This window comes from Pseudoxanthomonas sangjuensis, from assembly GCF_010211755.1.
Taxonomy (GTDB): domain Bacteria; phylum Pseudomonadota; class Gammaproteobacteria; order Xanthomonadales; family Xanthomonadaceae; genus Pseudoxanthomonas_A; species Pseudoxanthomonas_A sangjuensis.
Genome location: NZ_PDWR01000009.1, coordinates 1 through 57144 on the forward strand (window position 1 = coordinate 1; position 57144 = coordinate 57144).

Below are 57144 nucleotides of genomic sequence, written 5' to 3' on the forward strand. Positions count from 1 at the left end.
GGCTGGCTGGCCTGCTCAACCGCACCGCGCTTGAACTCGGTGCTGAACTTCCTTCGCTTCGACATGAACACTCCTCATGGCCTTGATCGGCCTTCTCGTAAGTGTCCGTGAAAACGGGGGTGAACCCTTCAAAACCCCAGCAAGCGCAGGGTGGGCTCAAGCCCACCGCTCGCATGATCCGCACGACGGCGACGGTGGGCCAGGGCCCACCCTGTTGCCTTAGACCCGCGCGAACACCAGCGCGGCATTGGTGCCGCCGAAGCCGAAGCTGTTGGACATCACCGTGTCGAGCGTCGCGTCGCGGCTGGCGCGGACGACGGGATAACCCTCGGCGCCCGGGTCCAGCGCGTCGATGTTGGCGGAACCGGCGATGAAGCCGTCGCGCAGCATCAACAGGCTGTAGATCGCCTCGTGCACGCTGGCCGCGCCCAGCGAATGCCCGGACAGCGCCTTGGTCGACGACACCGGCGGCAGCGCCTCGCCGAACACCGCGCGGATCGCGTCCAGTTCGACGATGTCGCCCGCCGGCGTCGAGGTGCCGTGGGTGTTCAGGTAGTCGACCGGCGCGGTCACGCCTTCCAGCGCCATGCGCATGCAGCGCACCGCGCCTTCGCCGGACGGCGCGACCATGTCGGCGCCGTCGGAAGTCACGCCGTAACCGACCAGTTCGGCATGGATGCGCGCGCCGCGGGCGATGGCGTGCTCGTAGTCCTCCAGCACCAGCATGCCGCCGCCGCCGGCGATGACGAAACCGTCGCGGTCGGCGTCGTACGGGCGCGAGGCCGCGGCCGGGTCGTCGTTGCGCTTGCTGGACAGCGCGCCCATCGCGTCGAACATCATGGTCAGCGCCCAGTGCGCTTCCTCGCCGCCGCCGGCGAAGACCACGTCCTGGCGCCCGGCGCGGATCAGGTCCGCGGCCGCGCCGATGCAGTGCGCCGACGTCGCGCACGCCGCCGACAGCGAATAGCTGGCGCCCTTGATCCGGTACGCGGTGGCCAGGTTGGCCGATACCGTCGAGCACATCGTCTTCGGCACCATGTACGGGCCGACCTTGCGGATGCCGCGCTCGCGCAGCAGGTCGGCGGCCTTGATCTGCCATTCGGCCGAACCGCCGCCGGAACCGGCGACCAGGCCGGTGCGCGGCTGGCTGACCTGCGCCTCGGACAGGCCGGCGTCGGCGATCGCGTCGCGCATCGCGATGTGGGCGTAGGCCGCGGCATCGCCCATGAAGCGCTTCTGTTTGCGGTCGATCTGCGCTTCCAGGTCGATCTCGGGCTTGCCCGCCACGTGGCTGCGGAATCCGAGTTCGGCGTAATCGGACTGGAAACGGATGCCGGAACGCCCGGCGCGCAGCGCGGCCGACACGCTGTCCGCATCATTGCCCAGGCAGGAAACGATGCCCAGGCCGGTAACGACGACGCGGCGCATGCTCAGAAGTTCTCCGTCGAAGTGAACAGGCCCACGCGCAGGTCGCGCGCGGTGTAGATCTCGCGGCCGTCGACCAGCACGCGGCCGTCGGCCACCGCCAGCACCAGCTTGCGGTTGACCACGCGGCTGATGTCGATCTCGTAGCTGACCTTCTTCGCGCTCGGCAGCACCTGGCCGGTGAACTTGACCTCGCCCACGCCCAATGCGCGGCCGCGCCCCGGCGCGCCGGTCCAGGTGAGGAAGAAGCCGGTCAGCTGCCACAGCGCATCCAGCCCGAGGCAACCGGGCATCACCGGGTCGCCGAGGAAATGGCACTGGAAGAACCACAGGTCCGGATGGATGTCGAGTTCGGCGCGCACCATGCCCTTGCCCTGCGCGCCGCCGTCCTGGCGGATCTCGGTGATGCGGTCGAACATCAGCATCGGCGCGTTGGGCAGGCGCCCGCTGTCCGGACCGAAAAGCTCGCCGCGGGCGCTGGCCAGCAGTTCGTCGCGTGTGAAGGCAGCGGGGGAATTCATGGGTTGGTCGTTTCCGATGCGTGGACGGGGCGCGCATGTTTGCACATTTGCGCGGCGCCAGTATTGATGCGAGTCAACCGGCTTTTTCCATACGCATGCGTAGGCACGCCGCAACGCCTTGCAGGTGCGTCCCTGGCGCTTCGCGAATACGACTAAAGCCGCAGGCGAAGCAGGGGCCCATGCCCGGCCTTCGCGTTCCCCGCGCGTTGCGCTGCCGGGCCGCGGCCGGCCCGCGAACGGTCAATCCAGCGTCGGATAGTCGATGTAGCCGTGGTCGCCGCCGCCGTAGAACGTCTTCGCGTCCCACGCGTTCAACGGCGCGTTCTCGCGCAGGCGGCGCACCAGGTCCGGATTGGAGATGAAGAGCTTGCCGAACGCGACCGCGTCGGCATGGCCGGATGCGACCGCCCGTTCCGCCAGCGCGCGGTCGTAGCCGTTGTTGGCGATCCACGCGCCGCTACCGCCGGCGTCGCGGTACGCCCGCTTCAACGCCGCGTAGTCGAACGGCAGGTTGTCGCGCGGGCCGCCGGTCGCGCCCTCGATCACGTGCACGAAGGCGAGCCCGTGCTTCGCCAGCGCGCGCGCCACGTGCTCGAACAGCGGCTGCGGCTCGGGATCGGACACGTCGTTGGCCGGCGTGACCGGCGAGATGCGGATGCCGGTGCGGCCGCCGCCGATTTCGCCGGCGACCGCGGCGACCACCTCGTCGAGCAAGCGCGCGCGGTTCTCGATGCCGCCGCCGTATCCGTCGCCGCGCCGGTTGCTGCCGGAACGCAGGAACTGGTCGACCAGGTAGCCGTTGGCGCCGTGGATCTCGACGCCGTCGAAGCCGGCCTCGATCGCGGCGCGCGCGGCGCGGCGGTAGTCGTCGAGGATGCCGGGGATCTCCGCCGGCTCCAGCGCGCGCGGTTCGGAGGTCGCGACGAAGCCGCCATTGCCGCCGGCATCGACCAGGAAGGTCTTGCTGTTGGCGCGGATCGCAGACGGCGCCACCGGCGCCCGTCCGTCCGGCTGCAGCGAAACGTGCGAAACGCGGCCCACGTGCCAGATCTGCGCGACGATCCTGCCGCCGGCCGCGTGCACCGCCGCGGTGACGCGCTTCCAGCCCTCGACCTGCTCCGGCGCATACAGCCCCGGCACGTCGGCGTAGCCCTGCCCTTGCTGGCTGATCGCGACGCCTTCGCTGACCAGCAGGCCGGCCGTCGCGCGTTGCGCGTAGTAGGTCGCGGCACGCGGCTGCGGCACCGCGCCCGGCGAGCGGTTGCGGGTCAGCGGCGCCATCACGATGCGGTTGGCGAGCTGGAGCTCGCCGGCGGTCAGCGGGTCGAACAACGTGGGCATGGAGGATGCTCGTTCTTCTCTGCGGGGTTGCGAAGGATGCCCCGCGCGATGGGTCCGGGCCATCGGCGCGGCGGGAAATCTGCGTTGCATCGATCCCGCCTGCCGGCGGTCATTCCCGCGGCAGCGTGCCGAGGCGGAATCGACTCGAAGTCCATGGACGACCCGGTATTCCCCCGCGGGGGAAGGCGTCGTTCAGCGCACCACCAGTACCGGCACCTTGCTGTGGGTCAGCACCAACTGCGTCTGGCTGCCGAGCAGCACCTTGTCCACGCCGCGGCGCCCGTGCGAGGCCATCACCACCAGGTCGTTGCCGGACTCGCGCACGGTTTCGAGGATGCCGTCGGCGGCGTAGCGGTCGAGCAGGTGGTGGCCGGTGGCCTCGACCCCGGCCTGCCTGGCCGCGTCCAGCGCCGGCATCAGGATCGCCTGCGCCTGCGCCTCGCGGCTTTCGCGGTATTCCGGCGACGCCTGGTAGGCGATGGTCCAGCCGAACGCGTCGTACACGCCCATCGCCCACGGCTCGGAGACGACGAGGATGTCGACCTTCGCCTGCAGCGCCCTGGCCAGGGCCAGGCCCTCGCGCAGGCCCTTGGCGGCCAGTTCGGAACCGTCGATCGCGATCAGGATGCGTTGGTACATGGCCTACTCCTCGCGGCAGTTGCGACGCTGCCATTAAACGCCCGCCCGCGCCGCCGCGCATTGATCCGGATCAGGCCGCCGGCCGGCCGTTCGTTCGCGCGGGGCCCCGCGCCCGGGTTTCGGCGCCATAATCCGGCCGACCCCAGGATTCCGCCGAAGATCCCCCATGTTGCGCTGGTTCGAAACCCGCGTGGACCCGTATCCGTCCGCGCCGCCCGTCCAACCGCCCAAGTCGCTGTACGCGTTCTGCCGCCACTACACCCGCGGCCTGGAGCCGTGGCTGGCGCTGATGGCGCTGACTTCGGCCGTGTTCGCGATCATCGAGGTGCGGCTGTACGCCTGGACCGGCGCGCTGGTCGACAGGCTGCAGGCGCACACGCCGGCCAGCTTCTTCGCCGCCGAGGGCCGGCACCTGCTGCTGATGGCCGCCGTCGTGCTGCTGGTGTTCCCGGCGCTGAGCCTGCTGAACGCGCTGGTGATCCACCAGACCCTGCTCGGCAACTTCCCGATGCGGATCCGCTGGCAGGTGCACCGCTACCTGCTGCGCCAGTCGATGAGCTATTTCCAGGACGAGTTCGCCGGGCGCATCTCGACCAAGCTGATGCAGACCTCGCTGGCGGTGCGCGAGACCGTGATCAAGCTGCTCGACGTGCTGAACTACGTGCTCGTCTACCTCGGCGGCACGCTGGTGGTGGCCGCGTCGCAGGACTGGCGCTTCATGCTGCCGTTCGCGGTGTGGATCGGGCTGTATTCGCTGCTGCTGTGGTACGCGATCCCGCGCCTGAACAAGGTCGCGCAGGCGCAGTCCGACGCGCGCTCGACGATGACCGGGCGCATCGTCGACAGCTACGCCAACATCGCCACGGTCAAGCTGTTCTCGCATTCGGCGCGCGAGGAGGCCTACACCCGCGAGGCGATGGACGGCTTCATGCGGACCGTGCACCGGCAGATGCGCCTGGTCACCGTGGTCAACGCCAGCAACACCGCGCTGAACATGCTGCTGCTGGCCGCGGTCGCCGCGCTCGGCGTGTGGCTGTGGTCGGAGGGCGCGGTCAGCGCCGGCGCGATCGCGGTCGCGATCGCCTTCGTGCTGCGGCTGATGGGCATGTCGCAGTGGGTGATGTGGGAAATGTCGGCGCTGTTCGAGAACATCGGCACGGTGCAGGACGGGATCAACTCGATCGCGCTGCCGCCGACCGTCGACGACAAGCCCGGCGCGCCGCCGCTGGCGGCGAGCCGGGGCGACATCCGCTTCGAGGGCGTCGGCTTCCACTACGGCAAGCAGGGCGGCGTGATCGACCGCCTGGACCTGCACATCCGCCCCGGCGAGAAGGTCGGCCTGATCGGCCGCTCCGGCGCCGGCAAGTCGACGCTGGTGAACCTGCTGCTGCGCTTCTACGACGTCGAGAGCGGGCGCATCCTCGTCGACGGCACCGACATCGCCGACGTGCGCCAGGACTCGCTGCGCGCCAACATCGGCATGGTCACCCAGGACACCTCGCTGCTGCATCGCTCGGTGCGCGAGAACCTGCTGTACGGGCGGCCGGACGCGAGCGAGGAGGAAATGATCGAGGCGGCCAGGCAGGCGCACGCGCACGACTTCATCCTCGGCCTGGTCGACGCGAAGGGCAACCGCGGCTACGACGCCCACGTCGGCGAGCGCGGGGTCAAGCTGTCCGGCGGCCAGCGCCAGCGCATCGCCATCGCCCGCGTGCTGCTGAAGGACGCGCCGATCCTGGTGCTGGACGAGGCGACGTCGGCGCTCGACTCCGAAGTGGAGGCGGCGATCCAGGAGAACTTCGCCCGGCTGATGCAGGGCAAGACCGTCATCGCCATCGCGCACCGGCTGTCGACGATCGCGGCGATGGACCGCCTCGTGGTGATGGACAGGGGCCACGTGGTCGAACAGGGCACGCACGAGGAACTGCTGGCCCTCGATGGCCTGTACGCGCAATTGTGGCGGCGGCAATCGGGCGGCTTCCTGCACGAGGCCGATCCGGAGATCGAGGCCGTGTAGGAGCGGCGCAAGCCGCGATGCCTTTCGTTCCGTCGCGATCTGTTCGAAAAACATCGCGGCTTGCGCCGCTCCTACAAGGGCGTCACGCCGGCGACAGGTTCGCGTACGCCAGCACAAGCCACTTGCTGCCCTCGCCGTCGAACTGCACCTGCACCCGCGCGTGCGCGCCGCTGCCTTCGTAGTCGGTGACCACGCCGCTGCCGAACTTCGGGTGCACGACGTTGGAACCCAGCTTGAGCGCCGGCTGCTCCAGCGCGGCATGGCCGAGCGGACGCGGCTGCGGCGGCGCGTACGGCCGCGACACCTGCACGCGCGGGCGCACCTCGCTGAGCAGGTGCGGCGGGATCTCGCGCAGGAAGCGCGACGGGATGCCGTACATGTCCTGGCCGTGCAGGCGCCGCGACTCGGCGTAGGTCAGCACCAGCTTCTGCCGCGCGCGGGTGATGCCGACGTAGGCGAGGCGGCGCTCCTCCTCGAGCCGTCCGCTCTCTTCGAGCGAACGGCTGCTCGGGAACAGCCCTTCCTCCAGCCCGACCAGGAACACCAGCGGGAACTCGAGGCCCTTGGCCGAATGCAGCGTCATCAGCTGCACGCCGTCCTCGTCGGCCTGCGCCTGGCCCTCGCCGGCTTCCAGCGCGGCGTAGGACAGGAATTCGACCAGCTCGCTCATGTCGACAGGTTCATCCTCGTCCGGGTCGTCGAGGCGGCGGGTGAAGCGCGAGGCGACGGAGAGCAGTTCGTCGAGGTTCTCGGTGCGCGATTCCGAATCCAGCCGGCCCTTGCTGTCGTTGGCGTAGAACTCGCGCAGGCCGGAGCGGGCCAGCACGTGGTCGATCTTGTCCTTCAGGTCGAGCGCGGCGACCTCGTCGGCCATCGCGTCGACCAGCGCGAGGAAGCCGGCCAGCGCGTTGCGCGCGCGCGCGGCGAGGCCGGTCCCGGAAACGATGGCCTGCGCCGCGCTCCACAGCGGCAGCGACTGCGCGCGCGCCAGCTTGCGTACCTCGTCGAGCGTGCGCTCGCCGATGCCGCGCGCGGGCGTGTTGACCGCCCTTTCGAAGGCGGCGTCGTCGGCGCGGCTGGCGACCAGGCGCAGGTAGGCCAGCGTGTCCTTGATCTCGGCGCGCTCGAAGAAGCGCATGCCGCCGTAGACGCGGTACGGCACCTGCTCGGCGAGCAGCGCCTCTTCCAGCGCGCGCGACTGCGCATTGCTGCGGTAGAGCATCGCCGCGTCGCGGTAACTGCCGCCGTCGCGCACCCACTGGCGGATGCGCTCGATGACGTAGCGCGCCTCGTCGATCTCGTTGTACGCGGCGTAGACGTCGACCGGTTCGCCGTCGCCGGTGTCGGTCCACAGCTGCTTGCCGATGCGGCCCGGGTTGTGCGCGATCACCGCGTTGGCGGCGTTGAGGATGTTGGCGCTGGAGCGGTAGTTCTGCTCCAGGCGGATGGTCCGCGCGTCGGGGAAGTCGCGCAGGAACTGCTGCATGTTCTCGACCCGGGCGCCGCGCCAGCCGTAGATGCTCTGGTCGTCGTCGCCGACCACGAACACGTGGCCCGTGTCGCCGGCCAGTACGCGGACGAAGGCGTACTGGATCGAGTTGGTGTCCTGGAATTCGTCGACGAGGATCTCGCGGAAGCGCGCGCGGTAGTGCGCCAGCAGCGCCGGGTTGTCCCGCAGCAGCTCGTGCGCGCGCAGCAGCAGTTCGGCGAAATCGACCAGCCCGGCGCGGTCGCAGCGCTCCTGGTACAGCGCGTAGCAACGCAGCATCACGCTGCCCCATTCGTCGTGCTTTTCGGCCTGGATGTGCTGCGGGCGGCGGCCTTCGTCCTTCTGCGCGTTGATCCACCAGGCGATCTGCCGCGGCGGGAAGCGGCCTTCGTCCAGTTCCAGCTGCTGCACCACGCGCTTGACCAGGCGCAGCTGGTCGTCGGAATCCAGCACCTGGAAGCCTTCCGGCAGCCCCGCCTCGTTCCAGTGCAGGCGCAGCAGGCGGTGGGCGAGGCCGTGGAAGGTGCCGACCCACAGTCCGCGCGAGCCGTGGCGCAACTGCGCGTCGACGCGCTGGCGCATCTCGCCGGCGGCCTTGTTGGTGAAGGTCACGGCGAAGATGCCGTGCACCGGCACGCCGTGCACTTCGTTGAGCCAGGCGATGCGGTGGGTCAGCACGCGGGTCTTGCCGGAGCCGGCGCCGGCGAGGACGAGGTAATGGCCGGGTGGCGCGGAAACGGCTTCGCGCTGGGCCGGGTTCAGCCCGTCGAGCAGGTGGGAAACATCCATCCGTGCATTTTACGCGGCGGCGGCGCCCGGCGCGGTCCGGCCTTCAGCGCGGACGGTAGAACTGCAGCACGTTGCCGCCGGGATCGCGCAGGTGGAACTCGCGCGTGCCCCACGGCGTGTCCGCCGGGCGCGCCCACGGCCCGTGCCACGCATCGGGCGGCAGCGCGGCGGCGAATTCGCCGTGCAGCGCATCGACGTCGGCGACGAGGAAGCGATAGGCCGGCCGATCGATGCCGTCCCGCCACTGCCCCGCATCGGCCCATTGCAGGTGCAGTTCGACGCCGTCGCGGTGCACCGCCGCATAGCGCGGCGCGTCCGCGTCGTCCTGGAACGACAATGCGAAGCCGAGGCTGCGGTAGAACCGGACCGAAGCCGCCACGTCGCGGCAGGCCAGCACCGGGTGCGCTGCGTCGATCCGGCTCATGGCGGCGGCGCCCCGTCCCCGGCCGTCAGTGCGCGGCGTGCTCGCGCCGGGTCGCGCCCTGGGTCATCAGCTTGTCGGTATAGGCGATGCCCATCGCCGACAGGATGAACACGCAGTGGATGATGGTCTGCCACATCACGCCCGGCCCGGTGAAGCGGTTGTCGCCGGTGCCGAGGCTGCCGACCTCGATGAAGGTCTTCAGCAGGTGGATCGACGAGATGCCGATGATCGCCATCGCCAGCTTGACCTTCAGCACGCTGGCGTTGACGTGGCTCAGCCATTCCGGCTGGTCCGGGTGGCCCTCGAGGTTCAGCCGCGAGACGAAGGTTTCGTAGCCGCCGACGATCACCATCACCAGCAGGTTGGAGATCATCACCACGTCGATCAGGCCCAGCACCGACAGCATGATCAGCTGCTCGGTCAGGCCGGTGGCGTGGCTGGCCAGGTGCCACAGCTCCTTGAAGAACAGCACCACGTACACGCCCTGCGCCACGATCAGGCCCAGGTACAGCGGCAACTGCAGCCAGCGCGAGGCGAAGATCAGCGCGGGCAGCGGGCGGAGCGGAGCGGCGGCGGTCGGTTCGGACATGGAATCGCGGGGGCGGCAGGCGGCGGAGCGCGGAGATTAACCGCGGCGGCGGCGCACTGCCAAGCCGCTACGGCGCCGGTCCGGTCGACCTGCGCAGCTGCAATGCGTACGACACGTCGACGAGGCCGCCGGTGCGCCGCTCGCGGATTTCCTTGAGCAGTTCCAGCGCCGCCAGGCGCCCCATCTCGCGCGTGGGCTGGCGCACCGTGGTCAGCGACGGGTAGATCTGCCGCGAGATCGGCGTGTCGTCGAAGCCGCACACCGAAACGTCCTTCGGCACCGACAGGCCGCGCTCGAAGATCGCGCAGATCGCGCCGGCCGCCATGTCGTCGTTGGCGGCGATGATCGCGGTCGGCGGTTGCGCCAGGTCGAGCAGCTGGTGGGTCGCGGCGACGCCGGAGCCATGCGAGAACTCGCCCGCGACCACCAGCGTCGGGTCGTAGTCCAGGCCCGCGTCCTGCAATCCGTCGCGGTAGCCGGCCAGGCGCCAGCCGCTGGCGCCGTGCGCCGGATGGCCCTTGATGTGCGCGATGCGCCGGTGCCCCAGCGACACCAGGTGCGCCATCATCTCGCGCGCCGCGCTGCGCTCGTCGAGGACCACGCCGACGCGGCGGTGGGTTTCCTTCGGCGAGATGCTGGCATAGGGAATGTCCCGCGCGTCCAGCCGCGCCAGCAGGGCCTCGTCGTCGGTGATCGGCGGGGTCAGCACCACGCCGTCCAGGCGCGACTGCAGGATCAGCGCCTCGACCTTGGCGACGATGTCCTTCGCGTCGTAGACCAGCGGCGCCAGCATCAGGTTGTAGTGCTGCGCCTGGCAGGCGTCGAGCACGCCCAGCTCGACCTCCATCAGGTAGTTGCTGGACGGGTTGTCGTACAGCATCGCCACCAGGTAGGAGCGGCGGCCGGCGAGCGTGCGCGCGGACGGGTGCGGGCGGTACTGCAGCTTCTCCACCGCCGCCTGGACCGCGCGGCGAGTGGCCTCGGAGACGTTGGGTTCGCTGTTGAGCACGCGCGAAACCGTCTTCATCGAGACTCCCGCTGCCTCTGCGACATCTTCGATTCGCACGCGCATGCCTTCCATTTCGTCCTTGCCTACCCTATCCGGGTCATTCTGCCAGATGTCGCCAAAGTCGCATGTTAGCGCTAACTTTACCTTCCGCAGGCCGACCGGCTCATGTCGCTATGCAGCAAGCTTCGCCCGCAACGCTGCGCTACGCTGGAAAGGTGACAGCGCTGTCAGCTCCGACCCTCCCTTCCGTCCCGAGTTCCCGCCGATGAACACCATCCGCCGACATCCCCGCCCTTCCGCCCGCAGCCTGCTGCTGGCCAGCCTGGTCGTCGCACTGGCCGCCTGCCAGCGCAGCGCGCCGGACGCGTCGCCGGCCGCCGCCGCGGACGACGGCGGCAACGCCATCGTCCCCGAACACTGGCCCGAGGTCGCGTGGCCGCTCGCCGCCGATCCCGCGCTCGAGGCGCGCGTCGACGGGCTGCTGAAGACGATGACGGTCGAGGAAAAGGTCGGCCAGATCATCCAGGGCGACATCGGCAGCGTCACCCCCGACGACGTGCGCAAGTACCGGCTCGGCTCGATCCTCGCCGGCGGCGGCTCCGATCCCGGCGGCAAGTACGACGCGACGCCGCAGGCCTGGCTGGACCTGGCCGACGCGTTCTGGGAGGCGTCGATGGACACTTCCGGCGGCGGCAAGGCCATCCCGGTGATCTGGGGCATCGACGCCGTGCACGGGCAGAGCAACATCGTCGGCGCGACGCTGTTCCCGCACAACATCGGCCTCGGCGCCACCCGCGATGCGGAACTGATGCGCCAGATCGGCCGCGTCACCGCGGTCGAGACGCGCACCACCGGCATGGAATGGACCTTCGCCCCGACCGTCGCGGTGCCGCAGGACGATCGCTGGGGCCGCAGCTACGAAGGCTATTCGGAGAACCCCGAGGTCGTCGCCAGCTTCGCCCCGGCGATGGTCGAGGGCCTGCAGGGCAAGGCCGGCGCGCCGGATTTCCTCGACGACGAGCACGTGATGACGTCGATCAAGCACTTCCTCGGCGACGGCGGCACCGCCAACGGCAAGGACCAGGGCGACAACCTGTCCAGCGAAGCGGTGCTGCGCGACGTGCACGCCGCCGGCTACAAGACCGGCGTCGCCGCCGGCGCGCAGGCGGTGATGGCCTCGTACAACAGCTGGCACGGGCAGAAGATGCACGGCCGCAAGGACCTGCTGACCGACGTGCTGAAGGGCCGCTTCCACTTCGGCGGCTTCGTCGTCGGCGACTGGAACGGCCACGGCCAGGTCGCCGGCTGCACGCCGACCGATTGCGCGGCCACGTACAACGCCGGCCTCGACATGGCGATGGCGCCGGACAGCTGGAAGGGCCTGTACGAAAGCACCCTGGCGCACGTGAAGGCCGGCGAGATCCCGATGCAGCGGCTCGACGACGCGGTGCGGCGGATCCTGCGGGTCAAGTTCCGCATGGGCCTGTTCGAGAAGCCGAAGCCGTCGCAGCGCGCGCTCGGCGGCAAGTTCGAACTGCTCGGCGCGCCCGCGCACCGCGCGATCGCGCGCCGGGCGGTGCGCGAATCGCTGGTGCTGCTGAAGAACCAGGGCGGCGTTCTCCCGCTCGATCCGAAGAAGAAGCTGCTGGTCGCCGGCGACGGCGCCGACAACGTCGGCAAGCAGGCCGGCGGCTGGACCCTGACCTGGCAGGGCACCGGCACCATGCGCAAGGACTTCCCGAACGCCGATTCGATCTGGGACGGGCTGAAGCAGCAGGTCGAGGCCGCCGGCGGCAGCGCCGAGCTCGCGGTCGACGGCAAGTACAAGACCCGGCCGGACGCGGCGATCGTCGTGTTCGGCGAAGAGCCCTACGCCGAGTTCCAGGGCGACCTGGCCAACCTGCTGTACAAGTCCGGCAGCAGCGACGACCTGGCGCTGATCAAGCGGCTCAAGGCCGACGGCATCCCGGTGGTCGCGGTGTTCCTCAGCGGCCGCCCGCTGTGGGTCAACCGCGAGATCAACGCCTCCGACGCCTTCGTCGCGGCGTGGCTGCCCGGTTCCGAAGGCGGCGGCATCGCCGACGTGCTGCTGCGCGGCGCCGACGGCAAGCCGCAGCACGACTTCCACGGCAAGCTCAGCTTCTCGTGGCCGAAGCGCGCCGACCAGTATGCGAACAACTTCGGGCAGGAGGACTACGACCCGCAGTTCGCGTTCGGTTACGGCCTGACCTACGCCGACGACGGCGATCTCGCCGCACTGCCGGAGGAGGCGGGCGTCGATCCGGCCGCGGCCCGCGGCAACGCGTTCTTCGCCCGCGGCGTCGCCGGCCCCGGCCTGCGCCTGCGCCTGCTCGGCAGCGACGGCGCCGCCACCGACGTGGTCCACGCGCAGGAACAGAGCGGCGACGGCACGCTGAAGATGACCCCGTTCGACTACAAGGTGCAGGAAGGCGCGCGCCGGCTGGCCTGGTCGGGCGCGGCGACCGCCGAGTTGCGCTCGGATGCGCCGCTCGACCTGGTGCGCGAAACCAACGGCGACGTGTTCGTGATCGCCACGCTGCGCGTCGACGCGCTGCCGGCCGACGGCAAGGTCGCGCTGCTCGCGCGCGGCGGCGAGGGCCAGGCGGAACTGCCGATCGGCCCGGCGCTGGCGAAGTTGCCGCGCGGCGAATGGCTGCGCTTCGGCGTGGCGCTGAAGTGCCTGCGCGTCGCCGGCGCCGACACCGGCAAGCTCGACGTGCCGTTCGCGATCCGCTCCGGCGCCGGCCTCGACCTGGCGCTGGCCGATGTGGTCGCGGCGACCGCGTTCGACCACAAGCTGGATTGCCCGATGCAGTAGGCCGCTGCGCGGCAGGAGGCGATGCGCCGCCTGCCGGCCGCCTGACGGGATCGAAGGGCCGGGACGCGTCGCTTCCCGGCCCTTCCCGCTTCAGCGGCTCATTTTTCGCCGGCCGCCCAGCGGAACGTGGCCACGCTTTTCGCCGGCAGCGTGGCGACGAAGCGGCGCCCGCCTTCGCGCACGCCGAGCGCACGCGGCGCGGCGCCGGAATTGCCGACCACCAGCACGCGCGTCGCGTCGTCGGCGTTGACGAAGGCGACGTTGTCCAGACCGTCGCCGGTTGCGGTCGAGGCGACGCGCCATGCGCCGCGGCGCACGAAGCGGCTGACATGGGCCAGCGCGTAGTAGTCGTCGGTGCGCGAGACCGCGCCGGTCTTCGAGTCGATGGTCACGATGCCGCGGCAGGTGCCGCAGCCGCCGGCGTGCGGGCCGCGGTTTTCGTCCAGCGCGAGGTTCCACAGCAGCACGCCGCGCGCCCAGTTGCGCAGCGAGCCGATGACCACGCTGCGCATCTGCAGGGTCAGGCCGCCGCTGGCCAGCGGCTCCCAATCGCCGCCGGAGCATTCGGTCATGTAGGCGTCGCGGTCGGGATAGGCGTCGTGCACGCGCGACTGCGCCGACGCGTCGCCGGCGTAGCAATGCCAGGCGACGGCCGGGACGTAACGCGCGGCGACCGGGTCGGCGAGCACGCCCAGCGGCTCCTCCGGCTTGTCCCAGTTGTGGTCCCAGTCGAAGATCTGCACCTGTGGCGCGCGTTGCGCCAGCAGCGGGCCGAGGTGGTCGCCGATGAAGCGCGCCCGTTCCGGCGCGTTCAGGCGCATGCCCGGGTAGTCGCCCGGCTCGAAGTCCGGTTCGTTCTGCACGGTCAGCGCGGTCACCGGCACGCCCTCGGCGGCGTAGGCCTCGACGTACTTCAGCAGGTAGCGCGCGAAGGCGTCGTAGTGTTCCGGCGCCAGCCGGCCCTTGATCAGGTTGCCGTTGTCCTTCATCCACGCCGGCGCGCTCCACGGCGAGGCCATGACCTTCAGTTGCGGATTGATCGCCAGCGCCTGCTTCACCACCGGGATCACGTCGTCGCGGTTGGGCGCGATGTCGAAATGCCTCAGTTCCGGGTCCGGCTTGCCGTCCGGCGGATCGTCGAGGCTGTAGTGGCGGCGCGAGAAATCCGACGCGCCGATGGTCAGGCGGGTGAAGTCGAAGCCGATGCCGTCGCCTTCGCGGCCGAACAGCTCGCGCAGCAACGCCTCGCGCTGGGCGGTGTCCATCCGGTTGCGGATCAGCCATGCCGACGCGTCGGTGATCGACGCGCCGAAGCCGACCACCTGCTGGTAGCGGGTCGCCGCATCGACCTCGATGTCGACCGGTCCGTCCGCCGGCCCGAATTCGAGCGTCGACGGCGCCAGCGCCAGGCGCTGGTCGGACGTCGTCGTCCACGCTTCGACCCTGGCGCCGCGACTGCCGGCCCCGGCATCCGCCCGTGGCGGCGCATCGTCGCAAGCGGCCAGCTGGAAGCACAGGAGCAGGCCGAGGGCCACGTGCGGCCACGGGCCCCGTGCCCCCGCGCGCCTGTTGCGCAGATGCTTTTTCGCGCTGCAACACGCGGATTTCTGAAAACGAATGTAACTCTCTGGAATCACTGGACTTCCCACCGCAAGCTGATTTTGGCCATTGAACCCGTGTTGACAGATTTGTTTGGATTCCATTATGACAGCGCTGTCAAAATCCCTCGGGAGGGGAGTTATGCAAGCGCAAAACCACGTTGTCGCCGATTCACCACGCCGTCGCCGATTCCATCCACAACACGCCCCCGCCGCCGGGCGCCAGGGGCCGAACGCCAGCGCGCTGGCGCTTGCCTGCATGGCGGCGCTCGCGTTCTCCGCGCAGGCGCAGGAGACGCCGCCGGCCCAGCCGGAACAGCCGACCGCGGCCGCGCAGGACGATCAGACCACGTCCACGCTGGACGCCGTGCAGGTCATCGGCATCCGCCACAGCATCGCGACCTCGGTGCAAACCAAGAATGAATCGACCTCGATCGTCGAAGCGGTCTCGGCCGAGGACATCGGCAAGCTGCCGGACATCAGCATCGCCGATTCGATTTCGCGCCTGCCCGGCCTGACCATGCAGCGCGTCGACGGGCGCGGCCAGGTGATCCACATCCGCGGCATGTCCGAACAGTTCGCCGGCACCCTGCTGAACGGCCGCGAGCAAGTGACGACCGGCGACAACCGCGGCGTCGAGTTCGATCAGTACCCGGCCGAGCTGATCAATGCCGTCACCGTCTACAAGACCCCCGACGCATCGCTGGTCGGCCAGGGCCTGTCCGGCACGGTGAACATGCAGACCATCCGCCCGCTCGACTACGGCGAACGCCGCATCGTGGTCAGCGGCCAGGGCGAAAAGAATTCGCTGGGCGACCTGACCGACGGCGGCAAGGATACCGGCTACCGCTTCTCGGCCTCGTACGTCGACCAGTTCGCCAACGACACCATCGGCGTCGCCATCGGCGTCGCGCGCCTGGCCTCGCCGTTCCAGGAAAAGCATTACAAGTCGTGGTGGTGGGCCGATACCGGTGCATGGGGTACCCCGCAGGCCGGCGTGCCGGAAGGCGCGATCGCGTTGCAGGGCGCCGAAGGCTGGGTGAAGTCGCGCGACACCACCCGCACCGGCGTCATGGCGGTGCTGGAATTCAAGCCCAACGACACCTGGCACAGCGTGCTCGACATGTACCACTCGAAGTTCGAACAGGGCGAGTGGATGCGCGGCGCGATGTGGACCAACGACCCATGGTGGAACGGCGGCGCGGTGACCTACACCGCCGCCAACACCACCGACTACCACGGCACGCCGGTGGTCACCAGCGGCACCCTCAGCGGCATCGAGCCGGTGGTGCGCAACGACGACAACCAGCGCGACGACAAGATCAGTGCGTTCGGCTGGAACAACGAGTTCAAGTGGGGCGTGTACACGCTGGCCGCCGACGTCAGCTACTCGCGCGCCGAACGCGACCAGTCGACGCTGGAAACCTACGCCGGCATGCTCGGCGGGCTCGACGTCGACTTCCAGATCCCGCTGACCCCGGGCTACGCCGACTACGCGCTGCCCGACCTGTCCGACCCGAACTCGGTCTACCTGCGCGATCCGCAGGGCTGGGGCCACGACGGCCGCATGGAGAATTCGCAGCAGAAGGACACGCTGAAGTCGTTCCGCCTGTCGATGAACCGGCTGGTCGATTCGTACTTCCTGCGCAGCTACGACGTCGGCTTCAACTACAGCAAGCGCACCAAGGACAAGGCGGCGCAGGTCTATTTCACCGACCTGCTGAACGATCGCGCGCCGACCCTGGTCGACCCGTCGCTGCTGTTCGCGCCGACCGACCTCGGCTTCGCCGGCATGGGCAACGTGCTGGCCTACGACGCGCGCGCCCTGCTGTCGCGCTACTACGACGTCTACCTGAGCGAGAGCAACGACGACCTGCAGAAGGACCAGCGCATCGAGGAAGAGGTCCGCACCTTCTATGCCAAGGCCAACCTCGACCTCGACCTGACCGACACGGTCCGCATGCGCGGCAACGTCGGCGTGCAGTTGGTGCAGGTCGACCAGTCCGCGGACGGCGTGGTGATCCAGGCCGACGGCCCGGTGGCGGTCAGCGGCGTCGGGGCTTCCTACGGCGACATCCTGCCCAGCCTGAATCTGGTGTTCGATTTCGGCAACGGCTGGAACGTCCGCTTCGGCGCCGCCCGCGAGATCATGCGCCCGCGCATCAACGACATGGGCGCGTACGGCTACGTCGGCGTGGCGGTGACCAATGGCGTTGGCGAATGGACCGGCAGCGGCGGCAACCCGGAGCTGGAGCCGTACCGCGCCAATTCCGTGGACCTGTCGGTCGAGAAGTATTTCGGCGAATCCAATTCGAGCTACATGGCCCTGGCGGTGTTCTACAAGGACCTGGACTCGTACATCTATACCCAGACCATCCCGTGGAACTTCGCCGGCTACGACTACGAAGGCGACACCCCGCCGTCCTCGGACTGGGGCACCTTCTCGACCCCGGCCAACGGCACCGGCGGCTACATGCGCGGCGCCGAACTGGGCATGGCACTGGGCGGCGACCTGATCAGTTCGGCCCTGGACGGCTTCGGCCTGCTGCTCAACGCCTCGTACACCGAGTCGTCGATCGATCCGGACGGCCCGAACCAGGGCAGCGGCACCGACACCTTCCCCGGCCTGTCGAAGATCGTCGCCAACGCCACCCTGTACTACGAAAAGAACGGCTTCTCGGCGCGCGTCAGCCAGCGCTTCCGCGACCCGTACCGCGGCGAGTACAGCTACATCTTCGGCCAGCGCAGCTACCGCTACACGCGCAACGAACGCACGGTCGACCTGCAGCTGGGTTACGACTTCCCGGAAAGCAGCGCACTGGGCGGCTTGTCGCTGCTGGCGCAGGTGAACAACGTCACCAACGAACCGTTCCGCACCGAAGTCAGCGACTCCAACGGTTTCGGCCTGTTCTTCCCCGAGGAATACACCGAGTACGGCCGCCAGTACCTGCTCGGCTTCCGCTACGCGTTCTGAGGCATGCAACGCAGCGGTCCGTCGCCATGACGGACCGCTGCGTCTTCGCGCAGTAGACTGCGGCCCCCACCCCCAGCGGAGCCGCCGCATGATCGACCTGCATTACTGGCCCACACCGAACGGGCACAAGATCACCCTGTTCCTCGAGGAAGCCGGCCTCGACTACCGGATCGTGCCGGTCGACATCGGCAAGGGCGACCAGTTCAGGCCCGAATTCCTCGCGATCTCGCCGAACAACAAGATGCCGGCGATCGTCGACCACGCGCCGGCCGATGGCGGCGCGCCGATCTCCGTGTTCGAATCCGGCGCGATCCTCGCCTACCTGGCCAACAAGACCGGCCGTTTCGTCCCCGCCGACACGCGCGGCCGCACCGAGGTCAGCCAGTGGCTGCACTGGCAGATCGGCGGGCTCGGGCCGATGACCGGGCAGTACGGCCATTTCCACGTCTATGCGCCGGAAGACATCGCGTACGCGAAGAACCGCTACCGCAACGAAGCGCTGCGCCTGCTCGGCGTGCTCGACAAGCGCCTGGCCGACCGCGAATTCGTCGCGGGCGACGCCTACAGCATCGCCGACATGGCGATCTATCCGTGGGTGAACCCCTACGACAAGGCGCCGCTGGACATGGCGCCGTTCGCCAACGTCCGCCGCTGGCACGACGTGGTGGCCGAACGCCCGGCCACGCAACGCGCCTATGCGCTGCGTTCGCAGGTCAACCCGAACGCGGGCCAGCCGCTGAGCGATGAGGAGAAGAAACTGCTGTTCGGGATCGAGCCGAAGAAGGGCTGATTGCTTCCGCCGCCACTTGCGATAACCCCTCCCCCGCTTACGGGAGAGGGAAACGGCGCGCGGCGCCAAGGGTGAGGACCCGGCTTTCGATCTTTGCGATGCGAAGAGCAGAAGCCGCTCGCTGCGCTCGCGCCCTCATCCGCCCTTTGGGGCCCCTTCCCCCGCAAGCGGGGGAAGGGTTCTTTCCGGGCGCCTATTCGGCGACCTTCAGCTCGAACTGCGCCGGCGGCTCGACGCCGAGCAGGTTCTTGACGAAGTAGTCCCAGCGCCGGCGGGTCACGTACAGGCCGGCCGCGCCGCTGCCGTAGCCGTGGCGCGCGTTGGGGATCATCAGCAGGTCGAAGTCCTTGTTCGCCTTGATCAGCGCGTCGGCGACCAGCAGGGTCATGTACGGCGGCACGTTGTCGTCCATCGTGCCGTGGACCAGCATCAGCTTGCCCTGCAGGTTCTTCGCGATCGAGGCGTTGTCCTGCCCGGTGTAGTTGCTGCCGCCGCCGTCCTTCTTCTCCAGCAGGCCGTGGTAACGCTCGGCCCAGTCGTCCTCGTAGTTCAGGTTGTCGTGGTTGCCGCTTTCGGCCCAGCCCACCTTGAAGGTTTCCGGATAGCGGAACATCGCCGTCGCGGTGGCGTTGCCGCCGCCGCTGTGGCCCCACATGCCGACGCGGGTCGCGTCGAACCACGGGTAACGCTCGCCCAGCTGCTTCACCGCCGCGACCTGGTCCGGCAGGGTGTTGTCGGCCATGTTGGCGTAGGAAACGTCCTGGAAGGTCTTGCTGCGCCACGGCGTGCCCATGCCGTCGATGGCGACGAAGGCGAACCCCAGTTGCGCCAGCGACTGGCCGTCGCGGAACGCGGTGCTGAAGCGGTAGTTGCTGGCCGAACCGACCTGCGGCCCGGGATAGATGTAGACGATGACCGGGTATTTCTTCGCCGGATCCAGGTTCGCCGGCTTGACCATCAGCCCGTACAGGTCGGTCTTGCCGTCGCGCGCCTTGACCGTGAACTCTTCGGCCGGCTGCCAGCCGATGGCCTGCAACCGGGCGATGTCGGCGCGGGCGATTTCCTGCCTGGTCGCGCCATCGGCCGCGGAACGCAGCACGGTGACCGTCGGCTGCGCCGTCGTCGAATACGCGTCGACGAACCACGCGCCGCCCGGCGACAGGGCAACGGCGTGATCGGCGGCTTCCGGGGTCAACGGCGTCACGTCGCCGCCGTCCAGCGACACCTTGTACAGGTGCTTGTAATACGGATTGCCCGGTTCGCGGCCGTTGCCGACGAACCACAGCGTGCGCGTCTGCGCATCGATGCGCTCGATGCCGTCCACGTTCCACTGCCCGCTGGTGATCTGGCGCTTTTCCTTGCCGGTGGCCAGGTCGTGCAGGTACAGGTGGCCCCAGTCGGACTTCTGCGAATACCAGATGAACTCGTTGCTTTCCGGCAGGTAGCGCCACGCGACCGAGGACAACGCCGTGTTGCTCTGGTACTGGGTGACGACGGTTTCCCTGTACACGTCGCGCACCTCGCCGGTCGCGACGTCGGCCACGCGCAGTTGCGCGGACTTGTGCCCGCGGTCGGTGCTGACGAAGGCCAGCGTCCTGCCGTCGGGCGCCCACTGCACGTCCTCCCAGCCGTTGTCGCAGACGATGTCGTCGCTGCAGGTGGAACGGTGGAAATCCGCCGGCATCTTCAGCCGCACGGTCTTCTTCGCGGCGACGTCGATCACCACGCGCTCGATCATCGCCACGTGCTCGTCGCCGGCCAGCGGGTACTTCCAGCGCTCGACCACCGGCGTGCCGACGTTGGTCTTCACCAGCACCATCTCGCCGACCTTGCGCTGGTCCTGCTGGAAGGTGGCGATCTTCGTCGAGTCCGGCGACCAGACCAGGATCGCGTTGTCGCTGTGCTTCCAGCCGGCGTTGTCGGTGGCGTAGCCGTAGTCGGTGGCGCCGTCGCTGGTCAGCTGCGTCTCCGCGCCGCTGGCGAGGTCGCGCACCCACAGGTTCCAATCGCGGACGAACGCCTCCTTCTTCCCGTCCGGCGACGCGACGCCCGGCTCCTGCTTCTTCGCCAGCTTCGCCTCGCAGGCCTTGCCCGCGCAGACGAAGGCGCCGGCTGTCGTGGCCACCTCGACGCGGCCGTCGGCGAGCAGCTTGATCCCGCTGACCGGCAGCTTGCCGGCCTTCGCCGGCTTGCCGCCCTTGCCGGCCGCGGTCAGCGCCTGCGCCAGCGCGGCGTGGTCGAACGCCGGCGCGGCCTTGCCGGTCTTCGCGTCGAATACCAGGAAGCGGTCGCCGTTGGCGTCGTGGTCGCGGTACCAGAAGCGGTCGTCGGCGAGCCAGCTGACGCGCCCGACCGCGTGGTCGACCAGCGGGTTGGCGTTCTGCGGGAGGAATTTCGCGGCGCGCGCGTAATCGTCTGCGGTCGGCATCGCGCGAGTCTGCGCGAGCGCGGGCGACGCGATCAACAGGCCCGGCAGGAGTCCCGCCAAGACGATGGCGCCGATGCGCGCCGGTTCCGTGAACTTGCCAGCCATGAGCCTTCCATCGGGGAAAAGGCCATGCTAACCGCTGCGGCCGATCAGCCGAACATGACTTGCGGCCTATGCGCGGCCGCGCCGCCTCGGGGCGTGGTCGCCGGCGGCACCGCCGCTTCCGGCACCCAGATCGCCACGCCGGCCGCCTTCTTCTGCGTGGTCGGAATGCCGACGCTGAGTCCGCCGCCGCTGTGGCGGCCGAACGTGCCCGCGCCCACCGACATGCCGACCGGCGAACCGCTGCCGCCCACGCCGACCAGGACCACGCCGTTGGCGCCCAGCGCCGCCGCCTCGCGCTTCAACCGGGCCACCGCCGCATCGGTCTGGCCCTGGGTGCCGAAGCCGACCGCACTGGTCGCTTCCAGCTGGGCGATTTCGACCGAGCCCGGCGGCGGGCTGCCGTAGATGCGCACCTGCGCCGGATCGATCGGCGCGCGCGCCTCGCCAAGCATGACCTTCGAAGTGCCGGCGCAACCGGCCAGCGCGACGGCGGCCAGCGCGACCGCGGCAAGACGCAATTTCATGGCGGGCCTCCCGTTGGTTGGCGGCATCTTCCGCCGCAGGGCATGAATATAGCCCCACCCGGATCGGTGGGTGCCGCATCGGGCCGCGCGGTATCATCCGCCATCGTGATTCCCCCGGTCTTTCCCGCATGAGCGCCGCGCTGTCCGAGCCCCTGCCCCGTAGCCCGCGGCTGGCGGTCGAACTGGTCGCGCCGGAAGCGCTCGCCGTCGAGCTGGCCCGTCCCGATACCCTCGCCGTGTTCGGTTTCGGGCCCGAAGCGCCGACGCGCGACGCGGTCGGCGATGCCCGCTACCTGCGCGTACCGCTGGCGCCGCTGGACCAGGCGCGGCTGGAGGTATGGCGCGGCGCCGGCCCGGCGTCCGCTGGCTTCGACGGCGGCATCGCCCATGCCGACGACGGCGAACTGCAGTTCGGCGCGATCGAACTGCGCGACCGCGACGCCGACGACATGCTCGCCGCCAGCGAACGCGCCTACGCCCAGGCCAGCGCGTTCTGGCGCGGCAGCGGCTTCCCGCACCTGCTGCGGATCTGGAACTACTTCGACGAGATCACCTGGGGCGAAGGCGACGACGAGCGCTACCGCCAGTTCTGCATCGGCCGCGTGCGCGGCCTCGGCCAAGTCGATACCGCCGCGCTGCCGGCCGCGACCGCGATCGGAAGCAACGACGGCGGGCGCGTGCTGCAGGTCTACTGGCTGGCGGCGCGGCGCCCCGGCACGCCGCTGGAAAACCCGCGCCAGACCAGCGCGTGGCGCTACCCGCGCGAATACGGCCCGCAACCGCCGAGCTTCGCCCGCGCGCTGTTGCCGCCGCCGGGCGCGTTGCCGCTGTTCGTTTCCGGCACCGCCAGCATCGTCGGCCACGCCTCGCAGCACGCCGGTTCGCTGGCGCCGCAGCTCGACGAAACCCTCGCCAACCTCGACAGCCTGCTCGACGCGGCGCGCGAACGCCGCCCCGGCCTGCCGGCGGCGCTGGACGCGTCGACCCGGCTGAAGGTCTACGTGCGCGACGCCGCGCAGGCGGCGGCCGTCGAACGCCTGCTGCGCGCGCGCCTCGGCGACGCGGTGCCGTGGCTGCTGCTGCACGGCGACGTGTGCCGGCGCGAGCTGCAGGTGGAAATCGAGGGCATGCACGGCGTCATAATGGATGCCTGATCGCGACGGCCGCGAGCCGCGAGGAGAGAACGCAATGGGACTGATCAGTCTGATCTGGGGCATCGTCGCCATGGTCTGGATGGTGCTGGCGCTGATCCCGCTCATCAGCCTCACCAACTGGCTGCTGATCCCGTTCGCCGCGGTCGGCGCGATCATCGCCGCGGTCGGCATCCTGTTCACCCGCAGCGGAAAGCGCGGCCGCGCCAAGGCCGGGCTGGTGCTCAACGGCATCGTCATCCTGGTCGCCATCGCCCGGATCGGCCTGACCGGCACCGGCGGGCTGATCTGAGGTTCTGAGGTAACGCAACGGCGCCGGCGGCGTCCATGCGGCTCTGACGTCCCTGCGCCCACGGGACAGCATTACCGCCTGCAAAAAGGCTTCGCCTTTTGTCCGGTCCGGCCGGCGTTTTACGTGTGCCGCCCACCTGTTGAATGTGACGGCGATCACGGCGCAGACTGCGCCCAGTCGGCATTTCCCCCTGGCTTCGACCTGCCGACCGACCGATCCGTCGCCGCCCGGCCCACGCGCCGGCAACGGCGGGTTTTCCTCTGTTCCGTCCAGACGTGCAAAGGGGTACTTATGAAGAAGCACAGACCCGGTTCGTGGTGGCTGCTGTCCGCGGCCGCGCTGGCGCTGGCCGCCAACGCCGCGGAAACGCCCAAATCGAACGATGCGCAAGACACCGTGGAAGTCACCTTCGCCGGCATGAAGGTCGGCGTGGACAAGAAGACGGGCAAGCTGCGCCCGCTGACCGCGGAAGAATCCCGGCAGCTCGACGCGGCCATGGCCAGGCAGATGCGCGCCAACGCCAAGGCGCACCCCGCCAGCCCGGTGCCGGCGCCGCCCGACGAGGCCGCCGCCATCGCCGAGGCGCGCGTCCTGCCCGGTGGCGGCACGGCGATGAAGCTGCCCGCGACGCACATGGAATACCTGTACGCGACCCGCGACGCCAACGGCAACCTGGTGCTGAGTCATTCCGGCGACGACGCGGACGCCGCGCGGCCCGCGCAGGACGCCGCGAAGGAGTGGGCCCATGAATAAGCCACTCCTCGCCTCCGCCCTGGCCTTGGCCCTGGCCGCGCTCAGCGGCAACGCCGATGCCGCCCGCGTCGTGCTGTACAACCTCGACCCCGCCGGCGTCGGCCTCAACGACCCCACGCCGATCGCGCCGACCGGCGCCAATCCCGGCACCACCGTCGGCGAGCAGCGCCGCATCGCCTACCTGTTCGCCGCCGACCTGTGGGGCTCGGTGCTGCAGAGCGATGTCGACATCAAGGTCTACGCCTCGTTCGCGCCGCTGTCGTGCGCAGCGACCAGTGGCGTGCTCGGCTCGGCCGGGCCGAACTGGATCGTCTACAACTTCCCCGGCGTCGATCCGAACGTGCTGTATCCCTCCGCGCTGGGCGACGCGATCGCCGGCGAGGACCTGGTGCCCGATCCGCAGGACCCGGGCGACATCGCCTCGCAGTTCAACGGCAACCTCGGCCAGCCCGGCTGCCTGGAGTCCTTCTCCTGGTACTACGGACTGGACGGCAACACCCCGCCGGGCGCGATCAACTTCCTCAACGTGGTGATGCACGAGATCGGCCACGGCCTGGGCTTCTCCGGTTTCCTCAACAAGACCAGCGGCGCGCTGCTGGCCGGGCTGCCCGACGTCTACACGCGGCTGGCCTACGACAACGTGAGCAACCTGCGCTTCACCGACGCGGGCATGACCAACGCGACCCGCGCGCTGGCCATGCGCACGCCCGGCCGCACGGTCTGGGACGGCGCCGAAGTCAGCGCCCAGGCGCCGCTGATCCTCGACGAGGCGGTGCTGCTGCGCCTGACCGGCAGCCTGACCGCGGGCTACACCTACTACGGCACCGCCGCTTTCGGTGCGCCCGCCACGCCGGCCAACTTCAGCGGCGAACTGGTGCTGGCCGACGACGGCGTGGGCCCCGACACCGCCGACGCCTGCGAACCGCTGCCGGCCGGCAGCCTGACCGGCAAGATCGCCTTCATGAACCGCGGCACCTGCGGCTTCGAGTTCAAGGCGCTCAATGCCGAGAACGCGGGCGCGATCGGTGCGGTGATCGGCAACGTCGCCAGCTCCGGCACCCCGGGCACCGCGCCCGGCATGGCCGAGGATCCGGCGATCACCGCCACCATCCCGACGCTCAGCCTCGGCCTGGCCGAAGCCGATGCCATCCGCGCGGCGCTGCCGGGCATCGACATCAGCCTCGGCACGATCCCCGGCCGCCTCGCCGGCGGCGACGCCAACGGCCGCGTCCAGCTGTACGCGCCGACCACGGTGGCCTCCGGCTCGACCTTCTCGCATTTCGACACGCTGCTGTCGCCGAATGCGGTAATGGAGCCGAACATCACCGACACGCTGCACGCCGAGGCCAACCTCGACCTGACCCCGGCCCTGCTCGACGACCTCGGCTGGGTGCTCAACCCGGGCAACGCGAAGATCGGCAACTGCACCACCAACGTCGACGTGGTCGGCGACGGCGGCCTGATCCCGGGCGCCAACGTGCAGGCATGGAGCAACCTGTGCCTGCGCACCAGCCCCAGCAAGGCCGTGTACCAGAACTGCATGTCCGCCTACAAGGACCGGGCGCTGGCGGTCGGCATCCTGACCGGCAACCAGGGCGGCAAGGTCGCCGCCTGCGCGGCGAAGATCCTCAAGTAGCCCGCGAGGCGTAGCCGCAACCGGAACGGCGCCGCGAGGCGCCGTTCCTTTTCCGGCAAGGGTCCGCGCGGCGGCAGGCGTATCATTCCCCTGTCCAAGGAGCTTTGCATGGCCTATCCCTACACCCGCCCGCGCCGCATGCGCCGCGACGATTTCTCCCGCCGGCTGATGCGCGAGAACGTGCTGACCAGCAACGACCTGATCTATCCGGTGTTCGTGCACGAGGAAAAGGGCCGCGCGCCGGTACCGTCGATGCCGGGCGTGGAACGCCTGTCGATCGACGAACTGCTGCGCGTCGGCGAGCAGGCGCTGCAACTGGGCGTGCCGGTGCTGGACCTGTTCGGCGTGCCGGACCCGGCCGCGAAGACCGCCGACGGCGCCATCGCCTGGGACGAAAACGGCATCGTCCCGCGCGCGATCCGCGCGCTGAAGTCGCGCTTCCCGGAACTGGGGGTGATGAGCGACCAGGCGTTGGACCCGTACACCACCCACGGCCAGGACGGGCTGATCGACGACGACGGCTACATCCTCAACGACGCCACCATCGAGGCGCTGGTGAAGCAGTCGCTGGCCCACGCCGCCGCCGGCGCCGACATCCTTTCGCCCAGCGACATGATGGACGGCCGCATCGGCGCCATCCGGTCCGCGCTGGAACAGGAAGGCTTCGTCAACACCCGCATCCTGTCGTACGCGGCCAAGTACGCCTCGGCGTTCTACGGCCCGTTCCGCAGCGCGGTCGGCAGCGCCGGCAACCTCGGCAAGGGCAACAAGTTCACCTACCAGATGGACCCGGCCAATTCCGACGAGGCGCTGCACGAAGTGGCGCTGGACCTGGAGGAAGGCGCGGACATGGTGATGGTCAAGCCCGGCCTGCCGTACCTGGACGTGATCCGCCGGGTCAAGGACGAGTTCGGCGTGCCGACCTTCGCCTACCAGGTCAGCGGCGAATACGCGATGCTGAAGGCCGCCGCCGCCAACGGCTGGCTGGACGAGAAGGCCTGCGCGATGGAGGCGCTGCTCGCGTTCAAGCGCGCCGGCGCGGACGGCGTGCTGACCTACTTCGCGCTGGACGCGGCGCGCTGGCTGAGGGAATGAAAACGGATACCCTGTAGGAGCGGCGCGGGCCGCGATGCCTTTCGCTGCATGTGGGACAGGTCGCGGCTCGTGCCGCTCCTACAACAACATTCGTGGAGGTAGGGCATGAAACGCTACGCCATCTTCGGTCAACCGGTCGCGCAGTCGCAGTCGCCGCGCATCCACGCCGCGTTCGCAAGGCAGACCGGCATCGCGCTGGAATACACCGCGATAGAGAGTTCGCCGGCCGATTTCCCGAAGGTGCTGGAACGCTTCGTCGCTGGGGGCGGCGCCGGCGGCAACGTGACGATGCCGCTGAAGGAAACCGCGTTCGCGCTGTGCGCAACGCTCGGCGAGCGGGCACGCCGCGCCGGCGCGGTCAACACGCTGACCTGGAACGACGGCCAGTGGCACGGCGACAACACCGACGGCGCGGGGCTGGTGCGCGACCTGACCGGGCGCCACGGCCTGGATCTGCGCGACCGCCGCGTGCTGCTGCTCGGCGCCGGCGGCGCGGCGCGCGGCGTGGCGCCGGCGCTGCTCGACGCTGGCGTCGCGCAGATGTACGTGGTCAACCGCACGCCGGAAAAGGCCGACGCGCTGGTCGACATGCTGGGCTTGCCGCGGCGGGTGCACTCGCGCTACTGGGAACAGCTCGGCGAGCTGGGCGAGTTCGAGCTGGTCGTCAACACGACCTCGGCCGGGCGCGGCAACAACGGCAACCATGCGTTGAAGCTGCCGTTCTCGATCACCACCTCGCGCACCGCGGCGGTGGACCTCAACTACGGCGAAGCGGCGATCCCGTTCCTGGCCTGGGCGCGCGCGGCCGGCTGCCGCGACATCGTCGACGGCCTGGGCATGCTGGTCGAACAGGCGGCCGAAGCGTTCAAGCTGTGGCACGGCGTGCGCCCGGACACCGACCCGGTGTACGCCGAGTTGCGCGGGAGGCATGCGGCGCTGGCGACGGCGGATTGAAGCCACTCGCCGAACGAAGAGAGTGGTCATGGATAATCCCTATGGAACGCCAGTCTCCCATGTGGCCGACGCGCAGGCGCCGCAACACCTGTGGACGCGACCTGTCATCGCTTTTACTTCGGGGATATTGCTGCTGCCGATGTTGGCAGTCGCCGTGATATTCGCCTCCGACAAAGGTTCTGCGTCATACGGCAATTTTTATTTTTGGGGTTCCGTCGCAGTAGGCAGCGTGGTTGCGGGGCTTGTGTCGTTGCGTTTTCCGCGAATGCCCGTGTGGCTGGCGATACTGTTAGGCCCGTTGTCCGTGTTGCTGACAATTGTCGTAGTTATCGTTTCCGCATTTTCTCTGGGCATGATTCGTCTGTCGCCGTAACCGTGAAGATCGACCGCGTCCGCGACTACGCGCTCTCGCTGCCGGAAACCGCGGAAGCGCCGCACTTCAACTTCACCTCGTTCCGGGTCAGCGGCAAGATCTTCGCGACCGCGCCACCGGAAAACACCCATCTGCACGTCTTCGTCAACGAAGAACAACGCGAAACCGCGCTGGCGCTGCATCCGGATTCCATCGAAAAGCTGTTCTGGGGCCAGAAAGCCTGCGGGTTGCGGATCGCGCTGGCGAAGGCAAAGCCCGAAACCGTCGAGTCGCTGCTGCGGCAGGCATGGGCGGCGAAGGCCCCAAAGCGCCTGCCGAAATAAGCAACGCCGCCGCAGCATCGTTTCACAACAACCCGTCGCGCTTCACCGCGAGGTAGCGTTCGACCAGCGCCGCCGGCAATTCCGCGGCGGTCACGTCCAGCACCATCACCCGGTGGCTGCGCAAGGCATCGTGCGCGGCGGTGCGCTGTTCGAGGTAGCGCGCCACCGCGCCGGCGCGGATCGCGCCGGACAGGTCCTTCACCGCGTCGCCGAGCGCATCGTCGATGGCCTGCTCGCGCAGGCTGGCCACGCAGACCAGGTGGCGCTTCTTCAGCAACTGCACCGCGGCCAGCAGGTCCTCGATGTCCTCGTCGCGCACGTTGGTCACCAGCATCACCAGCGCGCGGCGGCGCTGGCGCAGCGACAGCTCGGTCGCCGCGGCGAGGTAGTCGGTGGCGACCGGTTGCGCCTGCAGGTCGTAGCTGGCGCGCAGCAGCGTGTCGATCGCGCCCATGCCACGCTGCGGCGACACCCAGCGGCCGTCGCCGCCGGCGGCGAGCAGTCCGACCGCATCGCCCTGGCGCAACGCGAGGTAGGAAACCACCAGCGCGGCGTTGAGCGCGTGGTCGAAGTGCGCCAGCTCGCCCTCGCGCGCCAGCATGCGCCGGCCGGTGTCGAGCAGCAGGACCACCTGCTGGTTCTTCTCGTCCTGGTATTCGCGCGAGATCAGCTTGCGCGAGCGCGAGGTCGCCTTCCAGTCGATCTGGCGCAGGCTGTCGCCGATGCGGTACTCGCGCATCTGGTGGAAGTCGGTGCCCTCGCCGCGGCGTCGCTTCAGGTGCGCGCCGACCAGCCGCGACGCCTGTTCCGCGCTGAACAATGCGAAGCGGGTCAGCGGCGCGAAGTTCGGGAACACCCGCACCTGCTGCGGCGCGCCGGCCACGCGCGACTGCTTCCACAGCCGCAGCGGCGACGCGATGCGCAGCTGCACGCCGGCGAAGCGCGCGTCGCCGCGCTCGTTCGGGCGCAGCTTGTAGGCGAAGCTCGACGCGGTCTGCGGCGCCAGCTTCAAGCGCCGCGGCAGGCCCTGCGACGGCCAGCCGCCGGGGTGCAGGTCGAACACGTCGACGCGCTGCGCGCGCGATGGCGATTCGACCCGCAGCGTCACCTCGCGTTCGATGCCGAGCGGCAACGCCTCCGGAATCTCGCGGGTCACGTTCGGCGTCTCGCGCCTGCGCAACCGCCACGCATCGAAGCCCGCCAACGCGGCGATCGCCGCGCCGGTTGCCGTCCACGCCGCCACCGGCGCGTCGAGGAACAGCACCGCGAGGCCGGACAGGCCCCAGAGGGCGAGCAGAACGACCAGTGGCGCGGCGGGAATCAAGATGAAGTTCCCGAAAATTCCCGTTCGTCCTGAGCGTAGGCGCATGGCGCCGAAGTCGAAGGACCAAAGCACCCCGACTTGCAGCATGTTTCGACTTTGCGAAGCTGCGCTGCGCTACGCTCGACACGAACGGTTCCGTTTTCCGGCGCGGGGATCACTTGCGCGGCGCCTCGACCTTGGCCAGCAACGCCTGCAGCACGTCGTCGGCATCCTGGCCTTCGATCTGCAGCTCCGGCGACAGCGAGATGCGGTGGCGCAGCGCCGGCCTGGCCACTTCGCGCACGTCGTCGGGGACGACGAAGTCGCGGCCGGACAGTACCGCCTGCGCGCGCGCGGCGCGGACCAGGGCGATGCTGCCGCGCGGGCCGGCGCCGAGGGCGATGCCCGGCCACTTGCGGGTCGCGGCTGCGATCCGCACCGCGTAGTCGATCACCTGCTCGTCGACCGTCACCGCGGCGACGCCGCGCTGCATCCCGATCACGTCGGCGGCGGCGGCGACGCGGTTCACCTTCGACAGGTCGAAGTCGCCGGCGGTGCGGCCGGTGGTGATCGCATCGACCATGCGCTTCTCGTCGGCCAGTCCCGGGTAGTCGATCAGCACCTTCAGCAGGAAGCGGTCGAGCTGCGCTTCCGGCAGCGGATAGGTGCCTTCCTGTTCGACCGGGTTCTGCGTGGCCAGGGCCATGAACGGCGGTTCCAGCGCGAACGCCTTGCCCTCGATCGTCACCTGCCCTTCCTGCATCACCTCGAGCAGCGCCGACTGGGTCTTGGCCGGGGCACGGTTGATCTCGTCGGCCAGCAGCAGGTGGGTGAACACCGGGCCGCGGCGGATCTTGAAGCTCTCGCTCTTCGGGTCGTACACCGCGTGGCCGCTGACGTCGCTGGGCATCAGGTCGGGAGTGAACTGCACACGCGCGTAGTTCAGTTCCAGCGCCTGCGCCAGCGCGCGCACCAGCAGGGTCTTGCCGAGGCCGGGCACGCCCTCGAGCAGCACGTGGCCGCCGGCGAGCAGCGCGATCAGGATCTGGTCGAGCACTTCCGGCTGGCCAATGAAGGCCTTGGCGACCTCGTCGCGGATCGCGGCGGCGCGCTGGCTGAGCGCATCGCCGGTCAGCGGGGCGATGGCGTGGAAGTTGGAATCGCTCATAGTCGGCTTCTCAGTTCGATCAGGAGGGAAATGCGGTCGCGGAACGCCGCCTTGTCGTGCGAGGCGGGCACCTGCAGCGCCTTGCGCAACGCATCGGCGGGCAGCTTGAAGCGCTCGGCCAGCAGCGCCAGCTGCGGCTCGCCGGACAGCGATGCGGCGAGCGGGTCGCGGCGGCGCAGGCGGGCGAGGAAGGCGGCACGCACCGCGGCGTACAGCAGCGGGCCGCGGCCGTAGCGGAACAGGTGTTCGCCGCTGGCGCGCACGTGCTCGAGCAGCGAACGCCGTTCCGCCACCGGTGCCGGCCGCTGCGGGCCGAAGCGGCGTGCGCGCAGCCACAGCCACGCCCCCAGCGCCAGCGCCAGCGGCAACCACACCGGCCAGCCGCGCGCCAGCAGCAGCGACCACAGCGACGGCATCTGCGCCGCGTAGACCAGGTGCACGGTGCCGCGGCCGTAGTTCGGCGCGAGCACCTGCCGCGCCAGCGCGCGGTGCGGCACGTCGCGCAGGCCGCTGCCGCTGCTTTCGCCGCCAAACAGGTTGACGACCGCACCTTCGCTGCGGCCATTGGCCAGGAAATCCATGTCGGCGAGCACGTCGACATGGCCCTCGCCGCGGGCGAGGCGCGCGTAGACGTAACCGTGCTTCAGGTCGCCCCACGCCAGTTCCGGCACCACGCCGGCGAAGCCGAAGCGGCGCGCGCCGCAGAACTCGATGTGGCGTTCCTCGCCCTCGAGCTGGTATGGCACGCATTCGCGGCTGCCGTCGTCGTCGTTGCGCAGGACCAGCTGCAGTTCGCCGAACAGCGGCGCCGACAGCTGCTTGTCCCATTCGACGCCGTGCGGCGTGCGCAAGACCAGGTGGCCGCCGCGCTCGACCCAGGCGAGCAGGCGCCGCGCATCGGGCGGCGACATCGCGCGCGGGTCGCCGAACACCAGCACCGTGTCGCGCGGCCCCGGCGCGTGCGCGGACAGGTCGAGGCGCTGCCGCGACTCGACGCGCACGCCGTCGGCCTGCAGCGCCTTCTTCAGCGCGTACAGTGGGTTGTACGCGGCCTCACCGCGCGGTGGCAGCGGGAATTCGCGCTCGACGCGGATGTAGTTGTGCAGGAACCACGCCAGCGCCACGACCACGACCGCGACCACGCCGGCCGCCAGCAGGCCGCCGCGCGCGCCGCGCAGGTCGCGCTTCGCCACCGCGTTCATGCCGTCCACCCGTAGCGCTGCTGCAACTGGCCGAGCAGGCTTTCGAATTCGTCCTCGCCCGGCAGCCGCTGCGCGTAGGCCGCGTACTGCCAGACCGCGACCATGCGCGCGAACAGGCTGCGTTCGTCACCGTCGCGCAGGCGCCGCGACGCGCGCAGGCATTCGGCCTCGGTCGCGCCCGGCGGCAACACCACGTCGGCATGCGCGGCCATCACCTCGACGCTGGCGCGGTACAACAGCGCCAGCGCGTGGCGCGGCCTGCCTTCGCGCCACAACCGCCGCGCGCTGGCGGCGATATCGGGCGGCAGCAGTTCGGGGATCGGCAGGGTTTCGGTTTCGACCGCGGCCGCCTGCGCACGGCGCGGCCGCCACGTGCCGCGCATCCACGGCAGCCAGTGCCCTGCCGTGGCGACCAGGATCGCCAGCAGCAGCGCGGCGAGGATCCACAGGCCCCATTCGCCGATGAAGGCGAACATGCGCCCGATCGCCCCCAGCCACGGCAGGTTGCTGCTGCGCACCGGCCGCGGCTGGTCCGGGTTGCGCTTCTGCCACTGCTTGACCTTGCGCTTGGCGCCGAGCAACGGATCGGCGTAGGCCTGCTCGACCGCCTTGCGGAACGCCGCATCGTCGACGCGCTGCTCGCCGAACACCGCCGGCAGCGTCGACGGTTGTTCGCGCTGCGCGGTCGCTCCGGCGGCCGCTTCGGCCTGCGCGCCGGACGGCGCGGGCGAGGGCAGCGTGCGCTGCGCATCGCGTTCCTGCGCAGGCAACGGCGCGGCGGCGCACACGGCCAGCAACAGCAGCAACGGTGCGGTCGCCGCGCGCAGGCGCTCGCGCAGGCGGCGGAACGCGATCTCGACGTCCCACGCCTCGATCTGGGTGCGCCGGTTCAGGTACAGGCCGAAACCGGCGCCGACGTAGAACGGCGCGATCGCCGTCATCGCCAGCCAGCAGAAGCCATTCCACAGCAGGTTGGCCCACGCCGGCGGATCGCGCAGCAGCGCCATCCAGCCAGCGCGCAGCGTCTCCGGCAGGTGCTCCGGCGGCACGAACATCAGCAGCGTGGCGACGCTGCCCAGCGCCAGCGCCAGTTCGAAATGCCAGCACACCAGGGTCAGCAGCGCCGCATGCCCGTACACCGCGCCGCCGCGCACGCGCCGGCGCTCGCGCAAGCGGGTGCCGGCCGCGCCTTCCAGCAGGTCGACCGGCAGGAACAGCGAACGCGCCGGGCCCAGCCGGCGCCAGGTCAGGTAGTGCAGCATCGGCTTCCAGCCCCAGCGCGCCTGCGCGGCGAGGGTGGCGCGCACGGCGGGCGGATCGCCGAACACCGCGCGCGACAGCACGTACAGCGGGATGCGCTCGAACGCCGGCTTCATCCACCACATCAGGAAGCCGGCCAGCCAGAACAGGTCGAACGCCCACGCGATGGCGTTCAGCGCGACGAACAGCGGCAGGGTGGCCGCGAGCCACGGTTTCCAGATCGCCGCGGCGTGGCGACGCACCAGCGCGCTGCCGAGTTCGACCGCTTCCCACGGCGAACGCGCGCGCAGGTTGACGGTCAGCCGGTCAAGCCGCATCAACGGATTCCTTTTGCCATTCCCGCCGCCGGCCATGGCGCGACGCATCGGCTTGCGGATCGCCCGGCCCGAGCATCCCTGGCCGGGCGCCCGGCACGACGGTGCGGCCGTGCGGCGCCAGCGCGTCATGGCCCCGCCCGCCGAAGAACAGCCACGACAACACCAGCGTCCACAGCACCGCGGCGACCGAGTACTTCACCGCCGCCGGGATCGAACCGATCGCCGACCAGAACGCCTCGATGAAGGCGGCGATCAGCAGCATCGCCGCCACGCCCAGGCACAGCTTCGCGCCCTTCTTGCCGCCTTCGACGAGTGCGTCGATGCGCCGGCGCCGGCCCGGCGCGAGCAGGCTGAAGCCCAGCCGCAGCCCCGCGCCGCCGGCGATGACGATCGCGGTCAGTTCGAACGCGCCGTGCCCGCAAGCGAAGCGGAACAGCGGATCCCCGTAGCCGATCTGCACCAGGTGGCCGAACGTCGCGCCGATGCCGATGCCGTTGAAGATCAGCACGAGAATGGTGCCGACGCCGAACAGCAGGCCGCTGGCGAAGGTGCGCAGGCCGATGCTGATGTTGTTCATGATGTACACGCCGAACATCGCCCAGTCGGTACCGCTGTCGCGGCCCAGCCGCTGCGCCGGATTGGCCGGGTCGTACATGCGCTCGTATGCGGCGATCTGCTGCGGGTCCATCAGCGCGTGGATCAGCTCCGGCCGGTACTGCAGCAGCACGAACCAGCCGACCAGCGGGATCGCGAACAGCGCCAGCGACGCCCACATGCAGCCGGCTTCGCTGCGCACCAGCCGCGGGAACCCGGCGAGCAGGAACTCGCCGACGCGGCGCCAGCGCGGCGGCGGCGGGCGGTACAGCAGGTTGTGGCCCCGCTGCATCAGATCCTGCAGGCGCGTGGTGACCACCGGGCTGTAGCCGCGGCGGCGCGCCAGCGCCAGTTGCTGGCAGATGCGGCGGTAGCGCTGCGGGACGTCCTCGTCGCCGAGCTCGAGGGTATTGCGTTCGCCGCGCGCCGCGCGCGCGTCGCCGCGGGCCTGCAGCCATTGCTCGAACGCGACCCATTCGGCCTGGTGGCGGGCGACGAACTGCTCCTGTTTCATCGCCGCCCCAGCAACCAGTTCGCCATGCCGTACAGGCGCAGCACGCCGGCCTGGCCGCGCGCGGCGGTCAGCGGTTCGACGATGTCGGCCAGTTCCGCCTGCCGCGCCGCGGTCAGCTGTGGCGCGCGTTCGCCGAAGGCGACGATCGCCGCCTGTTCCGCCGGCTGCAGCGCGGCCGGCGGCGCCAGCACCGCGTTGAACGGCGCCGGCGCGTGTTCGCGCTCGCGTTCGTCGTGCACGACCAGGGTGCCGGCGACCATGTCGCCAAGGCGGCGTCCGTGCGGGTCGGCGAGGCTGGCGACCAGCCCGGCCATGTAGCCGAACGGCAGCATGTCGACGGTGCGCAGCAGGTTGCGCACGATCGCCGCCAGCCAGCCGACCGGCGCGCCGTCGGCGGACACCACGCGCAGCGACATCGCCTTCTTGCCGAGGGTCTGCCCGTTCCACAGCGTTTCCAGCACGATCGGATACGCCCAGTACACCAGGAACATCGCGATCAGGTACAGGCCCTGCCCGGCGCGGCCGAGGAAGGCCAGCAGCATGCCGCAGACCAGCAGCAACGCCACGCGCACGGCGAAGTCGATGGTCCACGCCACCGCGCGCGGCACCGGGCCGGCGGCCGGCAGGTGCAGGGCCACGCCTTCGGGGGTGACGACTTCGCGATAGGTGTCGAGCATCAGCCGCCGGTCCGGCGCCGGCGCCGGCGCGGCGCGGCATCGCGCCGCGACCTGGTCGTATCAACACGCGTCATGCATCCCTCGCGCCGCTTCCTCGTCGCAGCGACTTTAATCGCGGCGCCCGCGCTTGCACAGGTCAGCGCACCGTGCTGTCCCGGCGCTTGTCGCGATCGCCGCCGAACAAGCGCTTGACCGCCGCGCCCAGCGCGACGACGCCGATCAGGCCCAGTTTCCAGAACTTGGCCAGCAACAGGCCGAGCTTGGCGAACAGGCCGGCCTTGGCGGCGAGGCCGCCGCCGATCAGCGCGGCGATGCCGTAGGCCGCGACCTTGTCGGTGGAGGCGTCGTAGTCGGCGTAGCGCGCGCCGGGGTCGAACTCGGCCATCGACAGCAGCTGCTGCATGCCTTGCTGCACCTGGCCCAGTTCGGACATGCCGGCGACCGCGTTGAGGCTGAGATAGCCGCGGCGGCCGAGCACGCGGATGTCGTAGTTCAGGGTGTGTTGCGAACTGCCTTCGAACGCGAGCTCCTTGGCCCAGTGCAGCTTCTTGCTGCCGGCGTCGTAGCGCGGCGCCGACGCCCAGCCGACCAGGTCGACGGTTCCGTAGCCGGCCTTCTTGCGTTCCTCGTTGCTGTCGCGGGTTTCCTGCTGCAGCTGCGCGAGCAGTTCGTCGTAGTCGATCTTCGCCGCATCCTCGTCCGACACGTAGCCGTCGTCGGAATAGGTCACCACCACCGCCCAGCTGTCGTCGGCGCTCAGCGCCGGTTGCGCCGGCACGACCATGCCGAGGACGCTGTCGTCGGGCGGATTGCCCCACATTTCCTCGAGCACGCGCCGCGCGTCGGCCTTCTCCAGGTAACGGAACGCCGGGCCGAGGCGGAAATGCGCGCCGGCCTCGGGCACGGCAACGTCGCCGTCCTTGAAATGCAGCGACGCGACGAATTTCTCGGCGGCCGACTCCTGCGCCATTGCCGGCATCGCCAGCGCGATCCATGCCGCGGCCAGCAGGCCGCACAACTTCCGCTTCATCAGGTTCCCCTTGGACGGCACCCCATGCCGATGCCGGAGTGTGCCCGTCCGCCGGCGTTCCGCGCAAGCCGCGATAGCTTTGCGTGATGCGTGTCGTGGCTACGCGCCGAGGTACTGGTCCTTCAGCTTCACGTAGTGCCGCGCGGAATACAGCAGGCTTTCGATCTCCCTGTCGCTCAGCCTGCGCGCCGGCCGCGCCGGGTTGCCGAGCCACAATTCGCCCTCGCCGACGGTCTTGCCGGGGCCGACCACCGCGCCGGCGCCGACCAGCGCGTGCTTCTTCACCGTCGCGCCGTCGAGGATGGTCGCGCCCATGCCGATCAGGCAGGCATCCTCGATCGTGCAGGCGTGGACGATCGCGCCGTGACCGATGGTCACGTCCGCGCCGATCAGCGTCGGATGGCCGGCGCTGTTGTACGGGCTGTGGTGGCTGACGTGGACGATGCTGCCATCCTGGATGTTGGTGCGCGCGCCGACCCGGATGTAGTTGACGTCGCCGCGCAGCACCACGCCCGGCCAGACCGACGCGTCCTCGGCCAGCTCGACGTCGCCGATGACGGTCGCCGCCGGATCGACGTAGACCCGCGCCCCGAGGGTGGGAAAGCGGTCGAGATAGGGGCGCAGGAAGGTCATGCTGGCGCTGGTGCCGCGATACGACGGGAAATGCGCATCGTACAGGACTAGACTCGGCCGCATGGACATGAACGCCGACACGCCGGTCCCGGAACTGCGGCCGACCCTCGATCGCCTGCGCGCGGCATGGCAGGCCGGCAAGCCGAGCTACGCGCAGCGCATCGACGACCTGCAACGCCTGCGCGATGCGCTGAAGCGGCGGCTCGGCGACATGGCCAGCACCATCTCCGCCGACTTCGGCCACCGCTCGAAGCACGAAAGCCTGCTCGCCGACGGCATGACCGCGCTGAACGAGATCGACCACCTGCGCAGGCACCTGCGCGGCTGGATGCGGCCGCGGCGCGTCGGCGTCGGCTGGCGCTTCCTGCCCGGCCGCGCGGAAGTGCGCAGCGTGCCGGTCGGCGTGGTCGGGGTGATCTCGCCCTGGAACTACCCGGTCAACCTGGCGCTGATCCCGCTGGCCACCGCGATCGCCGCCGGCAACCACGTGTTCCTGAAACCCTCCGAGCACACGCCGCGCACCAGCGCCTTCCTGCGCGAGCTGCTGGCCGAGGTGTTCCCGGCGGACCGCATCGCCGTCGCGACCGGCGGGCCGGAAGTCGGCGGCGCGTTCGCCGCGCTGCCGTTCGACCACCTGGTGTTCACCGGCTCGACCGCGGTCGGCCGCAAGGTGATGGCCGCCGCGGCGCCGAACCTGACCCCGCTGACGCTGGAGCTGGGCGGCAAGTCGCCGGCGATCGTGGTCGACGACTATCCGGTCGAACAGGCGGCGGCGCGGCTGGCCACCGGCAAGTGGTTCAACTGCGGACAGACCTGCATCGCGCCGGATTACGTGCTGGTCGGGCGCAAGCGCCGCGACCGGCTCGTGCAGGCGCTGCGCGAACAGATGGCAACGCGCTACGGCAGCTTCAGCGACCCGGTCGACTACACCCGCGTGATCAACGACGGCCAGTACGCGCGGCTGCAGGGCTACCTCGACGATGCGCGTTCGCGCGGGCTGGAGGTAATCACACTCGCCGGCGAAGCGAAGCCGGACCAGCGCCTGCTGCCGCCGACGCTGGTGCTGGAACCGGGCGACGACGCCAGGATCATGCAGGAGGAGATCTTCGGGCCGATCCTGCCGATCAAGAGCGTCGACACGCTCGACGAAGCCATCGCCTACGTCAACGCGCACGACCGCCCGCTGGCGCTGTACCCGTTCGCGAAGCACGAAGGCGCGATCGAGAAGGTGCTGTACAACACCCTTGCCGGCGGCGTGTCGGTCAACGACACCCTGTTCCACTTCGCGATCACCAACCTGCCCTTCGGCGGCATCGGCGCCAGCGGCATGGGCGCCTACCACGGCCGCGCCGGCTTCGACGCGATGAGCAAGCAGCTGCCGGTATTCTGGCAGGCCAGGTACACCGGCGGCGACCTGCTGAAGCCGCCTTATTCGAAGATTTCGAAGTTCATCGATTTCATCGTGCGCTGATGGCCACCCTCATGAAATTTGAGAAAACCGCCTTCTTTCTATTTTTTGTGGCCGGCACTGCGTCGGCGAACACCTGTATCTATAAGCCCGGGGTCGAAAAATACGAAAAAGCAACCACTGTCTTCATCGCCACGATTACCGGCGTTGACGCCTTCCCGACATCGACCTCCATAGGCAATGGCGACTGGTATCGCCTGAACTACCGCTATCTCGTGCGAGAGGTCTTCAAGGGCGACCCCTCCATCGTGGAGTCCATTTTCACCAACCAGATTTACACCACCTACGACGCAGCCATCGTGCACAGCATGCATCTCTCCAAGCTGCAACCGGGCGACAATGTACTGATATCGGCGGGTTCATCCGGAGAGGTTAATTTGAGCGGTTGTGAGGGAATGCCTTGGAATCCCGACCCGAAGGAGCTTGCGTTACTTCGCTCTCTGAACCCTCCCGATGTCGGCAATACAAAGCCATGACGTGGCAGATTCGTGGCTCCAGGCTGCAACCAAATCTGTATTAGGATTTGCACGATGAAAATCGCCAGCTGGAACGTCAACTCGCTCAACGTGCGCCTGCCGCACCTCGAGGCGTGGCTGAAGACCTTCGCGCCGGACGTGGTCGGCATCCAGGAAACCAAGCTGGAAGACCACAAGTTTCCCGACTCGGTGCTGGCCGGGCTGGGCTACCGCAGCGTGTTCGCCGGGCAGAAGACCTACAACGGCGTGGCGATCCTCGCCCGCGAGCGCAGCATCGGCGACGTGCAGGTCGGCATCCCCGATTTCGACGACGAACAGAAGCGCGTCATCGCCGCGACCGTCGACGGCGTGCGCATCGTCAACCTGTACGTGGTCAACGGCCAGGACGTCGGCACCGACAAGTACAGCTACAAGCTGCGCTGGCTCGACGCCGTGCACGGCTGGCTGGCCGAGGAGCTGAAGAAGCATCCGCAACTGGTCGTGCTGGGCGACTTCAACATCGCGCCGGACGAGCGCGACGTGCACGATCCGTTGCAGTGGAACGACGAACACATCCTGACCTCGACCGCCGAACGCGCCGCGCTACGCCGCCTGTACGCGCTCGGCCTGCACGACGCCTTCCGCCTGCACGACGACGCGGCCGGCACGTTCAGCTGGTGGGACTACCGGCAGGGCGGCTTCCGCCGCAACCTCGGCCTGCGCATCGACCTGACGCTGGTCTCGGACACGCTGCGCGACAATGCGGTCGAGGCCGGCATCGACCGCGAACCGCGCACCTGGGAACGGCCGAGCGACCACGCGCCCGCCTGGGTGCGATTGAAATAGCGCCCGCAACGCCGGCCACCGGGGCACGACATGTCGAACAAGGACGCTGCACTGGATTTCCTGCAGATGGTGGTTGCCGGCGACATCGACGCGGCCTACGAAAGGCACGTCGCGCCGGACCTGGTCCACCACAACGCGTACGTCCCGGCCGGCGCGGACGCGCTGCGCGCGGCGATGAAGGAAGCGCACGCGCGGCAACCCGGCAAGGTCTTCGAGGTCAGGCAGGCGATCGCCGGCGACGACCGCGTCGCGGTCCATTCGCACCTGCGCTTCAAGCCGGAGGACCGGGGCTACGCGGTGGTGCACCTCTTCCGTTTCGAGGCCGGCAGGATCGCCGAGATGTGGGACATGGCTCAGGAAGTGCCGGCGGATTCGCCGAACGCGGACGGCCTGTTCTGACAGGGCAAAGGCCCGGGAACCGGGCCTTTGCGGCGCCACGGACCTTGGGTGCGTCTCAAGCTTCACTCGATTTCAGCGCACGCGGCCGCAGCGAAAAGCGTTCAACGCGCCTTGCCGCGCGTGAACAGGTTGACGATCAGCAGCAACACGATGGCACCGATCAGCGCGGTGATCAAGTAGCCGATCCAGCCGCTGAAGTTCAATCCGACCAGCGGCAACAACCAGCCGCCGACGAACCCGCCGATGATGCCGACGATCACGTTGAGGATGATGCCCTGCGACGCGTCGCGCCTCATGACGATACTGGCCAGCCAGCCCGCGATGCCGCCGACGATCAACTGGATGATGAGACCCATGCGATCTGCTCCTTCTGGATGTGGAAGGGATGTCGTGGGGTCGGCACCGGCCGGTGCCGTGCGCAGATTGGACCCGCCCCGCCCGTAAGACCGCGTCAACGCCCGGCCCGCGCGACGCTTCGCGCATGCTGCCCCGCAGCAGCGGCGCGCATAGAATGGCGCCGATGCCAGACGCCCCGCACGATCCCGCGATGCCGCGCACCTGGGTGGTTCCGCACCGCCACGGCACGCGCGGCGAACCCTCGGTGCGCCCGCTGCTGGCCGACACCCTCGGCATGGCCGCGGAAGCGCTGCCGCTGCAGCGCGACGACAGCGGCCGCCCGCGCCTGCATGCGCCGCTGCAGCGCTACGACCTGGGCTGGAGCCACAGCGGCGACGCGCTGCTGCTGGCGCTGGGCGAGGCGGTGACGCTGGGCGTGGACATCGAGCGCCTGCGGCCGCGGCCGCGCGCGCTGGAACTGGCGCAGCGCTTCTTCCACCCCGACGAGGCCGCATGGCTGCGCGCGCAGCGCGACGACGCGCGCGAGCTGGCCTTCGTGCGCCTGTGGTGCGCGAAGGAAGCGGTGCTGAAGGCGCACGGCGCCGGCATCGTGCTGGGCCTGGAAAAGCCGGTCTTCGCCGAAACCGGCGACGGACTGCGCCTGGTCGCCAGCCACCCCGCGCTCGGCGCGCCGGCAGACTGGACGCTGCGCGAATGGGAACCGCTGCCCGGCTACCGCGCGGCGCTGGCGTGGCGCCCGGCCTGACCGCGTCGGCGATAATGCGCGGGTGAACGACGCCCCCCTCTCCCCCGAACTGCGCGACGAACTGGACCGGTCGCTGCGCGCCGGCCTGCGCGCGCTCGGCCTCGACGCCGACGCGCTGGCCCCGCGCCTGCTCGACTACCTGGCCCTGCTGGCGCGCTGGAACCGCGCCTACAACCTGACCGCGATCCGCGACCCGCGGCAGATGGTGACGATGCACCTGCTCGATTCGCTGGCGATGCATCCCTTCGTCGGCGACGGAACCCTGGCCGACCTCGGTACCGGCCCCGGCCTGCCCGGCATTCCGCTGGCCATCGCCAAGCCCGGCCTGCAGGTCACCCTGGTCGAGAGCAACGGCAAGAAGGCGCGCTTCCTGCGCGAAGCGGTGCGCCAGCTCGGCCTGTCCAACGCGCGCGTGGCCGAGTCGCGCGCCGAGGCGCTGGACGAACCAGCCGCCTACGCCAACCTGACCGCGCGCGCGCTGGCCACGCTGGCCGGCATCGTCGAGGTCGGCGGCCACCTGTTGCAGCCCGGCGGCCGCCTGCTGGCGATGAAGGGCGTGGTGCCGCACGACGAAATCGCCGCGCTGCCCGCCGGCTGGCGCGTTGAGGTGGTGCACCCGCTGAAGGTGCCGGGGCTCGATGCCGAGCGGCATCTGGTGGTGGTCAGGCGCGACTGATGCTTTTTCCTTCTCCCTCCGGGAGAAGGTGCCCCGCAGGGGCGGATGAGGGTTCGGTCGAGCGACGAGAATCGAGCCGCGATACGCTTCGAACAAGCGCTGCGCACCCTGCATGTTCGCCACGGATTCCCGGCATTCCCTGCTCCGCCGAACCCTCACCCCAACCCCTCTCCCGAGGGGAGAGGGGCTTGTCCGGCTTCGACTTTGCCCCTTTCAGCCACTTACCGCCTGATTCCGGCCGCCGTCATCCCGCATAATCCCGCTTCCACCCGGTTCCAAGGCACCCGCATGGCCCGCATCATCGCCGTCGCCAACCAGAAGGGCGGCGTCGGCAAGACCACGACGTCCGTCAACCTCGCCGCCGCGCTGGCGCGCGCGCCGCTGCGCGTGCTGCTGGTCGACCTGGACGCGCAAGGCAACGCCACGATGGGCAGCGGCATCGACAAGCGCGAACTGGAAGCGTCCACCTGCGACGTGCTGATGGGCGAGGTCGAGGCGAAGGCGGCGATCGTGCGCACGCCGGAGGAATTCGACCTGATGCCGGGCAACATCGACCTGACCGCGGCCGAGATCGACCTGATGGAGAAGGAAGGCCGCGAGTCGCGGCTCAAGGCCGCGCTGGAACCGCTGCGCGGCGACTACGACTTCATCATCATCGACTGCCCGCCGGCGCTGTCGCTGCTCACGCTGAACGCGCTGACCGCGGCCGACGCGGTGCTGGTACCGATGCAGTGCGAGTACTACGCGCTGGAAGGCCTGTCCGCGCTGCTGGAAACCGTCGAGGCGATCCGCGGCCGGCTGAACCCGCGGCTGGAGATCGAGGGCGTGCTGCGCACCATGTTCGACGTGCGCAACAACCTGGCCAACGCGGTGTCGGCGGAACTGACGCAACATTTCGGCGACAAGGTGTTCCGTACCATCGTGCCGCGCAACGTGCGCCTGGCCGAGGCGCCCAGCCACGGCCAGAGCATCGTCGGTTACGATCGTGCTTCGCGCGGCGGCGTGGCCTACCTGGGCCTGGCCGGCGAAATCATCCGCCGGCAGAAAGAAAGAACGAAATCGGAGGCCCATTGATGTCCGCCCCCAAGCACACCCCCGTCGCCAAGAAGCGCGGCCTCGGCCGCGGCCTCGAGGCCCTGCTCGGCCCGGCCAAGGCCGCCGAGACGCCGCCGCCGGAAGCGCAGCCGGGCGAGACCCTGCGCAACCTGCCGGTGGACCGGCTGCAGCCGGGCAAGTACCAGCCGCGCACCGGCATGGACCCGGCCAAGCTGGGCGAGCTGGCCGAGTCGATCAAGGCGCAGGGGGTGATCCAGCCGATCGTGGTGCGCGAGCTGGCGTCGGGGAAATTCGAGATCGTCGCCGGCGAGCGCCGCTGGCGCGCGTCGCAGCAGGCCGGACTGAACGAAGTGCCGGTGGTGGTGCGCGAGCTCGACGACCGCACCGTCATCGCGATGGCGCTGATCGAGAACATCCAGCGCGAGGACCTGAATCCGCTGGAAGAAGCGCAATCGCTGCAGCGCCTGATCAACGAATTCTCGCTGACCCACGCCGAAGCCGCCGAAGCGGTGGGCCGCTCGCGCGCGGCGGTGTCGAACCTGCTGCGCCTGCTGGAGCTGCCGCCGGCGATCCGCACGCTGCTGGAGCAGCGCAAGCTGGAAATGGGCCACGCCCGCGCACTGCTGACGCTGGCGCCGGAGCTGGCCAGCAAGCTGGCGCACGAGGCCGCGGAACAGGGCTGGTCGGTGCGCGAAGTCGAGCACCGCGCGCAGCAGTTCGCCGCGGGCAAGGTGCCCACCGGCGCCAAGAAGGCCAAGTCCGGCAAGCCGGCGCCGCAGGCCGACATCGCCTCGCTGGAAACCGAACTGTCCGAATCGCTCGGCACCAAGGTCGTCATCGACCACGGCCGCGGCGGCAAGGGCAAGCTGGTGATCCACTACACCGACCTCGACACGCTGGACGGGGTGCTGGAGAAGTTGCGCGGAGAAAGAAAGTAATTTTGTGCTTGTCCTTGTTTTTCCGAGCTACGCGTTCGTCGTCTAGAGGAGGAAATAAGGCATGAATGATTTCGAGGAAAAACTTAAAAAGTTTCGGCTAGACGACGAGCGTCTCCAAGCGGCTATGCGGAGCGCCAAGTTCGTTCTCACTCAAAGCGAGCCACAAGCCTTTGTAGTGGAAACCGTTGTCGTTACTAAAGGCCGCGCCGAAATAATTAAGAAGGAAAAGTCTTATGTCTAACTGGTCCGAGCTGGTTAGGGAACTAGGACAGCTTGGCAGTGGATATGACATTCTTCGCCGGAAATACACGAAAGATTTAGCAGACTACACGGGAAGAAACGTCATCTGCTATTACAGTGGGTGGCTGCAAAAGCCTGAACTCGGCAATCTTTCTGCCGTTAATGACAATGACAAAAATGGCCTGATGACGGCTATAAATGGGCTAGATCCTAAGAAAGGCCTGGATCTTGTCCTACACACCCCTGGCGGTGATACAGCGGCAACGGAATCAATCGTCGATTATCTCTGGAGCAAATTCGGCAAGAATGTCCGCTGTTTTGTTCCACAAATGGCAATGTCTGCTGGCACGATGATCGCCTGCTCCACCAAGGAAATTTGGATGGGCAAACATTCGTCGCTTGGCCCGGTAGATCCGCAATTCGGATCCATTCCTGCTCATGGAGTTCTTGAAGAGTTTGAGCGTGCTTATAAAGAAATAATCGAGGATCCTCGCACAGTACCGATTTGGCAGCCGATACTAGCCAAATACCCCCCGGCGTTTATCGGCGAGTGCAAGAAGGCGGTTGATTGGTCAAATTCTTTAGTTGGCCAATGGCTGAAAAGAAATATGTTCTCACGCCGCAAGAATCCGGAAGAGACCATTGCCACTATCCTTCGCGAGCTTGGCGACCACTCTGTAAATTTCGCCCATAACCGACACTTGTCATTCGACAAGTGCAAAGAAATTGGCCTGCGGGTAGTTGAGCTTGAGTCTGATCAAGACCTACAAGATAAGGTCCTATCAGTCCACCACATCTACTATCACACGCTATCGAGCACCAACGCGTTTAAGATCATCCAGAACCACGATGGTTCTGCATTCATATTGCAAGCACAGCCGCAGATTGTCGTTGGGCAAATGCCGAATCGGCCTCAGCAAGTCGATGGCCAACAGCCTCCTCAGAACAGTCCACGTCAAGTCGAACCTGCCCCAATGGAAATTGACGCAGAACGACCCTGAGACTTGCTCTACGAATCTACGAGACAGCACCGGTAGAGCGGGTTTCAACCCGCCGCTTCTGCGATCTTCGCGTTGAACCCAACGGCGGGTCGTGACCCGCCCTACACAATGTTTGGGCTCGTCATTCCCGCTTTCGCGGGGATGACGTGAGTGGAGGAAACCCGCCGCACCCAGTCATTTGCGTCTAATCAACACGCCGTCCGCAGCTTGCGCTTAACATTGCCGACAGCCCGCAAGCGCGAGGAATGGCGTGAGCACCTACCGCCTCAAATCGGTCTTCCAGCCGCAGTCGGTGGCGATCATCGGCGGCAGCCCGCGCGAGCGTTCGGCCGGGCGCGCGGTGGCGCGCAACCTGCGCTCGTCCGGGTTCAAGGGACGGATCGGCTGGGTCAGCCCGAATTACAGCGAAATCGACGGCATCGCCACCGTCGCCCGCGTCAGCGGCCTGCCGTGGGTGCCCGACCTGGTCGTGGTCACCACCCCGGCCGGCATCGTGCCGAAGGTCGTCGCCGAGGCCGCCGCGCACGGCGCCGGCGCCGCGGTGATCCTGACCGCGATCGCGGACCCCGCGATCGCCGCGAAGGCGGGCGCCGCCGCGCGCGAACACGGCATGCGCCTGCTCGGTCCGCATTGCCTGGGCGTGATCGCGCCGCACGCCGCGCTCAACGCCAGCATCGCCGCGCACACGCCGCCGCCGGGCGACCTGGCGCTGCTGTCGCAGTCCAGCGCCATTGCCGCGGCGCTGGTCGAATGGAGTTCCACCCGCGCCGTCGGCTTCTCCGCGGTGGTGTCGCTGGGCGATGCGATCGACGTCGACTTCGCCGACCTGCTCGACCACTTCGCCGTCGATCCGCGCACCCGCGCGATCCTGTTGTACGTGGAGCAGATCCGAAACGCGCGCAAGTTCATGTCGGCCGCGCGCGCGGCCGCGCGCGCCAAGCCGGTGGTCGTGGTGAAGTCGGGGCGGCGCGGCCCGCCGCTCAGCTTCGACGACGTCGGCATGCGCGCGCTGGCGCAGCCGGACGCGGTCTACGCCGCCGCGTTCCGCCGCGCCGGCCTGTTGCAGGTCAATGCGCTGGACGAACTGTTCGCTGCCGCCGAAACCCTCGGCCGGCTGCGCACCTTCCCCGGCCGCCGCCTCGCCATCCTCGGCAACGGCGGCGGCGTCGGCGCGCTGGCGCTGGACCAGTTGCAGCGGCTCGGCGGCACCGCGGCCGGGCTGTCGCCCGACACCGTCGCCAAGCTCGACAAGCTGCTGCCGGACGGCTGGTCGCGCGAGAACCCGGTCGACATCGTCGTCGACGCCGACGGCGTGCGCTACGCCACCGCGGTCGAGGCGTTGCTGGCGGACGCGGAAAACGACGCGCTGATGGTGATCAACGTGCCGACCGCGTTCACTTCGTCGGCGGAAGCGGCGCAGGGGCTGGCCGGCGCCATCGCGAAGAAGAAGGCCGGCAAGCCGGTGTTCGCAGTGTGGCTGGGCCGCGACGACGCGACCCTGGCCGCGCTCAACGCCGCGCGCGTGCCCAGCTACGCCACCGAAGCCGACGCGATCAGCGGCTTCATGCACCTGGTGCGCTACCGCGAGGCGCAGACCGCACTGATGGAAACCCCGCCGAGCCTGCCGCAGGATTTCGCGCCCGACGTCGCCGCGGCGCGCGCGATCGTGCGGGACGCGCTGGCCAGGGGCGGCGGCCAGCTCGACGCCGGGGCCACGCTGCGCCTGCTCGCCGCCTACGGCATCGCCGCCACGCCGGTGGCCGCGGTGGCCGACGCCGACGCGGCGGCGCGGGCGGCCGGGCCGTTGCTCGCCGCCGGCAAGGCCGTGGCGGTGAAGATCCACTCGCCCGACATCGCCCACAAGAGTACGGTCGACGGCGTGCGCCTGAACCTCGCCACCGCGCAGGCGGTGCACGACGCCGCCGTCGACGTGCTGAAGCAGGCGCGCGAGAAGCGCCCGGATGCGCGCATCGAAGGCGTCGTCGTGCAAGCGATGGAAGAGCGCCCGGAACGCCGCGAACTGATCGCGGCGATCGCCGACGACCCGCTGTTCGGGCCGGTGATCGTGTTCGGCCGCGGCGGCACCGCGGTGCGGGTGATCGACGACCTGGCCCTGGCGCTGCCGCCGCTCGACCTGCGCCTGGCGCACGAACTGATCGACCGGACCCGCGTGTCGCGCCGCCTGAAGTCCTACCGCGGCATGCCCGCGGTCGACGAGCGCGAGATCGCGCTGGTGCTGGTCAAGCTGGCGCAGCTGGCCGCCGACCTGCCGGAAATCCGGCAATTGAGCCTGAACCCGCTGCTGGCCGACCGCCACGGCGCGGTCGCGGTCGACGCGCGGGTGATCGTCGAGCCGATGCCGGCGCTGCACAAGGGCCGCGGCCACCCGCGCTTCGCGATCTTCCCGTATCCGCAGGAATGGGAGCGCCACATCGAACTGGCCGACGGTTCGCCGGCGTTCGTGCGCCCGGTGCGGCCGGAGGACGACGCGCTGTTCCGCGAATTCTTCACCCATGTCAGCGAGGAAGACCTGCGCCTGCGCTTCTTCCAGTCGGTGAAGCACTTCAGCCACGAATTCATCGCGCGCCTGACCCAGCTCGACTATGCGCGCTCGATCGCGCTGGTCGCGCTGGACGCGGACGGCGCGATGCTCGGTGCGGTGCGACTGATGGCCGACGCCAACTACGAGAAGGGCGAGTACGGCATCCTCGTCCGCTCGGACCTGAAGGGCCACGGCATCGGCTGGCGGCTGATGACGATCATGATCGAATACGCAGGCTGGCTGGGCCTGCGCGAGGTCGACGGCCAGGTGCTGCGCGAGAACCGCGGCATGCTGGCGATGTGCGAGCAACTCGGCTTCGACATCCGCCCCGACCCCGACGACCCGGGGTTGATGGAGGTCAGGTTGCCGGTGGGAAGGGCGTGACATCTCGTCCCTTCTCCCTCCGGGAGAAGGTGGCGCGAAGCGCCGGATGAGGGTTCGGCGAAGCCGGCCATGCGCGAATTCCCGCGCCACGACGATATGCGCAATCCCGCCTGTTGAAACCATGTCGCGAGTTCGAGCTTTCCTGCTCCGCCGAACCCTCACCCCAACCCCTCTCCCGATGGGAGAGGGGCTTTTTGGTGCGATGATTGCTCGTCCTCTGCGCCGCTACGTTTCCATGACCCGACCGCTGTTCCTGCTGGCTCTCCTGTTCGCGGCCATTCCCCTCGCCCGCGCGCAGGAGTCCGGCGCCGACGCCGCGTTCCGCGCCATCTACGAAACCGAATGGGCCTGGCGCCAGGCCGAACTGGGGCAGGCCGACGAGGACAGCGACTCCACCGGCAACAACCCGCACCTGCCCGACGTCGGCCCCGCGGCGCAGGCCGCGCGCCGCGCGAAGTGGGAAGCCGTGCTGGCGCAGCTGGACAAGCTCGACATCGCACGGCTCTCGCCCGAGAACCGCATCAACCTGGCGATCTACCGGCCGCAGGTCGAGAACCTGATCGCCGAGGTGCGCTTCCGCGCCTACGAGATGCCGTTCAACGCCGACAGCTCGTTCTGGTCGAACCTGGGTTTCATGGCGCGCGCGCCGATGCAAGACGCCGCCGCGCTGCGCGCCTACATCTCGCGGCTCAACGACGTGCCGCGCTACTTCGACCAGCAGATCGGCAACATGCGCGCCGGATTGAAGCGGGGCTTCAGCGTGCCGCGCGCGGTGCTGGACGGCCGCGACGTGTCGATCGCGGCGGTCGCGGAGCTGAAGGACCCGGCCCAGTCCGCGTTCTACGCGCCGTTCACGAAGTTGCCGGCGCGGATTCCGGCCGAAGCGCAGGAACAGCTGCGCGCCGAAGCGAAGGCGGCGATCTCCGGTTCGGTGATCCCCGCCTACGCGAAGCTGCTGGCCTTCTTCCGCGACGAGTACGTGCCGCAGGCGCGCACCACCCTCGCCGCCGAGGCGATGCCGGATGGCAAGGCTTTCTACCGCCAGCAGATCCGCGAATACACCACGCTCGACCTGTCGCCGGAGGAAATACACCGGATCGGCCTCGACGAAGTGGCGCGCATCCAGTCCGAAATGGACGCGATCATCAAGCAGGTCGGCTTCAAGGGTTCGTTCGCCGATTTCCTGGCGTTCCTGCGCACCGACCCGCGGTTCTACGCGAAGACGCCGCAGGAACTGCTGGACCGCGCCGCGTGGATTGCCAAGCGCGTCGACGGCGAGATCGGCAAGCTGATCGGCACCCTGCCGCGCGGGCGCTTCGCGATCGTGGAAGTGCCGCCGGACATCGCCCCGTTCTGGACCGCCGGCCGCGGCGGCGTCGACACCTACTGGCTCAACACCTACGACCTGCCGTCGCGCCCGCTGTACAACCTGCCGGCGCTGACCCTGCACGAATCCTCGCCCGGGCATTCGCTGCAGGGCGCGCTGGCCGAGGAACAGGGCGCGCAGCCGGACTTCCGCCGCAAGAACTACATTTCCGCCTACGGCGAGGGCTGGGGCCTGTATGCGGAAAAGCTCGGCGAGGAGATGGGCATCTACCAGACCCCGTACGAGGAGTTCGGCCGCCTGACCTACGAGATGTGGCGCGCCTGCCGGCTGGTCATCGACACCGGCGTGCACCACTACGGCTGGAGCCGCGTGCAGGCGCAGGCCTACCTGCGCGAGCGCACCGCGCTGAGCGAGCACGAGGTCACCACCGAGGTCGACCGCTACATCTCCTGGCCGGCGCAGGCGCTGAGCTACAAGCTGGGCGAGATCGCGATCGTGCGCCTGCGGGCCGAGGCCGAGAAGGAACTGGGGCCGAAATTCGACGTCCGCGCCTTCCACGACGCCGTGCTCAGTCAGGGCTCGGTGCCGCTGCCGGTGCTGGAAAGCCAGATCCGCGCGTTCATCGCCCGGGCCAAGGCCGCCCCGGGCGGCGCGGCCAGGACCGCGCCGTGACCCGCCGGCGCCCTGCCGTCGCAGCCGCCCCCGAGACGGGACCGGCCGATCCGGCGTAAGTGTTTGCATGGAAAGGAAAACCCGGGCATAATGCACGGCTCGCTGCGTCCGCCCCGGCCGGGTTCCAGTCCCCGGGTGAGTTAGCCGCAGGCCGAGGCCGCCGTTTCCCGGGCTATGGGAGACACCCACACATTCGAGAAGGTGCACAACGATGTCCCGCGTATGCCAAGTTTCCGGCAAGCGTGTGCAGACGGGCAACAACGTCTCCCACGCCAACAACCGTACCCGCCGCCGCTTCCTGCCCAACCTGCACGAGCGCCGCTTCTGGGTCGCCAGCGAGAACCGCTGGGTCAAGCTGAAGGTTTCCGCGCACTCGCTGCGCACCATCGACAAGGTCGGCATCGACGCCGTCCTGGCCGAGCTGCGCGCGCGCGGCGAGAAGATCTGAGGAGATAGGACATGGCAGGCAAGCGCGACAAGATCAAGCTGGTGTCCACGGCCGATACCGGCCACTTCTACACCACCGACAAGAACAAGAAGAACACCCCCGGGAAGATGGAAATGAAGAAGTACGACCCGGTGGTGCGCAAGCACGTGATCTACAAGGAAGCGAAGATCAAGTGACGCCGCGGCGCGTTCGCTTGGCGAACGCCTTTGCCGCCGCGCCATCCCCGCGAAAACGGGGATCCGGTTCCGCGAGGAAACCCGCCGCAAGGCGGGTTTTCTTTTGGGCGCGCGGAATCCCCGGGGTCGAAATCGCCGTTCGCCCGCCTCCGACGCCCCCTCTCCGCCAGCAGCGACGGGAAGGCGGTTCGACCCAAATTTTCGCGCGGGCTGGCAGAATCGCCGCCATGCCGACCCCGCCCGGCCCCGCGCGATGACGGATTTCACCTGGTCGCTCAGCACCTGGCTGCTGGTCGTGGACTGGGTCGTGCGCCTGGCTTCGTTGCTGTGGATCCCGGCACGGACCAACCCGGCGGCCGCGCGCAGCTGGCTGCTGCTGATCGCCTTCGTGCCGCTGCTCGGCCTGCCGCTGTACCTGCTGTTCGGCCACCCGTGGCTGTCGCGCGAACGCATCCGCCGGCAGGCGCTGGCCTCGCAGGTGATCCGCGAGCAGCAGGCGCCGCTCAGGCACCTGCGCTGGACGCCCGGAGGCGACGGCGCCGATGCCGAAATGGTGCCGCTGGTCGAGCAGCTCGGCGACTTCATGCCGACCCACGGCAACGCGATCGAACTGCTCGACGACTACGACGCTTCGCTGCGCGCGCTGATCGACGACATCGACCGCGCGCGGCAGCGCGTGCACCTGCTCTATTACCTGATGTTCGACGACGCGGTCGGCGACGCCATCGCCGCCGCGCTGAAGCGTGCCGCCGCACGCGGCGTGCAGTGCAGGCTGCTGCTGGACGCGGTCGGCGCCAAGCGCGGCCTGCGCCGCTACGCCGCGGAACTGCGCCTGGCCGGCGTGCAGGTGCACGACCTGCTGCCCGGCGGCCTGCGCTGGCGCCGCAGCGGGCGCATGGACCTGCGCAACCACCGCAAGGTCGCGGTGATCGACAACGACGCGGCCTACGTCGGCTCGCAGAACCTGGCCACCGCGGAATTCGTGCCCGGCTTCCCCAACCGCGAACTGGTCGCGCGCGTGCGCGGGCCGGCGGTGGCGCACCTGGAGGCGGTGTTCGCCAGCGACTGGTTCATCGAGACCGGCGAGCGCCTGGAGGTCGCGCCGACCGCGCCGGTGCAGCACGCCGACGTCGCCGCGCAACTGCTGCCGAGCGGCCCGGCGTATCCGTTCGCGAACGCGCGCGACACGGTCAACGCGCTGATCCACCTGGCCAAGCGCCGGCTGGTGCTGGTCACGCCGTACTTCGTGCCGGACGACGCCACGCTGAGCGCGCTGCGCATCGCCGCGCTGTCCGGGGTCGAGACGCAGCTGATCCTGTCGGCCAGCAACAACCAGCGGCTGACCGCGTGGGCACAGGAGTCGTACTTCGAGGAACTGCTGGCCAGCGGGGTGAAGATCGCGCTGTACCGCCCGCGGTTCCTCCACGCCAAGCACCTGAGCGTGGACGACGGCATGGCGCTGGTCGGCTCGATCAACCTCGACATCCGCTCGTTCGCGCTGAACGCGGAGATCGGCCTGCTCTGCTACGACCGCGGCGTGGTCGCGCGGATGCGCGAAATCGAGGCCTCGTACCTGGCCGATGCCGACTCCGTGTCGCTCGCGGCGTGGAAGGACCGCCCGGCGTGGCGGCGCAGCCGCGAGGGGTTCGCGCGGCTGATGGATTTCCTGATGTGAGTGATTCCCGTTCTTCCCGACGGCCGCAAGGCCTTCTGCCCCCTACAATGTGCCGATGACGGACGGAGCGGACGACGCGGTTTTCGACATCGCCATCATCGGCGGCGGCGCGGGCGGCGTGCTGACCGCGATCCACGCGCTGCGGCTGGCACGTACGCCGGCGCGCATCGTGCTGGTCGAACCCTCGCCGGTGCTGGCGCAGGGCGTGGCCTATGCGACCCGGCACGCGGAGCACCTGCTCAACGTGCCGGCGCGCGGCATGAGCGCGTTCGACGACCGGCCGGGCGACTTCGTCGATTTCCTGGCGGCCGGCGCGGCGGAACGCGACGCACTGGCCGGACGCTACGCCGAACGCCGCCGCTACGCCGACTACCTGCGCACGCGGCTGGAACAGGCGCGGCAGGCGAGCGCGGCGACGCTGCGGGTCGTGCAGGACCGCGCCGCCGGACTCGGCTTCGCCGACGACGGATCGATCGAACTGGAGCTGCACGGCGGCGCGTCCCTGCGCGCGCGCGGCGCCGTGCTCGCGATCGGCAACACGCCGCGGCCGCTGCCGGCGCGCGGCGCGGGCGCGCTGCCCGCGTCCAGGCTGCTGGCCGCCTGGGATTACGACGCGATCAAGGGCATCGACCACGACGCCGACGTCTGCGTCGTCGGTTCCGGACTGAGCATGGCCGATGCGCTGATGAGCCTGGCCGACAACGGCCACCGCGGCGAGCTGCACGTGCTGTCGCGCCACGCACTGCTGCCGATGGCGCACGCGGCGACGCCGGATTCGGCCGATTTCGACATCGAACCGCTGCTGGCGATGGGACTGCGCGGGCGGGTGCGCGCGCTGCGCGGGCACGCGCACGGCGGCGCCCGGAACGGCCTGCCGTGGCAGGCGGCGATGGAGCGCCTGCGCCCGCACGGGCAGGCGCTGTGGCAATCGCTGCCGTCCGGCGAGCAGCGCCGCTTCCTGCGCCACGTCGTACGCCATTGGGACGTGCACCGCCACCGCATCGCGCCGCAGGTGCATGCGCGGATCGAGGGACTGCGCGAAAGCGGCCAGTTGCGCGTGCATCGCGGCCGCCTGCGCCACGTGATCGCGCAGGGCAACTGCGTGCGCATGGGCTGGCAGCAGCGCGACGGCAGCCTGCGCGAATTCGACGTCGACGTGCTGGTCAACGCCACCGGCGTCGAGTTGCGCGCACAGACCATGCGCAACGCGCTGCTCGACGGCCTGCTCGGCCATGGCCATGCGCGGCCCGGCCCGCACGGCATCGGCGTGGACACCGCGCCCGACGGCCGCGTGCTCGACGCCGGCGGCCGCGCGCAGCCGCGGCTGTACGCGCTGGGCAGCCTGCGCATCGGCAGCCTGTGGGAAAGCATCGCGGTACCGGAACTGCGCGGGCAGGCGGAAGCCGCGGCGCGCGCGCTGCTCGGGCAAGGCAAGGAGTGAGCGGAGAGGAGTGAGAAACGAGCGGGAGCGCAGACCCCTTCCTCGCTTCTCACTCCTCTCCGCTCACTTCTCCTGTCCCATCCGCCCCGGCGTAGAATCCGGGCGGTGCCGGCGCCGGAGGGGGCGTTCTTGTCGAGTTGGGTGCTGCTGCTGGTTTCGATCGGCTACGCCGCGCTGCTGTTCGCCGTGGCGTGGTGGGGCGACCGCCGCCCGCTGTACCCGGACCGGCCGTGGCTGCGCCCGGTGGTGTACAGCCTGGCGCTGGCGGTGTACTGCTCGTCGTGGACCTTCTACGGCGCGGTCGGCAGCGCGGTGCGCAACGGCATCGGCTACCTGCCGATCTACCTCGGCCCGCTGCTGTTGCTGCTGTTCGGCTGGCGCATCATCGAACGGCTGGCGCTGATCGCGCGCAGCCAGAACACGGTTTCGATCGCCGACTTCATCTCCTCGCGCTACGGCCGCTCGCGCCGGCTCGCCGCGCTGGTCACGCTGATCGCGCTGATCGGCGTGGTGCCGTACCTGGCGCTGCAGTACAAGGCGGTGGCGCTGAGCCTGGGCGCGCTGACCGGGCAGGGCGCCGGCGACACCGGCTTCTTCACCGACCCGGCGCTGTACGTGGCGCTGCTGATGGCGCTGTTCGCCGCGCTGTTCGGCACCCGCCAGGTCGACGCCACCGAGCACCACCACGGCATGATGCTGGCGATCGCGCTGGAGTCGATGGTCAAGCTGCTGGCGATGGTCGCGATCGGCGTGTTCGCGTACTTCTGGCTGGGCGGCCCGGTGCGCGTCGGCGACGCCGCGCGCACGCTGTTCCAGAACGCGCCGCCGGTCGGCTTCCTGACCCAGACCCTGCTCGGCTTCCTCGCCATCGTCTGCCTGCCGCGCCAGTTCCACGTGGCGGTGGTCGAATGCAGCGAAGTCGGCGACATCCGCCCGGCGCGCTGGCTGTTCGGCGGCTACCTGCTGCTGATCTCGGCGATGGTGGTGCCGATCGCCGCCGCCGGCATGCGCCTGTTCGGCGGCGAAAGCGCCGGCGCGGCCGACACCATCGTGCTGACCCTGCCGCTGAACGCGGGCAGCGACGCGCTGGCGCTGGTCGCCTACGTCGGCGGCTTCTCCGCCGCCACCGGCATGACCATCGTCGCCAGCATCGCCCTGTCGACGATGGTCAGCAACGACCTGGTGATGCCGCTGCTGCTGCGCCGCAACCTGGCCGCGCGCCAGGCCGCCGCCGACGTGGCCACGCTCGTGCTGTGGATCCGCCGCGCCGCGATCGCGCTGCTCGCGCTGTGCGCCTACGCCTACTACCGCAGCAGCAGCGGCAACGAGAGCTCGCTCGCCTCGTACGGCCTGATCGCGTTCGCCGCGGTGGCGCAGTTCGCACCCGGCCTGCTCGGCGGCCTGTACTGGCGCGGCGCCAGCCGCCGCGGCGTCGAAATCGGCATGCTGGTCGGCTTCGCGGTGTGGGTGTACACGCTGCTGCTGCCGACGCTGTCGGCATCGGGCTGGCTCGGCCCGCAATGGCTGCAGACCGGGCCGTTCGGCCTGCACTGGCTGCGCCCGCAGCAGCTGTTCAACCTCAGCGGCTGGGACCCGCTGACCCACGGCACGTTCTGGTCGCTGCTGGTCAACGCCGGCACGATGATGCTGGTCTCGGCGCGCTGGCGGCCCAGCGTCGACGAGCGCCTGCGCATCGCGCCGTTCCTCGACCCCTACGCGCAAAGGCAGGCGCTGGTGCCGAGCGAATGGCCCGGCAGCGTGCGCGTGTCCGACCTGCTGTCGCTGGCCGAGCGCGTGGTCGGCGAGCGCCACGCGCGCCGCGCCTTCGCCGAGCAGGCCGCGGCGCTGAACCGCGAGCTCAAGCCGGACGCGCCGGCCGACCGCGTCTGGGTGCAGTTCACCGAACGCCTGCTCGCCGCGGCGATCGGCGCGGCGTCGGCGCGGCTGGTGCTGACCAGCGTGCTGCACGGCTCGGGCATGGAGCTGGGCGAAGTGGTCGCGGTGCTCGACGAGGCCGGGCAGGAACTGCGCTTCAACCGCGAGATCCTCTCGACCACGCTGGAGAACATCTCCGCCGGGGTCAGCGTGGTCGACCCGAACATGCGCCTGGTCGCCTGGAACCGCCGCTACCAGCAGATGTTCGGCTACCCGGAAGGCATGCTCTACGTCGGCCGCCCGGTCGCCGACCTGATCCGCTACAACGCCGAACGCGGCGAGCTGGGCGAGGGCGACGTCGAGGAGCACGTGCGCAAGCGCATCGCGCACATGCGCGCCGGCACCCCGCACGTGTTCGAGCGCGTGCGCAGCGACGGCCGCGTGGTCGAACTGCGCGGGCAGTCGCTGCCCGGCGGCGGCTACGTGACCAGCTACAACGACGTCACCGACTTCAAGCGCGCCGAAATCGCGCTGCGCGAGGCCAACGAGACGCTGGAAATGCGCGTGGCCGAGCGCAGCCGCGAGGCCGAGGCCGCGCAGCAGTCGAAGACTCGCTTCCTCGCCGCGATCAGCCACGACGTGCTGCAGCCGCTGAACGCGGCGCGGCTGTTCACCAGCGCGCTGCGCGAGAGCGACGAGCCCGGCGAGCAGCGCCACCTCGCCGAACGCATCGACGCCTCGCTGCGCGCCGCCGAGGAGCTGCTCGACGGCCTGCTCGACGTGTCGCGGCTGGATACCGGCAGCCTGCACATCCAGCTCGGCGACTTCGACGCCGGCGAACTGCTGCGCGAACTGGCCGCGCAGTACGCGCCGGTCGCGGCCGGCCGCGGCCTCGACCTGCGCGTGCACGCGCGCCGCGTGCCGGTGCGCAGCGACCGCCGCCTGCTGCGCCGGGTGCTGCAGAACTTCATCGCGAACGCGCTGCGCTATACCCGCCGCGGCCGCATCGTGCTGGGCCTGCGCGCGCACGGCGACGACGTCGAGCTGCAGGTCTGGGACACCGGCCCCGGCATCCCCGAGCAGCACATGCGGCAGATCTTCGTCGAGTTCCACCGCTTCCAGCAGCCGTTCGACTGGGGCGAGCAGGGCCTGGGCCTGGGCCTGTCGATCTGCCAGCGCATCTCGCGCCTGCTCGGCCACGAGTTGAACGCGCGCAGCGCGGTCGGCAGCGGCAGCATGTTCTCGATCGCGGTGCCGCGCGCGGCGGCGATCCAGCCGCTGCCGGCACCGGCGCGGCGGCTGGAAGCGCTGGCCAACGACAGCCTCGAAGGCCTGCGCGTGCTGTGCGTCGACAACGACAAGGAAACCCTCGACGGCATGCGCGCGCTGCTGGGCCGCTGGAAGGTCGAGATCCTGACCGCGACCACGGTCGACGAAGCGCTGCAGCGGATGCAAGAAGCGCCGGCGGTGATGCTGGTCGACTACCACCTGCACGACCGCCTCGACGGCCTCGATGCGCTCGACGCGTTACGCGCGGCCAGCCCCGGCCCGGTGGTCGGCGCGCTGCTGACCGCCGACGGCCGCGACGAACTCAAGCGCGAGGCGCGCGCGCGCGGCGGTTACCGCCTGCTGACCAAGCCGGTGAAA

49 protein-coding genes (1 of these 49 only partly in view) are annotated in these 57144 nt (G+C 69.5%); 29 read left to right on the forward strand and 20 right to left on the reverse strand.

Annotation, left to right across the window (positions count from 1 at the left end):
• Positions 1-219: 219 nt before the first annotated feature.
• From fabB to CSC71_RS06335, 4 genes are all read right to left on the reverse strand, one after another.
• Positions 220-1428, reverse strand: a complete 1209-nt coding sequence (fabB, locus tag CSC71_RS06320; protein WP_162373517.1) for a beta-ketoacyl-ACP synthase I — start codon at positions 1426-1428, stop codon at positions 220-222.
• Positions 1429-1430: 2 nt separating this feature from the next.
• Positions 1431-1946: a 3-hydroxyacyl-[acyl-carrier-protein] dehydratase FabA gene (fabA, locus tag CSC71_RS06325; protein ID WP_162373518.1), complete on the reverse strand. Its 516-nt coding sequence runs from the start codon at positions 1944-1946 to the stop codon at positions 1431-1433.
• Between the two features lie 240 nt (positions 1947-2186).
• The gene (locus CSC71_RS06330; RefSeq protein WP_162373519.1) at positions 2187-3287 is read right to left on the reverse strand and encodes an alkene reductase; all 1101 of its coding nucleotides are present in this window, start codon (positions 3285-3287) and stop codon (positions 2187-2189) included.
• 192 nt (positions 3288-3479) lie between these two features.
• Positions 3480-3926: a universal stress protein gene (locus tag CSC71_RS06335; protein ID WP_162373520.1), complete on the reverse strand. Its 447-nt coding sequence runs from the start codon at positions 3924-3926 to the stop codon at positions 3480-3482.
• Between the two features lie 166 nt (positions 3927-4092).
• Here CSC71_RS06335 and CSC71_RS06340 point away from each other — a divergent pair, with 166 nt between their 5' ends.
• Positions 4093-5943, forward strand: coding sequence for an ABC transporter ATP-binding protein (locus CSC71_RS06340; RefSeq protein ID WP_162373521.1), 1851 nt, complete (start codon positions 4093-4095; stop codon positions 5941-5943).
• Positions 5944-6025: 82 nt separating this feature from the next.
• Here CSC71_RS06340 and uvrD read toward each other — a convergent pair whose 3' ends face one another.
• The 4 genes from uvrD to CSC71_RS06360 all read right to left on the reverse strand — a co-directional run bounded on the left by uvrD (position 6026) and on the right by CSC71_RS06360 (position 10315).
• Positions 6026-8221 (reverse strand): DNA helicase II, encoded by a 2196-nt coding sequence (gene uvrD / locus CSC71_RS06345; RefSeq protein ID WP_162373522.1) that lies wholly within the window; start codon positions 8219-8221, stop codon positions 6026-6028.
• A 43-nt stretch (positions 8222-8264) separates the two neighbouring features.
• On the reverse strand, positions 8265-8645 hold the full coding sequence (locus CSC71_RS06350) for a bleomycin resistance protein (protein ID WP_162373523.1): 381 nt from the start codon (positions 8643-8645) through the stop codon (positions 8265-8267).
• Positions 8646-8670: 25 nt separating this feature from the next.
• Entirely contained in the window at positions 8671-9234 is a 564-nt protein-coding gene (locus tag CSC71_RS06355) for a TIGR00645 family protein (RefSeq protein ID WP_162373524.1), read from the reverse strand.
• 67 nt (positions 9235-9301) lie between these two features.
• A complete protein-coding gene (locus CSC71_RS06360) occupies positions 9302-10315 on the reverse strand; it encodes a LacI family DNA-binding transcriptional regulator (protein WP_343037676.1) in 1014 nt (337 codons plus the stop codon).
• 193 nt (positions 10316-10508) lie between these two features.
• Here CSC71_RS06360 and CSC71_RS06365 point away from each other — a divergent pair, with 193 nt between their 5' ends.
• Complete coding sequence (locus CSC71_RS06365) at positions 10509-13082, forward strand: glycoside hydrolase family 3 protein (RefSeq protein WP_162373526.1); 2574 nt, start codon at positions 10509-10511, stop codon at positions 13080-13082.
• A 98-nt stretch (positions 13083-13180) separates the two neighbouring features.
• Here CSC71_RS06365 and CSC71_RS06370 read toward each other — a convergent pair whose 3' ends face one another.
• Entirely contained in the window at positions 13181-14617 is a 1437-nt protein-coding gene (locus tag CSC71_RS06370; RefSeq protein ID WP_246192041.1) for a glycoside hydrolase family 30 protein, read from the reverse strand.
• 322 nt (positions 14618-14939) lie between these two features.
• On the opposite strand from CSC71_RS06370, the gene CSC71_RS06375 reads away from it, so the two are divergent.
• On the forward strand, positions 14940-17654 hold the full coding sequence (locus CSC71_RS06375) for a TonB-dependent receptor (RefSeq protein WP_162373528.1): 2715 nt from the start codon (positions 14940-14942) through the stop codon (positions 17652-17654).
• An 88-nt stretch (positions 17655-17742) separates the two neighbouring features.
• Positions 17743-18444: a glutathione S-transferase N-terminal domain-containing protein gene (locus CSC71_RS06380; protein WP_162373529.1), complete on the forward strand. Its 702-nt coding sequence runs from the start codon at positions 17743-17745 to the stop codon at positions 18442-18444.
• A 193-nt stretch (positions 18445-18637) separates the two neighbouring features.
• Here the strand turns inward: CSC71_RS06380 and CSC71_RS06385 are convergent, their stop codons facing one another.
• On the reverse strand, positions 18638-20977 hold the full coding sequence (locus CSC71_RS06385) for a S9 family peptidase (protein ID WP_162373530.1): 2340 nt from the start codon (positions 20975-20977) through the stop codon (positions 18638-18640).
• A 44-nt stretch (positions 20978-21021) separates the two neighbouring features.
• Positions 21022-21501: a hypothetical protein gene (locus tag CSC71_RS06390; RefSeq protein WP_162373531.1), complete on the reverse strand. Its 480-nt coding sequence runs from the start codon at positions 21499-21501 to the stop codon at positions 21022-21024.
• A 128-nt stretch (positions 21502-21629) separates the two neighbouring features.
• On the opposite strand from CSC71_RS06390, the gene CSC71_RS06395 reads away from it, so the two are divergent.
• The 8 genes from CSC71_RS06395 (at position 21630) to CSC71_RS06430 (ending at position 28078) form a co-directional block, all read left to right on the forward strand.
• Entirely contained in the window at positions 21630-22655 is a 1026-nt protein-coding gene (locus CSC71_RS06395) for a chorismate transformation FkbO/Hyg5 family protein (protein ID WP_162373532.1), read from the forward strand.
• Positions 22656-22689: 34 nt separating this feature from the next.
• Positions 22690-22944, forward strand: a complete 255-nt coding sequence (locus tag CSC71_RS06400) for a hypothetical protein (protein WP_162373533.1) — start codon at positions 22690-22692, stop codon at positions 22942-22944.
• Between the two features lie 291 nt (positions 22945-23235).
• On the forward strand, positions 23236-23697 hold the full coding sequence (locus tag CSC71_RS06405) for a post-PEP-CTERM-1 domain-containing protein (RefSeq protein ID WP_162373534.1): 462 nt from the start codon (positions 23236-23238) through the stop codon (positions 23695-23697).
• Entirely contained in the window at positions 23690-25333 is a 1644-nt protein-coding gene (locus CSC71_RS06410; protein ID WP_162373535.1) for a PA domain-containing protein, read from the forward strand. Before CSC71_RS06405 ends, CSC71_RS06410 begins: the two co-directional genes overlap by 8 nt.
• Positions 25334-25441: 108 nt before the next feature.
• Entirely contained in the window at positions 25442-26428 is a 987-nt protein-coding gene (hemB, locus tag CSC71_RS06415) for a porphobilinogen synthase (protein WP_162373536.1), read from the forward strand.
• A gap of 105 nt (positions 26429-26533) precedes the next feature.
• Positions 26534-27382 carry a shikimate dehydrogenase gene (gene aroE, locus CSC71_RS06420; RefSeq protein ID WP_162373537.1) on the forward strand — a complete coding sequence of 283 codons (849 nt, stop codon included), beginning with the start codon at positions 26534-26536 and terminating at the stop codon, positions 27380-27382.
• Between the two features lie 28 nt (positions 27383-27410).
• Complete coding sequence (locus CSC71_RS06425; RefSeq protein WP_162373538.1) at positions 27411-27755, forward strand: hypothetical protein; 345 nt, start codon at positions 27411-27413, stop codon at positions 27753-27755.
• 2 nt (positions 27756-27757) lie between these two features.
• Positions 27758-28078: an MmcQ/YjbR family DNA-binding protein gene (locus tag CSC71_RS06430; RefSeq protein WP_162373539.1), complete on the forward strand. Its 321-nt coding sequence runs from the start codon at positions 27758-27760 to the stop codon at positions 28076-28078.
• Positions 28079-28100: 22 nt separating this feature from the next.
• Here CSC71_RS06430 and CSC71_RS06435 read toward each other — a convergent pair whose 3' ends face one another.
• The 8 genes from CSC71_RS06435 to CSC71_RS06470 all read right to left on the reverse strand — a co-directional run bounded on the left by CSC71_RS06435 (position 28101) and on the right by CSC71_RS06470 (position 36776).
• On the reverse strand, positions 28101-29402 hold the full coding sequence (locus CSC71_RS06435; RefSeq protein ID WP_162373540.1) for a DUF58 domain-containing protein: 1302 nt from the start codon (positions 29400-29402) through the stop codon (positions 28101-28103).
• A 154-nt stretch (positions 29403-29556) separates the two neighbouring features.
• Positions 29557-30549: an AAA family ATPase gene (locus tag CSC71_RS06440; RefSeq protein WP_162373541.1), complete on the reverse strand. Its 993-nt coding sequence runs from the start codon at positions 30547-30549 to the stop codon at positions 29557-29559.
• Positions 30546-31751, reverse strand: coding sequence for a DUF4350 domain-containing protein (locus CSC71_RS06445; RefSeq protein ID WP_162373542.1), 1206 nt, complete (start codon positions 31749-31751; stop codon positions 30546-30548). Before CSC71_RS06445 ends, CSC71_RS06440 begins: the two co-directional genes overlap by 4 nt.
• Positions 31748-33328, reverse strand: coding sequence for a DUF4129 domain-containing protein (locus CSC71_RS06450; protein ID WP_162373543.1), 1581 nt, complete (start codon positions 33326-33328; stop codon positions 31748-31750). The genes CSC71_RS06445 and CSC71_RS06450 overlap by 4 nt, the downstream gene beginning before the upstream one ends.
• On the reverse strand, positions 33318-34436 hold the full coding sequence (locus CSC71_RS06455; protein WP_162373544.1) for a stage II sporulation protein M: 1119 nt from the start codon (positions 34434-34436) through the stop codon (positions 33318-33320). Before CSC71_RS06455 ends, CSC71_RS06450 begins: the two co-directional genes overlap by 11 nt.
• Complete coding sequence (locus CSC71_RS06460) at positions 34433-35113, reverse strand: RDD family protein (RefSeq protein ID WP_162373545.1); 681 nt, start codon at positions 35111-35113, stop codon at positions 34433-34435. The genes CSC71_RS06455 and CSC71_RS06460 overlap by 4 nt, the downstream gene beginning before the upstream one ends.
• Positions 35114-35249: 136 nt before the next feature.
• Positions 35250-36143 carry a DUF2167 domain-containing protein gene (locus CSC71_RS06465; protein WP_162373546.1) on the reverse strand — a complete coding sequence of 298 codons (894 nt, stop codon included), beginning with the start codon at positions 36141-36143 and terminating at the stop codon, positions 35250-35252.
• A gap of 99 nt (positions 36144-36242) precedes the next feature.
• Positions 36243-36776, reverse strand: coding sequence for a gamma carbonic anhydrase family protein (locus CSC71_RS06470; RefSeq protein WP_162373614.1), 534 nt, complete (start codon positions 36774-36776; stop codon positions 36243-36245).
• Positions 36777-36843: 67 nt separating this feature from the next.
• Here CSC71_RS06470 and CSC71_RS06475 point away from each other — a divergent pair, with 67 nt between their 5' ends.
• Genes CSC71_RS06475 through CSC71_RS06490 form a run of 4 tightly spaced genes read left to right on the forward strand, consistent with a single transcriptional unit; the run spans position 36844 to position 39944 of the window.
• Entirely contained in the window at positions 36844-38247 is a 1404-nt protein-coding gene (locus CSC71_RS06475) for a coniferyl aldehyde dehydrogenase (protein WP_162373615.1), read from the forward strand.
• Positions 38247-38720: a hypothetical protein gene (locus tag CSC71_RS06480; protein WP_162373547.1), complete on the forward strand. Its 474-nt coding sequence runs from the start codon at positions 38247-38249 to the stop codon at positions 38718-38720. The genes CSC71_RS06475 and CSC71_RS06480 overlap by 1 nt, the downstream gene beginning before the upstream one ends.
• Positions 38721-38774: 54 nt before the next feature.
• On the forward strand, positions 38775-39545 hold the full coding sequence (gene xth / locus CSC71_RS06485) for an exodeoxyribonuclease III (RefSeq protein WP_162373548.1): 771 nt from the start codon (positions 38775-38777) through the stop codon (positions 39543-39545).
• 30 nt (positions 39546-39575) lie between these two features.
• On the forward strand, positions 39576-39944 hold the full coding sequence (locus CSC71_RS06490; RefSeq protein ID WP_162373549.1) for a nuclear transport factor 2 family protein: 369 nt from the start codon (positions 39576-39578) through the stop codon (positions 39942-39944).
• Between the two features lie 101 nt (positions 39945-40045).
• Here the strand turns inward: CSC71_RS06490 and CSC71_RS06495 are convergent, their stop codons facing one another.
• Entirely contained in the window at positions 40046-40300 is a 255-nt protein-coding gene (locus CSC71_RS06495) for a GlsB/YeaQ/YmgE family stress response membrane protein (RefSeq protein WP_162373550.1), read from the reverse strand.
• Between the two features lie 164 nt (positions 40301-40464).
• Here CSC71_RS06495 and CSC71_RS06500 point away from each other — a divergent pair, with 164 nt between their 5' ends.
• The 13 genes from CSC71_RS06500 to CSC71_RS06560 form a co-directional block, all read left to right on the forward strand.
• Positions 40465-41046 carry a 4'-phosphopantetheinyl transferase family protein gene (locus tag CSC71_RS06500; protein WP_246192043.1) on the forward strand — a complete coding sequence of 194 codons (582 nt, stop codon included), beginning with the start codon at positions 40465-40467 and terminating at the stop codon, positions 41044-41046.
• Between the two features lie 22 nt (positions 41047-41068).
• The gene (rsmG, locus tag CSC71_RS06505; RefSeq protein WP_162373551.1) at positions 41069-41722 is read left to right on the forward strand and encodes a 16S rRNA (guanine(527)-N(7))-methyltransferase RsmG; all 654 of its coding nucleotides are present in this window, start codon (positions 41069-41071) and stop codon (positions 41720-41722) included.
• Positions 41723-42010: 288 nt separating this feature from the next.
• A complete protein-coding gene (locus CSC71_RS06510; protein WP_162373552.1) occupies positions 42011-42796 on the forward strand; it encodes a ParA family protein in 786 nt (261 codons plus the stop codon).
• On the forward strand, positions 42796-43716 hold the full coding sequence (locus CSC71_RS06515; RefSeq protein ID WP_162373553.1) for a ParB/RepB/Spo0J family partition protein: 921 nt from the start codon (positions 42796-42798) through the stop codon (positions 43714-43716). The genes CSC71_RS06510 and CSC71_RS06515 overlap by 1 nt, the downstream gene beginning before the upstream one ends.
• Positions 43717-43777: 61 nt before the next feature.
• Positions 43778-43957 carry a hypothetical protein gene (locus CSC71_RS06520; protein ID WP_162373554.1) on the forward strand — a complete coding sequence of 60 codons (180 nt, stop codon included), beginning with the start codon at positions 43778-43780 and terminating at the stop codon, positions 43955-43957.
• The gene (locus CSC71_RS06525; RefSeq protein ID WP_162373555.1) at positions 43950-44957 is read left to right on the forward strand and encodes an SDH family Clp fold serine proteinase; all 1008 of its coding nucleotides are present in this window, start codon (positions 43950-43952) and stop codon (positions 44955-44957) included. The genes CSC71_RS06520 and CSC71_RS06525 overlap by 8 nt, the downstream gene beginning before the upstream one ends.
• Positions 44958-45207: 250 nt before the next feature.
• Positions 45208-47883 (forward strand): bifunctional acetate--CoA ligase family protein/GNAT family N-acetyltransferase, encoded by a 2676-nt coding sequence (locus CSC71_RS06530; RefSeq protein WP_162373556.1) that lies wholly within the window; start codon positions 45208-45210, stop codon positions 47881-47883.
• A gap of 235 nt (positions 47884-48118) precedes the next feature.
• Positions 48119-49882 (forward strand): DUF885 domain-containing protein, encoded by a 1764-nt coding sequence (locus CSC71_RS06535; RefSeq protein ID WP_162373557.1) that lies wholly within the window; start codon positions 48119-48121, stop codon positions 49880-49882.
• A 211-nt stretch (positions 49883-50093) separates the two neighbouring features.
• Positions 50094-50330 carry a 50S ribosomal protein L28 gene (rpmB, locus tag CSC71_RS06540; protein ID WP_162373558.1) on the forward strand — a complete coding sequence of 79 codons (237 nt, stop codon included), beginning with the start codon at positions 50094-50096 and terminating at the stop codon, positions 50328-50330.
• Between the two features lie 11 nt (positions 50331-50341).
• Positions 50342-50506 carry a 50S ribosomal protein L33 gene (gene rpmG / locus CSC71_RS06545; RefSeq protein WP_162373559.1) on the forward strand — a complete coding sequence of 55 codons (165 nt, stop codon included), beginning with the start codon at positions 50342-50344 and terminating at the stop codon, positions 50504-50506.
• Positions 50507-50759: 253 nt separating this feature from the next.
• A complete protein-coding gene (gene cls, locus CSC71_RS06550) occupies positions 50760-52181 on the forward strand; it encodes a cardiolipin synthase (RefSeq protein WP_162373560.1) in 1422 nt (473 codons plus the stop codon).
• Between the two features lie 55 nt (positions 52182-52236).
• Positions 52237-53622 (forward strand): FAD/NAD(P)-binding protein, encoded by a 1386-nt coding sequence (locus CSC71_RS06555; RefSeq protein WP_162373561.1) that lies wholly within the window; start codon positions 52237-52239, stop codon positions 53620-53622.
• 129 nt (positions 53623-53751) lie between these two features.
• Positions 53752-57144, forward strand: partial view of a hybrid sensor histidine kinase/response regulator gene (locus tag CSC71_RS06560; RefSeq protein WP_162373562.1) — the 5' portion only. It continues 57 nt past the right edge of the window; 3393 of the gene's 3450 nt are visible here — the first part of the coding sequence; it begins with the start codon at positions 53752-53754; the stop codon falls past the right edge of the window.

Bases quoted from the DNA above. Each gene is read 5' to 3' on its own strand.
- CSC71_RS06515 (WP_162373553.1), top strand. From the start codon at position 42,796: ATGTCCGCCCCCAAGCACACCCCCGTCGCCAAGAAGCGCGGCCTCGGC.
- CSC71_RS06375 (WP_162373528.1), top strand. From the start codon at position 14,940: ATGGCGGCGCTCGCGTTCTCCGCGCAGGCGCAGGAGACGCCGCCGGCC.
- CSC71_RS06365 (WP_162373526.1), top strand. From the start codon at position 10,509: ATGAACACCATCCGCCGACATCCCCGCCCTTCCGCCCGCAGCCTGCTG.
- CSC71_RS06500 (WP_246192043.1), top strand. From the start codon at position 40,465: ATGCCAGACGCCCCGCACGATCCCGCGATGCCGCGCACCTGGGTGGTT.
- CSC71_RS06405 (WP_162373534.1), top strand. From the start codon at position 23,236: ATGAAGAAGCACAGACCCGGTTCGTGGTGGCTGCTGTCCGCGGCCGCG.
- CSC71_RS06385 (WP_162373530.1), bottom strand. From the start codon at position 20,977: ATGGCTGGCAAGTTCACGGAACCGGCGCGCATCGGCGCCATCGTCTTG.
- CSC71_RS06460 (WP_162373545.1), bottom strand. From the start codon at position 35,113: ATGCTCGACACCTATCGCGAAGTCGTCACCCCCGAAGGCGTGGCCCTG.
- rpmB (WP_162373558.1), top strand. From the start codon at position 50,094: ATGTCCCGCGTATGCCAAGTTTCCGGCAAGCGTGTGCAGACGGGCAAC.
- CSC71_RS06360 (WP_343037676.1), bottom strand. From the start codon at position 10,315: ATGGAAGGCATGCGCGTGCGAATCGAAGATGTCGCAGAGGCAGCGGGA.
- CSC71_RS06465 (WP_162373546.1), bottom strand. From the start codon at position 36,143: ATGAAGCGGAAGTTGTGCGGCCTGCTGGCCGCGGCATGGATCGCGCTG.
- CSC71_RS06520 (WP_162373554.1), top strand. From the start codon at position 43,778: ATGAATGATTTCGAGGAAAAACTTAAAAAGTTTCGGCTAGACGACGAG.
- CSC71_RS06355 (WP_162373524.1), bottom strand. From the start codon at position 9,234: ATGTCCGAACCGACCGCCGCCGCTCCGCTCCGCCCGCTGCCCGCGCTG.
- CSC71_RS06455 (WP_162373544.1), bottom strand. From the start codon at position 34,436: ATGAAACAGGAGCAGTTCGTCGCCCGCCACCAGGCCGAATGGGTCGCG.
- CSC71_RS06440 (WP_162373541.1), bottom strand. From the start codon at position 30,549: ATGAGCGATTCCAACTTCCACGCCATCGCCCCGCTGACCGGCGATGCG.
- CSC71_RS06490 (WP_162373549.1), top strand. From the start codon at position 39,576: ATGTCGAACAAGGACGCTGCACTGGATTTCCTGCAGATGGTGGTTGCC.
- rpmG (WP_162373559.1), top strand. From the start codon at position 50,342: ATGGCAGGCAAGCGCGACAAGATCAAGCTGGTGTCCACGGCCGATACC.
- CSC71_RS06425 (WP_162373538.1), top strand. From the start codon at position 27,411: ATGGATAATCCCTATGGAACGCCAGTCTCCCATGTGGCCGACGCGCAG.
- CSC71_RS06395 (WP_162373532.1), top strand. From the start codon at position 21,630: ATGAGCGCCGCGCTGTCCGAGCCCCTGCCCCGTAGCCCGCGGCTGGCG.
- CSC71_RS06380 (WP_162373529.1), top strand. From the start codon at position 17,743: ATGATCGACCTGCATTACTGGCCCACACCGAACGGGCACAAGATCACC.
- CSC71_RS06350 (WP_162373523.1), bottom strand. From the start codon at position 8,645: ATGAGCCGGATCGACGCAGCGCACCCGGTGCTGGCCTGCCGCGACGTG.
- CSC71_RS06330 (WP_162373519.1), bottom strand. From the start codon at position 3,287: ATGCCCACGTTGTTCGACCCGCTGACCGCCGGCGAGCTCCAGCTCGCC.
- CSC71_RS06445 (WP_162373542.1), bottom strand. From the start codon at position 31,751: ATGAACGCGGTGGCGAAGCGCGACCTGCGCGGCGCGCGCGGCGGCCTG.
- fabA (WP_162373518.1), bottom strand. From the start codon at position 1,946: ATGAATTCCCCCGCTGCCTTCACACGCGACGAACTGCTGGCCAGCGCC.
- CSC71_RS06410 (WP_162373535.1), top strand. From the start codon at position 23,690: ATGAATAAGCCACTCCTCGCCTCCGCCCTGGCCTTGGCCCTGGCCGCG.
- aroE (WP_162373537.1), top strand. From the start codon at position 26,534: ATGAAACGCTACGCCATCTTCGGTCAACCGGTCGCGCAGTCGCAGTCG.
- fabB (WP_162373517.1), bottom strand. From the start codon at position 1,428: ATGCGCCGCGTCGTCGTTACCGGCCTGGGCATCGTTTCCTGCCTGGGC.
- CSC71_RS06480 (WP_162373547.1), top strand. From the start codon at position 38,247: ATGGCCACCCTCATGAAATTTGAGAAAACCGCCTTCTTTCTATTTTTT.
- CSC71_RS06390 (WP_162373531.1), bottom strand. From the start codon at position 21,501: ATGAAATTGCGTCTTGCCGCGGTCGCGCTGGCCGCCGTCGCGCTGGCC.
- CSC71_RS06525 (WP_162373555.1), top strand. From the start codon at position 43,950: ATGTCTAACTGGTCCGAGCTGGTTAGGGAACTAGGACAGCTTGGCAGT.
- CSC71_RS06340 (WP_162373521.1), top strand. From the start codon at position 4,093: ATGTTGCGCTGGTTCGAAACCCGCGTGGACCCGTATCCGTCCGCGCCG.
- CSC71_RS06475 (WP_162373615.1), top strand. From the start codon at position 36,844: ATGAACGCCGACACGCCGGTCCCGGAACTGCGGCCGACCCTCGATCGC.
- hemB (WP_162373536.1), top strand. From the start codon at position 25,442: ATGGCCTATCCCTACACCCGCCCGCGCCGCATGCGCCGCGACGATTTC.
- CSC71_RS06470 (WP_162373614.1), bottom strand. From the start codon at position 36,776: ATGACCTTCCTGCGCCCCTATCTCGACCGCTTTCCCACCCTCGGGGCG.
- CSC71_RS06555 (WP_162373561.1), top strand. From the start codon at position 52,237: ATGACGGACGGAGCGGACGACGCGGTTTTCGACATCGCCATCATCGGC.
- CSC71_RS06535 (WP_162373557.1), top strand. From the start codon at position 48,119: ATGACCCGACCGCTGTTCCTGCTGGCTCTCCTGTTCGCGGCCATTCCC.
- CSC71_RS06510 (WP_162373552.1), top strand. From the start codon at position 42,011: ATGGCCCGCATCATCGCCGTCGCCAACCAGAAGGGCGGCGTCGGCAAG.
- xth (WP_162373548.1), top strand. From the start codon at position 38,775: ATGAAAATCGCCAGCTGGAACGTCAACTCGCTCAACGTGCGCCTGCCG.
- cls (WP_162373560.1), top strand. From the start codon at position 50,760: ATGACGGATTTCACCTGGTCGCTCAGCACCTGGCTGCTGGTCGTGGAC.
- CSC71_RS06495 (WP_162373550.1), bottom strand. From the start codon at position 40,300: ATGGGTCTCATCATCCAGTTGATCGTCGGCGGCATCGCGGGCTGGCTG.
- CSC71_RS06400 (WP_162373533.1), top strand. From the start codon at position 22,690: ATGGGACTGATCAGTCTGATCTGGGGCATCGTCGCCATGGTCTGGATG.
- CSC71_RS06335 (WP_162373520.1), bottom strand. From the start codon at position 3,926: ATGTACCAACGCATCCTGATCGCGATCGACGGTTCCGAACTGGCCGCC.
- CSC71_RS06450 (WP_162373543.1), bottom strand. From the start codon at position 33,328: ATGCGGCTTGACCGGCTGACCGTCAACCTGCGCGCGCGTTCGCCGTGG.
- uvrD (WP_162373522.1), bottom strand. From the start codon at position 8,221: ATGGATGTTTCCCACCTGCTCGACGGGCTGAACCCGGCCCAGCGCGAA.